The 57,671-nt window shown below is 51.6% G+C and carries 52 protein-coding genes, 1 tRNA gene and 1 pseudogene (2 of these 54 running past the window's edge); 18 read left to right on the top strand and 36 right to left on the bottom strand.

Annotated features, from left to right (window positions below; all coding sequences use genetic code 11):
* The 12 genes from gspL to JFY74_07325 all read right to left on the bottom strand — a co-directional run.
* A protein-coding gene (gene gspL / locus JFY74_07380) for a type II secretion system protein GspL (GenBank protein QQG29849.1) crosses the window boundary here: on the bottom strand, positions 1 to 45 show its start. Its footprint begins 1,233 nt before the window's first position; the window shows 45 of its 1,278 coding nt (coding positions 1-45); it begins with the start codon at positions 43 to 45; its stop codon lies off the left edge, out of view.
* Entirely contained in the window at positions 42 to 1,028 is a 987-nt protein-coding gene (gene gspK, locus JFY74_07375; GenBank protein ID QQG29848.1) for a type II secretion system minor pseudopilin GspK, read from the bottom strand. Before gspK ends, gspL begins: the two co-directional genes overlap by 4 nt.
* Entirely contained in the window at positions 1,025 to 1,675 is a 651-nt protein-coding gene (gspJ, locus tag JFY74_07370; GenBank protein QQG29847.1) for a type II secretion system minor pseudopilin GspJ, read from the bottom strand. The genes gspK and gspJ overlap by 4 nt, the downstream gene beginning before the upstream one ends.
* Positions 1,675 to 2,040, bottom strand: coding sequence for a type II secretion system minor pseudopilin GspI (gspI, locus tag JFY74_07365; protein ID QQG29846.1), 366 nt, complete (start codon positions 2,038 to 2,040; stop codon positions 1,675 to 1,677). Before gspI ends, gspJ begins: the two co-directional genes overlap by 1 nt.
* A complete protein-coding gene (gene gspH, locus JFY74_07360) occupies positions 2,037 to 2,603 on the bottom strand; it encodes a type II secretion system minor pseudopilin GspH (protein ID QQG29845.1) in 567 nt (188 codons plus the stop codon). The genes gspI and gspH overlap by 4 nt, the downstream gene beginning before the upstream one ends.
* Positions 2,604 to 2,678: 75 nt before the next feature.
* Positions 2,679 to 3,149, bottom strand: a complete 471-nt coding sequence (gspG, locus tag JFY74_07355) for a type II secretion system major pseudopilin GspG (protein ID QQG29844.1) — start codon at positions 3,147 to 3,149, stop codon at positions 2,679 to 2,681.
* A 32-nt stretch (positions 3,150 to 3,181) separates the two neighbouring features.
* A complete protein-coding gene (gspF, locus tag JFY74_07350; GenBank protein QQG29843.1) occupies positions 3,182 to 4,408 on the bottom strand; it encodes a type II secretion system inner membrane protein GspF in 1,227 nt (408 codons plus the stop codon).
* 1 nt (position 4,409) lies between these two features.
* A complete protein-coding gene (gspE, locus tag JFY74_07345) occupies positions 4,410 to 5,906 on the bottom strand; it encodes a type II secretion system ATPase GspE (GenBank protein QQG29842.1) in 1,497 nt (498 codons plus the stop codon).
* Positions 5,903 to 7,855, bottom strand: a complete 1,953-nt coding sequence (gene gspD / locus JFY74_07340; protein QQG30476.1) for a type II secretion system secretin GspD — start codon at positions 7,853 to 7,855, stop codon at positions 5,903 to 5,905. The genes gspE and gspD overlap by 4 nt, the downstream gene beginning before the upstream one ends.
* An 88-nt stretch (positions 7,856 to 7,943) precedes the next feature.
* On the bottom strand, positions 7,944 to 8,807 hold the full coding sequence (gene gspC / locus JFY74_07335) for a type II secretion system protein GspC (GenBank protein ID QQG29841.1): 864 nt from the start codon (positions 8,805 to 8,807) through the stop codon (positions 7,944 to 7,946).
* Between the two features lie 50 nt (positions 8,808 to 8,857).
* Complete coding sequence (locus JFY74_07330; protein ID QQG29840.1) at positions 8,858 to 10,837, bottom strand: glycoside hydrolase family 28 protein; 1,980 nt, start codon at positions 10,835 to 10,837, stop codon at positions 8,858 to 8,860.
* 124 nt (positions 10,838 to 10,961) lie between these two features.
* Entirely contained in the window at positions 10,962 to 12,530 is a 1,569-nt protein-coding gene (locus tag JFY74_07325) for a polysaccharide lyase family 1 protein (GenBank protein QQG29839.1), read from the bottom strand.
* A gap of 528 nt (positions 12,531 to 13,058) precedes the next feature.
* Here JFY74_07325 and gspB point away from each other — a divergent pair.
* Positions 13,059 to 13,628, top strand: coding sequence for a type II secretion system assembly factor GspB (gene gspB / locus JFY74_07320; GenBank protein ID QQG29838.1), 570 nt, complete (start codon positions 13,059 to 13,061; stop codon positions 13,626 to 13,628).
* Here gspB and gspS read toward each other — a convergent pair.
* A complete protein-coding gene (gspS, locus tag JFY74_07315; GenBank protein QQG29837.1) occupies positions 13,625 to 14,038 on the bottom strand; it encodes a type II secretion system pilot lipoprotein GspS in 414 nt (137 codons plus the stop codon). The genes gspB and gspS overlap by 4 nt on opposite strands.
* Before the next feature lie 121 nt (positions 14,039 to 14,159).
* A complete protein-coding gene (gene alaC / locus JFY74_07310) occupies positions 14,160 to 15,401 on the bottom strand; it encodes an alanine transaminase (protein QQG29836.1) in 1,242 nt (413 codons plus the stop codon).
* 384 nt (positions 15,402 to 15,785) lie between these two features.
* On the opposite strand from alaC, the gene ycjG reads away from it, so the two are divergent.
* Both ycjG and JFY74_07300 read left to right on the top strand, forming a co-directional pair.
* Entirely contained in the window at positions 15,786 to 16,766 is a 981-nt protein-coding gene (ycjG, locus tag JFY74_07305; GenBank protein ID QQG29835.1) for an L-Ala-D/L-Glu epimerase, read from the top strand.
* 42 nt (positions 16,767 to 16,808) lie between these two features.
* Positions 16,809 to 17,669: a D-amino-acid transaminase gene (locus JFY74_07300; GenBank protein ID QQG29834.1), complete on the top strand. Its 861-nt coding sequence runs from the start codon at positions 16,809 to 16,811 to the stop codon at positions 17,667 to 17,669.
* 80 nt (positions 17,670 to 17,749) lie between these two features.
* Here the strand turns inward: JFY74_07300 and JFY74_07295 are convergent, their stop codons facing one another.
* A complete protein-coding gene (locus JFY74_07295; protein ID QQG29833.1) occupies positions 17,750 to 20,209 on the bottom strand; it encodes a mechanosensitive ion channel family protein in 2,460 nt (819 codons plus the stop codon).
* Between the two features lie 398 nt (positions 20,210 to 20,607).
* Here JFY74_07295 and JFY74_07290 point away from each other — a divergent pair.
* Positions 20,608 to 20,684 (top strand) — tRNA-Arg (locus tag JFY74_07290).
* A 325-nt stretch (positions 20,685 to 21,009) separates the two neighbouring features.
* Here the strand turns inward: JFY74_07290 and JFY74_07285 are convergent.
* The 8 genes from JFY74_07285 to JFY74_07250 all read right to left on the bottom strand — a co-directional run bounded on the left by JFY74_07285 (position 21,010) and on the right by JFY74_07250 (position 29,437).
* Entirely contained in the window at positions 21,010 to 22,449 is a 1,440-nt protein-coding gene (locus JFY74_07285) for an FAD-binding protein (protein ID QQG29832.1), read from the bottom strand.
* A complete protein-coding gene (locus tag JFY74_07280; GenBank protein QQG30475.1) occupies positions 22,446 to 23,324 on the bottom strand; it encodes a TauD/TfdA family dioxygenase in 879 nt (292 codons plus the stop codon). The genes JFY74_07285 and JFY74_07280 overlap by 4 nt, the downstream gene beginning before the upstream one ends.
* A 226-nt stretch (positions 23,325 to 23,550) precedes the next feature.
* Positions 23,551 to 23,772, bottom strand: a complete 222-nt coding sequence (locus JFY74_07275) for an acyl carrier protein (protein ID QQG29831.1) — start codon at positions 23,770 to 23,772, stop codon at positions 23,551 to 23,553.
* A 16-nt stretch (positions 23,773 to 23,788) separates the two neighbouring features.
* On the bottom strand, positions 23,789 to 25,228 hold the full coding sequence (locus tag JFY74_07270; GenBank protein QQG29830.1) for an AMP-binding protein: 1,440 nt from the start codon (positions 25,226 to 25,228) through the stop codon (positions 23,789 to 23,791).
* Complete coding sequence (locus tag JFY74_07265; GenBank protein QQG29829.1) at positions 25,225 to 26,343, bottom strand: membrane-bound O-acyltransferase; 1,119 nt, start codon at positions 26,341 to 26,343, stop codon at positions 25,225 to 25,227. Before JFY74_07265 ends, JFY74_07270 begins: the two co-directional genes overlap by 4 nt.
* Positions 26,344 to 26,472: 129 nt before the next feature.
* Positions 26,473 to 27,609: a DltD gene (locus tag JFY74_07260; protein ID QQG29828.1), complete on the bottom strand. Its 1,137-nt coding sequence runs from the start codon at positions 27,607 to 27,609 to the stop codon at positions 26,473 to 26,475.
* Positions 27,610 to 28,065: 456 nt separating this feature from the next.
* Positions 28,066 to 28,452: a hypothetical protein gene (locus JFY74_07255; protein QQG29827.1), complete on the bottom strand. Its 387-nt coding sequence runs from the start codon at positions 28,450 to 28,452 to the stop codon at positions 28,066 to 28,068.
* 91 nt (positions 28,453 to 28,543) lie between these two features.
* A complete protein-coding gene (locus tag JFY74_07250) occupies positions 28,544 to 29,437 on the bottom strand; it encodes a LysR family transcriptional regulator (GenBank protein QQG29826.1) in 894 nt (297 codons plus the stop codon).
* Positions 29,438 to 29,758: 321 nt separating this feature from the next.
* Between JFY74_07250 and JFY74_07245 the strand changes: the two are divergent.
* Positions 29,759 to 30,200: pseudogene (locus JFY74_07245) on the top strand (cupin domain-containing protein).
* Positions 30,201 to 30,301: 101 nt separating this feature from the next.
* On the opposite strand, the gene JFY74_07240 reads toward JFY74_07245, so the two are convergent.
* The gene (locus JFY74_07240; GenBank protein ID QQG29825.1) at positions 30,302 to 30,625 is read right to left on the bottom strand and encodes a PTS lactose/cellobiose transporter subunit IIA; all 324 of its coding nucleotides are present in this window, start codon (positions 30,623 to 30,625) and stop codon (positions 30,302 to 30,304) included.
* Between the two features lie 485 nt (positions 30,626 to 31,110).
* Between JFY74_07240 and JFY74_07235 the strand changes: the two genes are divergently transcribed.
* The 3 genes from JFY74_07235 (at position 31,111) to JFY74_07225 (ending at position 34,920) form a co-directional block, all read left to right on the top strand.
* Complete coding sequence (locus tag JFY74_07235; protein ID QQG29824.1) at positions 31,111 to 32,127, top strand: iron ABC transporter substrate-binding protein; 1,017 nt, start codon at positions 31,111 to 31,113, stop codon at positions 32,125 to 32,127.
* A 142-nt stretch (positions 32,128 to 32,269) separates the two neighbouring features.
* Complete coding sequence (locus JFY74_07230; protein QQG29823.1) at positions 32,270 to 33,847, top strand: iron ABC transporter permease; 1,578 nt, start codon at positions 32,270 to 32,272, stop codon at positions 33,845 to 33,847.
* A 2-nt stretch (positions 33,848 to 33,849) separates the two neighbouring features.
* A complete protein-coding gene (locus JFY74_07225; GenBank protein ID QQG29822.1) occupies positions 33,850 to 34,920 on the top strand; it encodes an ABC transporter ATP-binding protein in 1,071 nt (356 codons plus the stop codon).
* Positions 34,921 to 34,937: 17 nt separating this feature from the next.
* On the opposite strand, the gene arnF is transcribed toward JFY74_07225, so the two are convergent.
* From arnF to JFY74_07185, 8 genes are all read right to left on the bottom strand, one after another.
* Positions 34,938 to 35,330, bottom strand: coding sequence for a 4-amino-4-deoxy-L-arabinose-phosphoundecaprenol flippase subunit ArnF (gene arnF, locus JFY74_07220; GenBank protein QQG29821.1), 393 nt, complete (start codon positions 35,328 to 35,330; stop codon positions 34,938 to 34,940).
* Complete coding sequence (locus JFY74_07215; GenBank protein ID QQG29820.1) at positions 35,330 to 35,671, bottom strand: EamA family transporter; 342 nt, start codon at positions 35,669 to 35,671, stop codon at positions 35,330 to 35,332. Before JFY74_07215 ends, arnF begins: the two co-directional genes overlap by 1 nt.
* Complete coding sequence (arnT, locus tag JFY74_07210) at positions 35,668 to 37,338, bottom strand: lipid IV(A) 4-amino-4-deoxy-L-arabinosyltransferase (protein ID QQG29819.1); 1,671 nt, start codon at positions 37,336 to 37,338, stop codon at positions 35,668 to 35,670. The genes JFY74_07215 and arnT overlap by 4 nt, the downstream gene beginning before the upstream one ends.
* 17 nt (positions 37,339 to 37,355) lie before the next feature.
* On the bottom strand, positions 37,356 to 38,249 hold the full coding sequence (locus JFY74_07205; GenBank protein QQG29818.1) for a 4-deoxy-4-formamido-L-arabinose-phosphoundecaprenol deformylase: 894 nt from the start codon (positions 38,247 to 38,249) through the stop codon (positions 37,356 to 37,358).
* A complete protein-coding gene (gene arnA, locus JFY74_07200) occupies positions 38,246 to 40,246 on the bottom strand; it encodes a bifunctional UDP-4-amino-4-deoxy-L-arabinose formyltransferase/UDP-glucuronic acid oxidase ArnA (protein ID QQG29817.1) in 2,001 nt (666 codons plus the stop codon). The genes JFY74_07205 and arnA overlap by 4 nt, the downstream gene beginning before the upstream one ends.
* Positions 40,243 to 41,226: an undecaprenyl-phosphate 4-deoxy-4-formamido-L-arabinose transferase gene (gene arnC, locus JFY74_07195; protein ID QQG29816.1), complete on the bottom strand. Its 984-nt coding sequence runs from the start codon at positions 41,224 to 41,226 to the stop codon at positions 40,243 to 40,245. The genes arnA and arnC overlap by 4 nt, the downstream gene beginning before the upstream one ends.
* Positions 41,219 to 42,367 (bottom strand): UDP-4-amino-4-deoxy-L-arabinose aminotransferase, encoded by a 1,149-nt coding sequence (gene arnB, locus JFY74_07190; GenBank protein ID QQG29815.1) that lies wholly within the window; start codon positions 42,365 to 42,367, stop codon positions 41,219 to 41,221. The genes arnC and arnB overlap by 8 nt, the downstream gene beginning before the upstream one ends.
* Positions 42,368 to 42,587: 220 nt before the next feature.
* Positions 42,588 to 43,754, bottom strand: coding sequence for a nucleotide sugar dehydrogenase (locus tag JFY74_07185; GenBank protein QQG29814.1), 1,167 nt, complete (start codon positions 43,752 to 43,754; stop codon positions 42,588 to 42,590).
* Between the two features lie 539 nt (positions 43,755 to 44,293).
* On the opposite strand from JFY74_07185, the gene JFY74_07180 reads away from it, so the two are divergent.
* The 3 genes from JFY74_07180 to ybcJ all read left to right on the top strand — a co-directional run bounded on the left by JFY74_07180 (position 44,294) and on the right by ybcJ (position 47,191).
* Entirely contained in the window at positions 44,294 to 45,841 is a 1,548-nt protein-coding gene (locus JFY74_07180) for a GGDEF domain-containing protein (protein ID QQG29813.1), read from the top strand.
* Positions 45,842 to 46,078: 237 nt separating this feature from the next.
* Positions 46,079 to 46,942, top strand: a complete 864-nt coding sequence (folD, locus tag JFY74_07175) for a bifunctional methylenetetrahydrofolate dehydrogenase/methenyltetrahydrofolate cyclohydrolase FolD (GenBank protein ID QQG29812.1) — start codon at positions 46,079 to 46,081, stop codon at positions 46,940 to 46,942.
* A gap of 36 nt (positions 46,943 to 46,978) precedes the next feature.
* Complete coding sequence (gene ybcJ / locus JFY74_07170; protein QQG29811.1) at positions 46,979 to 47,191, top strand: ribosome-associated protein YbcJ; 213 nt, start codon at positions 46,979 to 46,981, stop codon at positions 47,189 to 47,191.
* Between the two features lie 91 nt (positions 47,192 to 47,282).
* On the opposite strand, the gene cysS is transcribed toward ybcJ, so the two are convergent.
* Both cysS and JFY74_07160 read right to left on the bottom strand, forming a co-directional pair.
* Complete coding sequence (gene cysS, locus JFY74_07165) at positions 47,283 to 48,668, bottom strand: cysteine--tRNA ligase (GenBank protein QQG29810.1); 1,386 nt, start codon at positions 48,666 to 48,668, stop codon at positions 47,283 to 47,285.
* Positions 48,669 to 49,026: 358 nt separating this feature from the next.
* On the bottom strand, positions 49,027 to 49,458 hold the full coding sequence (locus tag JFY74_07160; GenBank protein ID QQG29809.1) for a DoxX family protein: 432 nt from the start codon (positions 49,456 to 49,458) through the stop codon (positions 49,027 to 49,029).
* 420 nt (positions 49,459 to 49,878) lie between these two features.
* Between JFY74_07160 and ppiB the strand changes: the two genes are divergently transcribed.
* The 6 genes from ppiB to JFY74_07130 all read left to right on the top strand — a co-directional run bounded on the left by ppiB (position 49,879) and on the right by JFY74_07130 (position 56,112).
* Positions 49,879 to 50,373 carry a peptidylprolyl isomerase B gene (ppiB, locus tag JFY74_07155; GenBank protein ID QQG29808.1) on the top strand — a complete coding sequence of 165 codons (495 nt, stop codon included), beginning with the start codon at positions 49,879 to 49,881 and terminating at the stop codon, positions 50,371 to 50,373.
* Positions 50,374 to 50,383: 10 nt separating this feature from the next.
* On the top strand, positions 50,384 to 51,106 hold the full coding sequence (gene lpxH, locus JFY74_07150) for a UDP-2,3-diacylglucosamine diphosphatase (GenBank protein ID QQG29807.1): 723 nt from the start codon (positions 50,384 to 50,386) through the stop codon (positions 51,104 to 51,106).
* Positions 51,107 to 51,284: 178 nt separating this feature from the next.
* Positions 51,285 to 51,794, top strand: coding sequence for a 5-(carboxyamino)imidazole ribonucleotide mutase (purE, locus tag JFY74_07145; protein ID QQG29806.1), 510 nt, complete (start codon positions 51,285 to 51,287; stop codon positions 51,792 to 51,794).
* The gene (purK, locus tag JFY74_07140; protein ID QQG29805.1) at positions 51,791 to 52,861 is read left to right on the top strand and encodes a 5-(carboxyamino)imidazole ribonucleotide synthase; all 1,071 of its coding nucleotides are present in this window, start codon (positions 51,791 to 51,793) and stop codon (positions 52,859 to 52,861) included. Before purE ends, purK begins: the two co-directional genes overlap by 4 nt.
* A 527-nt stretch (positions 52,862 to 53,388) precedes the next feature.
* Positions 53,389 to 54,678 (top strand): HAAAP family serine/threonine permease, encoded by a 1,290-nt coding sequence (locus JFY74_07135; GenBank protein ID QQG29804.1) that lies wholly within the window; start codon positions 53,389 to 53,391, stop codon positions 54,676 to 54,678.
* Between the two features lie 66 nt (positions 54,679 to 54,744).
* Positions 54,745 to 56,112, top strand: coding sequence for an L-serine ammonia-lyase (locus tag JFY74_07130; GenBank protein ID QQG29803.1), 1,368 nt, complete (start codon positions 54,745 to 54,747; stop codon positions 56,110 to 56,112).
* 106 nt (positions 56,113 to 56,218) lie between these two features.
* Here the strand turns inward: JFY74_07130 and JFY74_07125 are convergent, their stop codons facing one another.
* Positions 56,219 to 56,656 (bottom strand): helix-turn-helix transcriptional regulator, encoded by a 438-nt coding sequence (locus JFY74_07125; GenBank protein QQG29802.1) that lies wholly within the window; start codon positions 56,654 to 56,656, stop codon positions 56,219 to 56,221.
* A 380-nt stretch (positions 56,657 to 57,036) separates the two neighbouring features.
* Here JFY74_07125 and JFY74_07120 point away from each other — a divergent pair, with 380 nt between their 5' ends.
* Entirely contained in the window at positions 57,037 to 57,504 is a 468-nt protein-coding gene (locus JFY74_07120) for a hypothetical protein (GenBank protein ID QQG29801.1), read from the top strand.
* Between the two features lie 45 nt (positions 57,505 to 57,549).
* Here JFY74_07120 and JFY74_07115 read toward each other — a convergent pair whose 3' ends face one another.
* A protein-coding gene (locus JFY74_07115; protein QQG29800.1) for a YolA family protein crosses the window boundary here: on the bottom strand, positions 57,550 to 57,671 show its 3' portion. 442 nt of this gene lie beyond the right edge of the window; the window shows 122 of its 564 coding nt (coding positions 443-564); the start codon falls outside the window, past its right edge; it ends in the stop codon at positions 57,550 to 57,552.

Raw genomic sequence — 57,671 nt, 5'->3', positions numbered from 1 at the left:
TGGGGCTTTTGCGGCTTTTCGCTTCCATTTTCCCGCTATTTTCATGGATTCACCGTCCTATATCCTCCATATTGCCGCTGCACGACCTGTACCTTCTGTCCACTCAGATGAAGCAAGCTACGTTGATGAAAATCGCTGTCGCCGACACGCACCTGAAGTTTTACAAAGAACCATTCACTTTTTACTGCCAGCACTCGCTGCGCGGTATTTTTACTATTCGGGGGCAATAGCCCGGTTTGTTGCAGAACCTCAAGGCTTGCCCACCCCATACGTGGGCGCTGCTGCACCAGCGCTTTTGCCTGCGACATCGTCATTTCGTTCAGGAATACGGCAGATAACAGTGGGGCATCAAATTCTGTTAGCGTGTTGATATTAATGGACATCGCATCCACCGGCAGCGCGCAGACATAGGGCAACAGCCGACGATAGAGATCGCTGTCCATACCATACACTGCACGTAATTCACTGATTTCACTCATTCTCTGATTCGCGGTACGGTAAGGCACTGGCAGCATGGCATAGACGTCGTCTTCTGCACCGTTCGCCGACGGGTAGTTATCCGCGTCAATCCAGTCACGCACCGCTGCGGTAATTTTTTCTGCACGATCCGTTTCCTCGCCCAGATTTTTCAACAGCAAACGAAAAACCTGTGCCGGATAAGGCGTCTTCACCAACGTGCTTTCGTTATCCACGCCTTGATTGATCGCATTCACATTAAAGCAGGTACGCGCATCGCTAATCTGGCCCGTGATCTCCCCACCGTCCACCGGGAAACGCAGCCCCGGCTGCGACCAGTTCTGTCCGGCAAACGTGCGCCCCGGCATATTCCGCGCATCGCGCTGTAATATCTGCCCGCTTAGCGTTTCCGCGCCTAATGCATACCATTTCGCCTGCTGACGGCTCAAATGACTTTCGGTGCGCAAAAACGCTTTGCCCGTGCGTTCCGTAATCACCGCGGCAATCGTCACCATTAATGCCAGAATCAGGAGCACCACCAGCAGTGCCGCGCCGCGCTGACGCGACCTCATTTAACCGGCCCGGTGGTAATCAAGAACATGCGCGACATCTCTCCGTAATCCCTTAAGGTCAGCACCACTTCAATCCCTTGTGGCAATTGCGTACTGTTGTCCCAGCGATCGCGCCAGGTTTTATTGCTGAAAAAGCGCAGGCGGAAGCCGTCGACCTGAGTGAGAAGCGGTTTTACGCCGGGATCGAGCCCTTCAATTGGGTCAGGAGTCACATGCGTTAACCGTTCCAGCGTGTGTTCTCGCAGCCGATAGGCCACAGGCTGAAGTTCAGAGCGTGGCAGAATGCCAAACGGGTTCTGCCAGCCATTGCGCATAAAGCTGACGCCCCAGTCATCGCTTTTTAACTGATCGCGACCGGCGTAAAACATCGAGGTGCTTCCTCTACTGCCGCGTGCGATCATCTGGGAGAAATCGTTGTCCATTTGTGAAAATGCGCGCTGTATTTCAGCCAGACGCTCGGCTTTACGCTGCGAAATTTCATCATTATGCATCACGCCGTTTAGCACCTGAAACGCGCTAAGGCTCAGCGCCGCAAAAATAGCGATCGCCAGAATCATCTCCAGCAGCGTAAAACCCTGATGGCGTTTCTGTCGCACGGGCTCTCGCCCCCTTCTTGTTTGGCTACACATCCCTGTTTTACTAGACATTATTGCTTCACCACATAGGTGCGCAGGGAAGCATCAGCGGCAAAGGCATCTTTATTACGTCGCACTTCCACATCCAGCGCTTTGGTCTGAGGATCGCCAGTCTCTACGCCCTGCCAGCGCCAATGCCAGCGCTGGCCTGCGAGCTGCGTTTCGCCTCTCACCCACGACGCTTCCGGCCAGCGCTGTTCCAGCCGCAGTTGAACCTGCTGGTTTTCCGCCACCCAGCCTGCAAACGTCTTCTCTTCCAGCCGGCTCAGACTGCTTGCCTGTCTGGCTGTCGTTTGTAAAACGGCAATGCCTGCCAGCGCAAAAACGCTCAGTGCGACCAGCACCTCCACCAGCGTCATCCCTTTCTGTCGTCTCATCGTTTCTTGCCCTGACTCATCGACGTCACAAATCGTCCGGTGTTATCCACCTGGAGCCAATTCGAGAGCGCTTTGTTTTCAGATTTAACAAGCAGACGGAAAGGCGTGATTTCGCCACCGGGCAAAATCAGGATATCGGGGTCGTCGCCGCTCTGCGTTTTATCCACCTTTTTCCCATCGGCCTGTAATAGCTCAAGCCGTAATGCCTCGGGTAGCGTCGCCGATGCGCTCACCCGGTGCGGTTGCCACGGCTGCCACTTATAGCCCTGCCAGCGATCGCCGCTCGGGATCGGCATCCCTTCTGATGCAGCGGGTCGCTGGAGCTGATAAAACTGCCAGCGATCGGGATAGATACGAACACCCAGCATGTATTCGTTAACCTGACTGCTTTCAGCGGCAAACTCTAGCTGCGCCTGAAAACGAGCCAACTGCCAGGCGCTGTCATTCTGACGCTCGGGAGGAAACGCCATGACCACCATGCCAGCGGCAATGCCAGCCAGTAACACGACCAGCATCATTTCCAGCAGGGTGAATCCCTGCTGCTTCCTCGTTGACCGCTTCATTGCGCTTTTGCCGTCCTTTTCCCGCCGCCATCGATAGCCACTACCCACAACAATCTGCAACAAAGACCGACGTCTTTATTTTTTATCAAGATTCCAGTTGCCGATGTCATCTTCCGTTCCTGGCATGCCATCTGGCCCCAGAGAGAAGATATCCAGTTTGCCGTGCTGGCCGGGGTTCAGCAGTTGATAGTCCGTACCCCACGGATCCTGCGGCAAGCGGCGAATATAGCCATCGGCTGGGTAGTTACGTGGTTCCGGCTGTACCGTCGGCTTCGTTACCAGCGCCTTCAGTCCCTGCTCTGTGGACGGATAGCGGTTGTTATCCAGCTTGTACATGTCGAGTGCGCTTTCCAGAGAAACAATATCGCTGACGGCTTTTTGCCGATCCGCCTTTTCCTTATTCCCCATCAGATTGGGCACCACCAGACTCGCCAGTACGCCGAGAATGACGATAACCACCATAATCTCCAACAGGGTAAAACCACGCTGACGATAACCGCTCTGACCATAACTATTTTGTCCACAACCACGCTGAGACTGTTGCATCCTTACTTTTCCTCATTCAATTGTTGGTTCTCTTACGAACTCATTAACGTATTCAGTTGCAGAATCGGTTGTAAAATCGCGAGTACGATAAACAACACCACCGCCGCCATGCTAACTACCAGCAGAGGCTCAAATAGCCCCAGCGCCAGCGTCATCTGCGAACTGAATTCCCGATCCTGATTATCCGCCGCCCGTTCCAGCATGCTGTCCAGCTCGCCGCTGCGTTCACCGCTGGCGATCATATGGCGCATCATTGGGGGGAAAAGCGCCGTCTGTTCCAGCGCTTTGTGCAGGCTGACGCCCTCTCGTACCGCATCCGTCGCCAGAGAGAGCCGATGGCGGGCATAGTCATTGCTCATGACATCACCGCTAATGCGCATCGCCTGTAACAGCGGCACTGCACTGGCGTTAAGAATACTGAGGGTCCGCGCGTAACGTGCCGTATTTAAGCCACGCGCGATGCGGCCGATCAGCGGTAAATGCAGCAAGCGTCGATGAAAACTGACGCGCCGCTTTTCCTGTCGCAGCATCACGCGGAACACCATAAACCCCGCCAGCAATGCCAGCAGCATCCACGGTCCAAACGTGCGCACGGCATCGCTCATCCCCATCAATACGCGGGTTGAAAGCGGCAACGCCTGCTTCATATGAATAAATTGCTCAACAACTTTCGGCACCACGACGGACAGCAAAATGCTGACCACGGCAATCGCGACCACGGTTAACACGCACGGGTAAATCATCGCCTGCTGGATGCGGCTGCGCATCTGCTGGCGTTGCTCGGTGTAGTCCGCTAATCGGTTCAACACGGCATCAAGGTGACCGGATGTCTCGCCTGCGGCGACCATCGCGCAGTACAGCCGTTCAAAGCTGCCGGGGAAGCATTTCATGGCATCGGCCAGCGAGTGACCTTCCATGACCTTGCTGCGTACCGCCGCCATCAACTGGCTCAGATGTGGCTTTTCGCTCTGTTTTGCCACCGCATCCAGCGCTTCTTCCAGCGGCAACGACGCCGCCACCAGCGTAGCCAACTGGCGAGTCAATAGCGCCAAATCTGAGGTGCTGAGCCGAATTTTGCGGCGCAGAGAGAGTCCTGTAGAACCGGATTTCTGCTGGTCGCCTCGGTTTTCATCAACAGACAGCGGCACCAGCCCGCGCTCCCGCAATAGCTGACGCGCCTGTCTGGCAGAGTCGGCCTCCTGAGTGCCACGGCATTTTTTCCCCTGCGCATCCAGCGCCTGATAGTGGTACTGTGCCATATCATTCCTCTTTGGTTACGCGGATCACTTCTTCCCAGGTCGTGAGCCCCGCCAGTACCTTATTCAACCCGTCCTGGCGGATGGTGGTTCGACTCCCCCCCAGAATCTGCGCAATCGCCATTTCACCGTCACTGCGGTGGATCGCGGCGCGGACGTCGTCATTAATCAGCACCAGCTCATGAATGCCGATACGTCCCCGGTAGCCGGTAAAGCTACACTGTGGACAGCCAACGGGATTATGCAGTAGCGTACCGGGTGCGATCCCCATCTGTTCAGCCTGAACCGGATCGACTGGTTGCGGCTGGCTACAGTCAGAACACAGCGTCCTGACCAGACGCTGCGCGAGTACGCCCAGTAGAGAGGTTGACAGCAGGAAAGGCTCGACGCCCATATCCTGCAAACGAGACAGCGCGCCCAGCGCACTATTGGTATGCAGTGTGGATAACACGAGGTGACCGGTCAGCGAAGCCTGAACGGCAATCTGCGCCGTTTCACCATCACGAATTTCCCCCACCAGCACAACGTCCGGGTCCTGACGCAGAATGGCACGCAGCCCGCGGGCAAACGTCATATCGACCTTGGTGTTGACCTGCGTTTGCCCGATGCCTTCCAGTTCATACTCGATGGGATCTTCCACCGTCATGATGTTACGTTCCGAAGCATTCAGGCGACTGAGCGCGGCGTAAAGCGTGGTACTTTTCCCCGAGCCTGTCGGGCCGGTGACCAGGATAATGCCATGAGGACGATGGATCAGGCTGTCCAGCAGTTGTCGATTGCGTTCCGACATTCCCAACAGCTCAAGATCGAGCTTAACGCTGTTTTTATCCAGCAAACGCAGCACGACGCGCTCGCCGTAGTTCGACGGCAGCGTGGAGACACGGACATCAATCGCCCGCCCCCCCACTCGCAGCGCCATACGTCCATCCTGCGGGACACGCTTTTCGGCAATATCCAGCTTTGCCATGACCTTGATACGCGACACCAGCAGCGATGCCAGCTTACGCTGTGGACGCAAAATCTCACGCAGTACGCCGTCAACGCGGAAGCGGATCAGCAAATAGCGCTCATACGTTTCGATATGGATATCCGACGCTTTATTCTTAATCGCTTCGGTCAACATGGCGTTGATGAGGCGGATAATCGGCGCGTCGTCATCGGCATCGAGCAAGTCATCGCTATCTGGTAGTTCTTCCACCAGCGTATAGAAGTCCATCTCATTACCGATGTCCTCCATCATACGGCGCGCTTCTTCCGAGTCGCGCTGATAGCTAATGACTAATTGCCGCTCAAATTCTTCATCCGTAACGCGCTCAATCCTGAGTGAACAGCCTGCAATCCGACGCGCTTCCAGCAAAGCGGCTGGCGGCGTTTGCGCGACGCAAATCGTCTGCAAACTCGCGTCATTTTCCCTCTGCAACAGCAGAATTTGCTGCGATCGCGCATAGGCAAAAGGCAGTATGGGGCGTAACTCTATAATCTGGGAGGCAACGTCACTCATTTCCCGCCCGCCGGATAAAACGCCACAATGGAGGACTGTACCTGACGGAACGTATAGGCATTTCCACCTTCCGGCAAGCGCAGCAAATCGTTATCCAGAAGCCCTCCCTCACCATTACTCACGTTTCGCTGTTTATTTTCTTCAGCACTGAACGAGTGATACTTACTGGCAGAGGCGCTCTGGAATTGGCTGCGATCGCGAATAATGGAAGGACGGATAAACAGCATCAGGTTACGCTTTTTCGTTTCCGTGCTGTTGGAACGGAACAAATATCCCAGCACGGGAATATCGCCCAAAAGGGGCACTTTATTTGCAGACTCATTGGTACTTTTATCCAACAAACCGCCCACCACTACGGTGTCGCCGCTGCTGACCAGTACCGCGTTATTCACGGTACGCGTATTGAACGTCGCTCCGAGGTTGGTGCTGCTGCTGGAGGCCGCGTCTGCCACGCTGGAGACTTCCTGCTCGATCTCCAGCAACACGGAATCACCTTCATTGATTTGGGGTTTCACCTTCAGCTTGATACCGACCGTTTTACGTTCCACGGTTTGGAAAACGTTATCACCGGATGTCGTCTGCGAACCGGCCAATACTGGCACTTCCTGACCGACGTTAAACGTTGCCTCCATATTGTCCAGCGTCACAATACTGGGCGTTGCCAGAATATCGTTTTTACTGTTGCTGGACAGTGCCGTCATCAGCATGCCCCAGTTACCCTGATAGAAACCGGCAGCAATGCCGTTGAAACCGCCAAGTGCCGTTGTCGCGGCCGTACCAAGTGTTCCATCACGCCGAAACTGGTCTGCCCCTGCCATCATTGTTGTGATCGGTAATCCCGTATTCGTGAATTGCGTTACACCAGCATTTTTATTCGCCCATTGAACGCCCAGATTCATGCCATCGGCATCCTGTACTTCCGCGATGATCGCTTCGACCAACACCTGCGGACGACGGATATCCAACTGCGCAATCACCTGTTCCAGATCGCGCATGATGTCCGGTGCGGCATTCACAATCAGCGAGTTGGTTTGTTCGTGTGCCTTAATCGAAATGTCTTTGCGCAGCGCAGGCAGCGCATTTTGCTGATCGGTTTGGATACTGTCGCCGACACCGGTGAGCACTTCGACCAGATCGGCGGCTTTGGCGTATTTGAGGTAGATAACTTTGGTGTTGCCCTGTACCGCCTGCTGGCGATCGAGCTGCTTGACCATATCAATCACACGCTGGCGTGAATTCGGCTCGCCGCGCACCAGCACCGAGTTGGTTCGCTCGTCAGCCACTACGTTGGCGGTCAACATGCCGGGCAAGGCGGATTTCTCATCCATCTTGTTCAGCTCATTCACCATCTTCACCACTTCCGTTGAGGAAGCGTAAGACAGCGGTATGCTGGTCACATTCCGATCGCCCGTCTGATCAACCCGTTCGACAATCGTCATCAGCCGCTGGATCACCCCCGCGCGGCCAGTCATCAGCAGCACGTTCGACGGTTCGTAATGCACCACGCTCCCAGCACCGGCGTTGTCATTCAACTGGCGCAGCAGCGGAGCCAAATCGCGGGCGGCAACGTTGTTGACTGGCACGACGCGCGTCACCACCTCATCGCCAATGCCCGGCTGTTCATCAGTCGCCAGCGGCATCGACGTCGATTTCGCATCCTTCGAGCGAATGATTTTCAGAACGTTGTTATCCATCGGAATCACGGTGAACCCATAGACATCCAGCACGCTCAGGAAGAACTGGTAATACTGCTCTTCGTTCATCATGTCATAGCTGCGTACGGTAATCGTTCCGCTGACCGACGGATCGATAATGACCGTCTTATTCAGATTCTTACTGACGGTATTAATAAACTCCTGAATATCGGTGCCTTTAAAACTGGCGGAGAATTCAGCGCTCCACGCCAATGATGACGCCATCAGCAGAACACTCCCGCTGAGCAATAGCATGCTCTTGCGGCGTACCTGACCAAGCCATTGGTTTTTATTCTTCGAAAAAACCTGACGCTTAAAAAATCCCTGTCCCTTGCTAAACAAATTAGTGGTCTCCATCCAGTGCCAGATATATATCCTGCTGTTGACCATCACGCTCGACGGTCAAATTAAATTTGCTCATCCCTGCCAGTTGCGCCATCGCCTGCTGTGCCTGATCCGCATCACGTAAATCCATGCCATTTAATGACACGGCGAGATCGTTATCCTGCAAGCCTGCGCGGTAGAAAAGATCGGGATTTTTGCCGGGGTTTAACTGATATCCTTTCAGGACTTCTTCTTCCGTGACGGGAGAAATGGTCAGGTAGTCCTGCGCCGAGAAGGGATCTTTTTGTATCTCATCTTTCACCTGATTAAATGCGCCAGAAGACGACGGCGCGCCAGTCGCTTCTTCTTCCTGATACAAATGCAGCGCCTCATAGCGCCCCTGATACTGGAGCACGACACGATCGGCAGAGATAGTCACAATTTTGGCTTCATAGCCCGGAATGGCATCGCCGACATTGCGACTGTATTGCTGACTATCTTTAGCGATAATGGCAATCGAACGCTTGGCGTCTCCACTCGCCAACACCCCAGTCAGGCTGATATTTAACGAGGTTAGCGGAATATTGCCGGATAATGCGGCGTCGTTAACCGCAGACGCATCTGCATCGGGGGCATGGCCGAATAAGGTAAAATCACCCGGCGTTGTGGGCTTTTCTTTCGCCTGGGCAGGCGTGACCGACACGCCAACAATGCGTGAGTCTTCGGGTAGGAGAAAGCGCCAGGTCAATACGGCCAACTGCTGACAAATCAGCAGCAAAATCAGCCCCAACACAATACGTCGGATCAGCGGAGCTGGCAGTGACCGAAAAGTGGCAACCAACGAATGAAAAGACGGATCTTTGAAAGCTTGCAATCGTGCCATAGATAATCATCCATAATACTCCCCACGCCGATTGGCGTGGGGAAAATGCCTTATTCCGTTGCAGCTTCCCGGGTGATGGTTTCATCACCGCTGGTCGTCAGCGCGGCATCCTTATTTACACGGTCTTCGAGCCTGATATTGTCAATATGACCGAAATTCCAGGCTCCCGGTACATCTTCAAAAATGACATTTTTAAATTCACTGTTCTTCAGGAACGTAATGTCCGTCGCTTTTACATTTTTGAATTTTACATTCTCAAAATGCAAGCCTTGGTGATAGGCATCACGTCCAAAAGAGAACTTATACGCATCAGCCATTTCAGCCACGGTCATCCCATCGACCATGATACTGTTTTTCTTCGCTGTACCATCAACCGTGACGTTGGAAACGGTCACATCACGGAACTGTGCGGGCTCAGCGGCAGGCTGGGTGTCGTTCACGTCCGCTTTATATTTAATCGTGAACACAAACGGCTCGTTGACAATATCACGCATCGCGTTATTACGGAATACCACGTCACGCGAGCCACCACCATAATAGGGGCGGCTCTTCATGCGCAAGCCAACATCCGTCTTATTCATTACGTTGTCTTCAGCAACAATTTTTTCAATCCAGGCACCGGTATGGCTACCTGTGACCACCGCACCATGCCCACGGCGGAAGTAGTTATTGAAGATCCAGGCACCGCTCTGCGCTTTTTGCCCCAGCGTGGCGACTTCGGCACCGTATCCCGCAGCAAAGTTTACGCTGTCATCACCCGTGTCAAAAAAGTTATTGAATACCATGACGTTCTGGCTGTTGCCGAATTCAATGCCATCCGCATTATTGGCATCGTACGTCGTGTGTACCAGCGCGTTCATCGCCACATTTTCGGATTCCAGCACCATCACACCGTGGAAAGCCGGATTCAGAATCGTCAGCCCTTCCAGATACATGTTGCTCACGCCGCGCAGCGTCATCAGGCTGGAGCGTCGGTTTTTGTACGCCTCATCCAGTAACATCCCTTCAGCAACGGCTTTTGCCGTTTGGTCTTTTGCCAGAATACCGTCACTGCCAACATTGGCGGCTTTGCTCGCACGGTAGAGCGGCAATTCATTCTTTAATTCATCAATTTCAGTAATGTTTGTATCGCTGGCTTTAATGCCACGCGTCCAGCCGTTGCCATCAATGGTGCCCTGCCCGACGATACGAATATTTTTAAAGGTGCCTGCATGGCTACTGCCCTGATCGTCCGCTTCCAGTACGTTAATCAGCGAAGGCGGACGCTTCGGCAACTTAGGTGAGCTGTAAGGGTAGAGATAGTAGCCGCGAGCGAGCGGGTAATCATCACCGTTTGCCGATCCCAGCAATATGGCACCTTTCGCGACTTCAAACGTCATATCACTGTGCAGGAACAGCGCGCCGGTTTTAAACGTTCCCCCCTCAACCACGACCTTACATCCTTTCGGATACGCGGCTGGCGTACAGTCATCAATCGCCTTCTGAATCGCCACCGTGTCGTTGGTTACGCCATCCCCTTTCGCACCATAGTTGGTCACATTCAATGAAGCTGGCGTCGCCGTCGTTTTCTGCACGACGGTTTCACTATCAACGGATTCTTTGCCGTCGTCATAAAGCGCACGCACCGTGAAACGGTATTCCGTTTCCGGTGACAGATTAGCCACCTTGAAATTATGGAAGCTGACGCGGACATGCCAGTTATCGGTATCGATCGAATTGTAGAAGTTATCGATATACGGCTTGGCCGGCGAATGGGTGTTCTGGTTATCAATGGTTCCGCCCAGCAAGGTTCCATTCATGTAGACACGGTAATCCTTAATGCCAGCGGCTGGTTTAGTCGGTTTTTCCCAGGCAAGTACCACGCTGCTATCATCATAAGCCAACGTCGGCACTTTAAGATTTTGTGGCGCGGCGGAACGATCAATACCGACATCCGGTGTTGAGTCGCTATCGCTGCATCCGGCAATCAGGCCGCTCAGGATCAATGTTGCGCAGAGCGTAAGACGGGTACGAGGTAAAAAGTCAGTCATAGCATTTCCTGTATTTTTACTATTATTTTCCGATGTATTTCGCCCTGCGGCAGGATCGTTGCCACAGAGCGAAACCTATCGGCAGAGGGTTTACAGATAAAAATAATGCGTTGGAACAGACGTTCTACGGCAGAGAAATATCCAATTTCCCCGCACCAGCATTGTCCAGAACGTATTTCTCAACGGCGGCGATGGATTTCCCAGCGCTATATGCATAAGGCGGACTCCATTCCAATTCATTGGTGCAGGTTTCCAGCGCCCATGCAGGAGCGGCTTTCCCAGAACTCGTGGCGGCGGCCCTCTCGGCTTCTTGCAATACACTGCATTTGTCTACTGCGATTTGATTCAAATTGCTTGCCGGATTGCCATTGAACCAGGAGCCGTTGTCTTTAAATTTGCTTCCCTTGTAGGCACCGATAATCAGATTTTCATCCGCACCGCCGCCCTGGAAATTAAACACGTTACTTTCGGAAAGAATGGATGAATCGAAGCCCATCCCAATGGCATAGAGAATGGGGTAATTCGTATCCGTTGCCCCGCGATGGTAGTTATTGAGCAAATGCACCTGACCAAAGCGTACACGCGGTGAACGCTGCACGCTGTTGTCCCATAAATTCCCTTCAAAAGTGATTCGGTATTCCCCTTTATCACCATCGCCGGAGCCAATTAATACCGTTTTGTCATGTTGGGCGAAAATGTTGTAGGAAATCGTCAGGTAGTCAGCACCGTCTTCGATATCCAGCAAGCCGTCGTGGCGCTGGATATGCTTGCCAAACAGCACCGGTTCCTGATAGTCAGGATGTTCACCATCCGTAAAGGTACAGTGATCGACCCAGACATTTTTGCTGGCGTTAATCGACACGGAATCATAACGCGCATTCCAGTTCCCTTTATCACCGTCGCCAGCATCCCAAGCCGGAGCAAAGTCACGCGGTGCCTGAAACGTAATATTACGGATAATGATATTGCTGTTATCCGTTTTGCCGAACGTGTGACTTAAGGTGTTGAGGGATAAATAGCCTTCTACCAGTTTCGCTTCGCTACCCACACCTAAAATCGTGGTATTTGGCGGTACCTGAAATTGAATCTGCGCCTTCTGGTTGTTGGCATACTGCGAGCGTTGACCATTCTGCTTTTTAAGCAGGCTAAGTTCAGCGCTAGCCGCCGCCGCACCGCTGCCGCCAGCATCCGCCGTCGCTTTCAACTGCGCCATATAATCCTGGTCGAACGCTTTGACGTATAAATCAAAATCAAACGTCGTTTTATTCGGCTTGGTTTTATAATACTCAGCATCCGCATAGCGTCCATTACCTAAATCATCGCCGCGAACCGTGCCTTGCCAGTAGATAATTTTGGGCTCTAACTTTGCCTTCAATTCCGCATCGGCATCGCCTGCGATATAACGGGGGCTGCGGATATTATTTAATGCGTCTTTTAATTCCTGACGGCTGGTGACGACATAAATGCTATTTTCATGCGCACCCTCGCCCCCCGTCGTCGCATAAAACTTACCATCCGTATTATGATATTGTGCAGCCCAGCCAAACGGTGCCGTTTTCACCTGCAAATCTGGCGGAGCTGCTTCTGCCACTGGCTGCTGACTATTATCACACCCGGAAAGCACGAGCCCGGAAAAGGCAATAGCTACCGCACAGGTGCGTAAACGACCAGTCCCAATAACCATTCTAAACATTTTATCCCTCAGTATTTTTTAATTATTAAAATAACAAAATAAATCCGCACAAAACCCTGCGATATTAATCGCATACTTTAAAAGTACTTTTATTCTTAATGTCGTGGCAGATTGGCACGTCCCTTATTGATAAAAAGCAGCGCGCTATCTGTAGTAAAAAACCACATAATAATACTGCCCATTTAACGTCCGGGACTGTTAATTAAATGATGATGGCACCACCCCACGCTGATTGATTATCGAACACCAAAAAGAAACGTAATACCTACAATGGTAAAACATGGTTTCATTAAAGCAAATTCACACGTTTTTTTTGCGACCCGCATCAAGATTCCATCTGTGATTATTATGACTGTAATAGTTTTTAATCAAAATGGAGGAACTGTCACATAACCGAGAGATTCAGTTTTCTGGCTCTTTCTATTTTTTGCAAAATAAGGCAGACGGCACCATCCTACGCACCCGACTTTGGTTTATGATGTGGTGCTACACGACCTAAGTACCCCCTAAACACTTAAGGATGAGCGCGTGGACAACGCACCGGACGCAACGACACACTCACAGCCAGCACTGCTTGCCAGATACCCGATGCCCGGTTATCTGATGGTTATTTATGCTCTGCTTTTTACCGCACTCGGTTGGTTCAGCCACCAGCGCTGGGGGAGCCCTGCTTCTCCTGAGCTCGCTTTGGCTGCTCAAGCTGCTACCTTGCCTATGGTAGAAGAGCAAACGCCAGCAGTTCCCACAGCAACGCCTCATCAAGAAGCGCCCCATACCGATACGCCAGTTCCCCCAGAGAAAAAGACCACGCTGCCGTTACCCGCCATCAGCAATGGTGAGATTCCGCCGTTGGCCTACAGCGCACATGTTTACACGTCGGATGAAACCAAGCGCAGCATCACGCTCAACGGCCTGCAATTCCGCGAAGGGGATTCGCCAATAGAAGGGCTGACCATAGAGCAAATTCAGCAGGATATGACCATTTTTAGCGTAGAAGGTGAAGTGTTTATTCTGGAAACACTGGAAGATTGGCCGGGCGGAAAATTCAACGAGAATGAACGTTCCGCCGACGATGAAAGTGGAAACGCTACGCCTTAGCCTCGGCTGCGAATGGCATCAATAAACAGCGTCAACGTACGGTTAAATTCCGAACACTGCGCCTCTTTTGGCGTACTGTCTTTCAATAACCCTTGATACAGGCTTTCACTGCGCTGCGGTAAAGCCTGATAGCTCGCGACATTCCAGCCTCGTTGTTTCGCTACAGCCAACGCGACATTGGCAATCGTTGCATCATCAGGCAGATCGCTGCGATTACACTTCGATTTGAGATAGCGGGTAGCCGCCACCAGCGACGCCAGCTGATTCATTTGATCGTTAGGAGAAACCGTTACCGCAGAAGACTGACCTGCCACCGTTCCTTTTTGGGCAGACGTTCCTGTTTGTTGGCACCCGGCCAGCGTGACGCAAAGCAGCGTTAACGCAGAAATTTTAGACAGAGATAATGACATGACAAACTCATCCTGATTGAGATTAACGGTAGGCATTCTAGCAAATGATAAGCCGCTGTCACGGCATGTTTATGTGCTCCCGGCCAGACAACCGGGAGCCGTGGGCATCAGGAAATCACAATCAGGCAGTCGTGCCCTTGCCGGGTAAGGATTTGGTGGTTGGCAGGAGACCGTCGGCACGGAACATGGCCTTAATACCGCGTACCGCCTGCCGAATACGATCCTGATTCTCAATTAAGGCGAACCGCACATGGGTATCACCATAATCGCCAAAGCCAATGCCGGGGGAGACACAAACCTTCGCTTCCGACAGCAGTCGCTTGGCAAACTCCAACGACCCCAGATGCGCATAGGCTTCAGGAATTTTCGCCCAGACGTACATTGACGCTTTCGGTTCATCAACCATCCATCCAGCCTCGTGCAGACCACGAACCAACACGTTACGGCGCTGGCGATACTGCTCGGCAATATCCCGCACACATTGCTGATCGCCTTCCAACGCAGCAATCGCCGCCACCTGCAACGGCGTGAACGTGCCGTAATCATGGTAGCTCTTAATCCGCGCCAGCGCGCTGACCAGCTCCGGGTTACCGACCATAAAGCCGATGCGCCAGCCCGCCATGTTGTAGCTTTTTGACAGCGTGAAAAACTCTACCGCGATATCCTTCGCGCCGGGAACCTGCATGATCGACGGCGCTTTCCAACCGTCATACACGATATCAGCATAAGCCAGATCGTGGATCACCAACACGCCGTACTGTTTCGCCAACGCCACAACGCGTTCAAAGAAATCCAGCTCGACACACTGCGCTGTCGGGTTCGATGGAAAACCGAGAATCATCATTTTCGGCTTAGGAATACTCTCGCGGATAGCGCGCTCTAATTCATTGAAGAAATCGACACCGTCTACCAGCGGCACAGAACGCACCTGCGCTCCGGCAATCACCGCACCATAAATGTGAATCGGGTAACTAGGGTTAGGCACCAGCACCGTATCGCCATGATCCAACGTTGCCAGCATCAGGTGCGCCAGCCCCTCTTTGGAGCCGATCGTGACGATAGCTTCGCTTTCAGGATCGATATCAACCTCATAGCGATCGGCGTACCAGCGGGAGATAGCACGACGTAAGCGCGGAATGCCACGGGATGTCGAATACCCGTGAGTATCTTCGCGTTGTGCAACCGTACAGAGTTTTTCCACGATATGAGGAGGTGTCGGGCCGTCAGGGTTACCCATGCTGAAATCAATAATATCTTCGCCGCGACGACGCGCAGCCATTTTTAATTCAGCAGTAATATTAAATACATATGGGGGAAGACGATCGATGCGCGTAAAACGGCGCGGAGAAGTAGAATCAGCCATAACATCCTCAGATTAACGTGAGCGCCCGGACCGTCCGAGCGACGCAGTGCCTGTAAAGGCACTCTACTCAGCATCATTCAAATCGCAGTAAACCCGTTTTCGTTGACGACAGCTTTCGTTAACTACAGCTTTCGTTAACTACAAGGGTACAGGCGACCTGAAGTGTGATGAGCTTATTCAAGCTATCTCAGATAATTCGTCCTGTCGATACCGTGCTCATAAATTTTTCCAGCCCGGAATTAAGACTCATCAATTTCTGACTAAAATCGCGAAAAATGAAGAATACGCACCGGAAGAAGCATTACACTTGATGACCCACTCAGGCCTTGTAAATAAGGCACTTATGCCAGTGAGGCACAGGATAGTTAATCCGAGAGTAAGCTTATGACTGAGATGCGATATTTCACCGAGAGTTGGCCAATAGAAGGCGCCTTTACCATTTCACGCGGCAGCAAGCGTCAGGCGGATGTCGTTGTGGTGGCGCTCCAGTCCGGCAACGTGGCAGGCTACGGCGAGTGCGTCCCTTATTCACGCTACGGCGAGTCCCTAGACAGCGTAATGGAACAGATTGCCTCACTGCATAGCGACTTTCGTAACGGTTTAGATCGAGAGACGCTGCAAACCATCCTGCCTGCCGGCGCGGCACGCAATGCGCTCGATTGTGCATTCTGGGATCTGGAGTGCAAACAACATCAGCAGCGCATTTGGCAGCGTTTGGATCTTCCTTCGCCTACGGCGTTGGAGACGGCCTATACGCTATCGCTGGATACGCCAGACCGTATGCGCCACGCCGCAATACATCATGCCACTCGCCCTCTTCTCAAACTAAAACTGGCAGACGCAGACGATCTGGCCAGAGTTGCGGCCGTACGCGAAGGTGCGCCATTGGCACGTCTGATTGTGGATGCCAATGAAGGATGGGACACCGAACGCTATCTGGCACTGGTTCCTGAACTCGCCGCGCTTGGCGTAACGATGATCGAGCAACCTTTCCCAGCAGGCAAAGATGATGTGCTGGCAGACTTGCCCCGCCCGATTCCCGTCTGTGCCGATGAATCCTGTCATGACAGTCAGTCGCTGGCCGCTCTGGTCGGCCGCTATGACATGATCAACATTAAGCTGGATAAAACTGGCGGACTAACTGAAGCCCTGCGCCTGCGAAAATATGCACAGGCGCAAGGTTTAAAAATTATGGTCGGCTGCATGGTGAGTACATCGCTTTCGATGGCACCCGCTTTTGTCGTGGCGCAAGGTACCGCCGTGGTCGATTTGGATGGCCCGCTGCTCTTGCAGCGCGATCGCACTAACGGGCTGCACTATAACGGTAGCGAAATATTACCGCCCAACGCATTATTGTGGGGATAACGCGCGTTAACCTGCATTGAGCAACTATTAAGGAGTGTTGTGATGCAACGTCTTGTTTATGTTGATGGACAGTATTTAGAAGAAAATGAAGCAAAAATTTCTGTATTTGACCGTGGTTTTCTGTTTGCCGATGCCGTCTATGAAGTGACGGCGGTCATTGATGGCAAACTGGTTGATTTCCCCGACCATATCACTCGCCTGCAACGCTCCTGCCGCGAGCTATCGCTCACGTTGCCTGTCACACCTGAGGCACTCAAAGAGATTCACGATGAGCTGATCAATAAAAACGATCTAAAAGAAGGCGCGATCTATTTACAGCTTAGCCGTGGCAATGCGGGCGATCGTGATTTCTATTTTCCTTCTGCCGACGTCAAATCCACGCTGGTGTTATTCACTCAGGCACGTTCGCTGGTCGGTAACCCGAAAGCCACCACGGGCCTGCACGTTGTCACCACCGAGGATATTCGCTGGCAGCGTCGGGACATCAAAACCGTCAGCCTGCTCGCCGCCAGCCTGGCAAAAGAGTATGCCCATGCCAATCAGGCCGACGATGCTTTCTTTGTTGAAGAAGGTTTCATTACCGAAGGCAGCTCCTGCAACTGCTACATCGTCCTGCATGACAACACGGTTGTGACCCGCCCACTGAGCAACGCTATTCTGCACGGCATTACGCGTCAGTCGCTGCTCAAGCTGGCAGAAAAGGATGGCATTGCGCTGGAAGAACGCTTTTTTACGCCGGAAGAGGCGTATCACGCCAAAGAGATTTTTGTCAGTTCAGCCACCATGCTCGTTCTCCCCGTCGTGATGCTGGATGGAAAAACGATCGGCGACGGCAAGCCCGGAAAAATTACTCAGCGGTTGCGTGAAATCTATCTCGACATGATTAAACAACAGGAAAGATAGCCGCACTTCACATCCTGTAAGCACGGCTTCGATGTTCATCCGTTACCCGTTCACTGCCGGATAACGGATGGCTGAGCACATTATTTATCCTCGCCCGAAATGCTATCAGGCAGCGCAAGCCCTGAGTTTTCCAGCACCATCTTCTGCGGTACGGCCAGCGGAATGTTTGATGCCCGTAGCCGCTTGATAATCTCAAACAGCAGATCGCTCTTCGCTTCTGATACCATTCTCGGGCTGCTGACATAGCCCGTAACACTCAGCACCATGCCCGTTGGGTTCAACTGGCTGAACTTCACTGACGGTGCGGGTGTTTCCAGAATCGCATCATGGTTGATGTAAGCATCCAGCAAAAGCGTCCGAACTTCTTCAGGATCGATATCGAGCGGGAACGTCAGCGCTAGCGTCGCGACCCCAAACGGGTTCCCCATCGTAATATTGCGCACATTCTGTGAAATGAACTGAGAGTTCGGCACAATCACCGTCGAACGATCCCCAAGCTGAATTTCTGTCGCCCGCACATTAATCCGTCGGATATCCCCTTCAACTCCGCTGATACTGACCGAGTCGCCGACTTTCACCGGGCGCTCCGTCAACAAAATCAGGCCAGAGATAAAGTTCTTCACGATCTCCTGTAAGCCAAAACCGATACCCACTGACAGCGCGCTGACAATCCATGCCAGCTTGTTCCATTCAATCCCTAATGTCGCCAACGTCAGCAGGATAATCAGGATATAGCCAATGTTGCTAAACAACGTCACCAGCGATGCTCGGATCCCACGTTCTAACGTCGTTTTAGGAAGAAACTCATCTTCCAGCCAGCGTTTTGATGAACGTAAAACATAAATCCCCACCACCAAAAAGAGCACGGCATTGACCAGGTGTGCCGGTACAATGCTTAAGGTTTCCAGCCCTTTCCCACCCCAGATTTCAACGGCTTTTTGCACGAGTTCCAGAGGGGTCGTCGTACCAAACGTTCCATTAAGCAAGGCGACAGCTGCCATTAAAATTAACAGGACTTTACCGCTGGCCGACAGAATCAATGTGGCCTGAGCCAGATGTCGATCGTCTAGGTTGAGCGAATTCTTCATTCGCTTGCCACAGGTATTGTTGGGAGAAAAGAGGCTTTCGCAGATATCGGTAATAAACGTTGAGAACAAATACAGGCAGGAGAACACCATGCCGATCCACACCAGTTCGAACGCCAGGAAGCGAGCCAGTGAGATATAACCGATGACCAGCGACACCAAAATAGCAAACGCCGTCGCCAATACGGCAAGATGAATGATGCCAGATAATGTCGAACGCGCTTCCGGCTGTTCCCCTGAGTGCACCATCTGCCGACGAATCTGATCGCTTTTCAGCGTGATCGTCCCCGCAGTAAAGGCCAGGAACAGTGCAGATAAGCCATTCACCATAATGGTTGCCGCGACCGATGTCCCTACCGTCGCCGTGATTTGTTCAATAAAACCGAAGATCAGAATAATGCCGGCGGCAACCACGGGAAACGGCTTCATCGCTTTTGCGACAGGGTTAGCAATCGCGGGCAAGCGCCATGAAGGGCGCTGATTCGAAAGGAATGCGCGCCCCAACCCAGCGATCATCGAACAGAAAATTGCCTGCCGCACCAATGCATCAAGGAACGACACGACACGCTCTGAAGCCTCACCATGACGCGTAAACGTAAAGTCGATCAGATTCACCGCGATACCGATCGTGACCACGGTTGAAATAACTGACGCGGTGGCTAAAAAACTCCGCCGCAGACGCCCTTCCGGCAGCCAGTGAATTCCCGCCCAGGCCAGACATTTCTCCAGATACCGACGCCCCGCCGAACTCATGACCATGGCGATCAAAATCAGGAGTGCAGAACCGTAACGCCAGTCCGGCTCCCAGGCCACCGTAAAGGCGTCACTTAATTGATCCTGAAAGGTGCTCAGGCGACGGACATCTTCAGCCTGCGGAGCCACAAGCGGAGCCCAGAAGCGCCCGCCCAGAATGCTACCGGAGTTCAATGCCAGCTGCGTTTTCAGCGCATTACGGCGCAGAGTAACAATTTGCGCAGACAAATTGGCCGCACCGGTGCGTAAAGCCTGAATCTGCTCGATCTGCGCATCCATTTTTGCTTTTTGCGTATTCAGACTGTTTCGCTTACGCGTCACTTCGCTGGTTTCATTAATACTGGAGCCGGACTCTGGCGCTGGCCCTAAGACATCCAACTGAGCCTGAATTTGAGCCCGCTGCGGTGCCACAGCATTAGCAAGCTCGTTAGCGTTATTGACCAGTTCCTGCGTTGTGTCATTCAACGCGCCAAATTTGCTGTCGTTATTTGTGCCTGAAACCTGCTGCTTGATGTTATCTAACTGTTTTTGCAGCTTGATCAACTCGGCATCAACATTAATTTTTACGGGTGCATCGGTCTGCGCGGGCTGTGGGTCAGGGTCAGGATCAGAATCCGCACTCGCCGCCGATGCATATCCAACAGGCAGCAGCAACATCGCCAGCAGACAAACGCGCAAAAATGCGGATGAAAGAATGTTCATAAATCAAAAGGTTCCAAAGTTCGACAAAATAGCGGATCCACAAATGACTGAGCGATAAGCCTAGCACGTGAAAGTAGCCCACACTCATCCAAAACCCAACGAATGCGGGCATAGTGTACCAATAGCGCAGGATGCAGAATACGCCCGATCATAACTTGAAAAGAATTACTGGAAGCATCTAGCAGATAAAACTGAAATGTTCATTGCTATGTGTAGTTCATGTGGACGAGGCTCGCAATTGTGCAAAAAAGTCACACCAGAGAAAGCGATAGTCACAAAAGTTGTACAGAGATTCACCGTATAGCGTAAATCCAGCGCCAACCCGTTGACTCACTGGGACGTGTGGGTATAATCCAGCCCACTGTTGTGACAAGCAACAGCCATTTCTTTTTTGAAATGCGCCCTTAGCTCAGTTGGATAGAGCAACGGCCTTCTAAGCCGTAGGTCACAGGTTCGAGCCCTGTAGGGCGTACCATTTCAAGTTCTCCCAGACTCTACCGAATTCAACAAAACCCCGTTATATTCATTGATACCACTAGGATTTTCTGTCGCTGAGCTCCACCGAGGTCAACCCAGCATACCGGAAATCAAGTCGATGTTGGGGGCCTCTATGGGGGCTCTTCTTGTTCAATGACTATTAGGGGCCCCCACGATGCCACTTAATGCTCGACAGATAGAAACCGCCAAGCCACAAGATAAACTATAAAAAGACTATTACCGTTTAGCGTGGTCTCTTTTGCTTTCACTCTGCTTAAACAGAGGAAAATAGGCTCAGTGCAATTTCACTGAGCCGGCGGTGTTTATAGTGGTGAGGTTCGCCAGCCACTGAAGTAATGACCGATCGCGGACGGTTGGTCGAGAGGAGCGGTGGCTGCTATATAGCCATCTGGCCGAACTAACAGGTATTGATCGGAATAGGGGCTACTTCCCGTCTCAACGTGCAGAACATGGACGATATCAGGCAGTGATGCAGGTACAGTTGCCGTGCCAATGATGAGCAAACTGTAATGACGATAATTTAGATGTGAGTAAATTCTGCCTGGCTGACCAGAGTGAGAATCCCTCCACATGAAATCATGCAGCCTTTCGCCAACACGCCCGTCTGTTCCATAGCGAACGCCCATACCCGTGATGTAACCCGCGCGTTTTTCGACAATCTTGACGTAATCATCGGCGTGGGTACCGGTATCTGAGGTTTTGGTTGAACGCACGAGTTCCGCTGACGTTTTTACGACTTCCAGCGCGACCGCTTTTCGCTCTGTTTCGTAAGTCTGTAATAGCGTTTGGGGCGCATGATGATGAGTAATCATCGCCATTTTCCAGATGAGGTTAAATGCATCAGCCAACCCGGTATTTAACCCTTGCCCACCATTTACCGAGTGAATATGGCTCGCATCACCAGCGATAAATAATTTATTTTCAAGGATGTAGTGTTCTGCTACAGACTCTTTAACCGAGAATTGTGAATACCACTCAATCGACTTGAAGCGCAGACGGTGTGGTTGCAGAGCATGGTTAATTTTCTCTATCGCCTGCTGTTGCGTGAAGTCCTCACTGTCCATCTGGATATAGAAACGATCAATCTTACCTTCACGTGGTATCCAGGCGACATCGGCAGTTTCTGCCTGGAAAACAATAATTTCCGGCACTTTTGGGAAATCAGTTTCTATTTCGCCATCAATCACTGCCCAGGTAATTTGTGGTCGAGTGATCTCAAACGGGATAGCAAAGTGTTGGCGCACAAACGATCGTGAACCATCTGCACCAATCAAATACCGGGAACGAACGATCTCACCGCTGGTGAGCGTGGTGAGGCAGCCGTCTTCTTCCAGCACAATATCTTCCACAGAAGTATTACGGCGCACGGCACTCTTTAGCTCGGTGAGCTTATTATCGAGCGCTTGTTCCACATAAGCCTGCCCAATCATTAAAAAATGCTTGTGAAAACAGCCTTCTAAAGCTTCCCACCAGGTAGACTGGCGTGAAATAAATTTGCCTTTTGACCAGACTGAGCTGGTATTGCAGGTTTTGCCTAAGGGATAAAGCTCATCGAATAAACCGATGATTTCAAACAGCTGCAAGCTACGGGCGTTTAGCGCATCAGCGCGGCCTACCGTTAACGGCCCTTGTGATTTGTCGATAATGACGGTGCTTAAACCTGACAGCTGAGCAAGATAGGCACAGGCCAGACCGACCGGCCCCGCGCCGATAATCATGAGATCAACATGCTGTGGTTTCATGACGGCTGCACCAAATGTGGGTTATTCAGTGGCTGTTTAGCATGGATATGCACCCGGCGGAGATGACGACCACTCTGGCTGGTATAAGATTCGCGGCCGTGTAATAACGAGTAGTTATCTGCAATCGCAATATCACCGCTTTGCCACTGATGAGCATAATAAACCCGTGGATCATATAAGGCGTCTTGCAAGCTGCTGAGTAATTGTTCTTGCTCTTCAGGTTCAATACCAGAGAAGTGATAAGTCGATGGGTTCAAGAATTCTTTATCGCCAGCAATCGGTGGCTCACAAAAACGAATCACGGGATGAGTGCGGTAGGGGTGTTGTTCAATAATAGGAGCCTGTGCGGTACTGCTGTATAGCTCGACTGCGCGCTGATACTGACCAGTTGCACGCTGCCACAATGCTTTGGTTTCCGGTGATGCCAGGCGTAACGCCGCAGTGGTACTCGAAAACGTGGTGCGCCCTCCCTGATCTTCGCCAATCGCTGATACGCATTGAAAAACTTGTAGTTCAGGCACGGTTTTCAGGTACATGCCGTCCCAATGCAGGGGGACATAGTTGTTAGCAAAAATATGGTCGGTAGCATCGGGTTTTTCAACCAGTTCCAACACGGCTCCAAACGGCCATTGCATGATGTCGCCAATGGCGGAACAGTATGTTGTTAAATTTTCTGCACTCGTAAAGCTATCAAAGCCCCGCAGTATGACTAATTGCTGATTTTCTACCAGTGTACGCAGCCAGGTAGGTGATAACTCGCCAATATGTACGCCTGACTGTTTAGGCTCAATACGAACACCAAAATGACAGGTTTCACCTTGAGAGTTGATTAAAGGCTGATAATTAAATCGATCTTCTAAAGTGAATGCGTCCATTTTACGTCTCCGTGTATTATCCATTGTTGAAAGATCTTTCAGATAATATCGGCAACAAATATTCAACACCACGGATACAATTATAATAATTAGGATGATTTGAATATAGAATCACTCCTCCCTATTTTTCACCAATAGATAATAGACCTTAATAAAAACCCATAAAAAACCCCGGATAAACGCATCCAGAGTCTTTGAATCGTGCAAAACCGTCGCCGTTTCAGGCTTAGCCGCGGTTTTCTTCAATGTAGCGGGCCAGCTCCGCCGGGGTCTTCAGAACGGTGGCAACTTCGGTTGGTGGAATCACGCAGCCATAAACATCCTGCACTTCCAGCACCAGATCGACCGCCAGAATAGAGTCGAGAATATCGGACTCAATCAGCTCATCGTTAAAGCCCACTTTACGGGATAAAATTTTTTCAAACAGCGCGAGTATTTCTTGTTCCATCATTTTTCCTGAGTAATTAGATCGTGCGGGCGTGGGTATCCAGCAGCTTACGGTCGATTTTGCCGTTAGGATTAAGCGGCAACGCATCTTTGATAATGATTTGGGAAGGCACCATGTAGGGAGGAATCACCTTCGAGAGCGACGTTTTAATCGCTTCTGGCGCTAAGTTCGTTACGCAGAATGCCGCGATGCGCAAAACGCCGCCGCCCGATTTCATCAGCGGCAGAACAACCGCTTCGCTGATGTCGGATATCGCCAGCAGACGATTTTCAATCTCGTTAATTTCAATACGGTAGCCATTCAGTTTGATCTGGCTGTCATTACGACCCTGACAGTACAGCAGCCCATCCGCGGGCTCGTAGCCCAGATCTCCTGTTCTGTAACCGCGGAATGCTTCGCTTTCCCGGTGTAGCAATTTTTCCGCATTCTCTTTCGCGAGCCCGAGGTAGCCACGCATCACGTTTTTGCCCCAAATGATCAGCTCACCCTCAGACGTAATTTCCATTCTGGAGTCCGGCATCATCGCGCCAACCGGCAGCAGGTCGTTTTCACTGTGCAGGATTTCATCGGTAATTTCTATGACGGTGGTCGCGATAGTGGCTTCCGTTGGGCCATAGGAGTTGAGAATTTTGGCGTGTGGGAAGCGGCGGCGTAACTGTTTTACCAGCGCCTTGTTGAGCACTTCGCCAATGAACACGAAGACGTTGAGCTCAGGTAAATATTCACTGTTGAACTGGGGAGAGAGCAGCCTCTGGTAGGCGAAAGAGGGCGTTGAAACCCAGACGGAAACGCCGTTGTCTTTCAGGCGGTCGAGCCAGTTTTCTGTCGCGATATCCTCTTTCGCATTCAGAACAATGTGCCCTCCAGTTGCCAGATTCGCCAGCAGCGGGATCAGAGAGAGATCGAAGCTGAACACAGCATGGTTCATCAGCACGGGCACGTCAGGCAGCGCAAAGTCCTCGCGCACCCACTTCATGAAATGCCACAGGCTTTCACGCCCGATCTGCACCCCTTTGGGTTTTCCGGTGCTGCCCGAGGTGAACATGATATAGGCGAGATCCTGTTCGACCAGCGCCTGACCCGCCTCACCGGTAGCAATGAACTGTCTGGTCGCCACATCGTAATAATAAGGCGCACTTGCCAGGTGGCAAATCTCGTTGAGCCGCTCCTGCGGATAGATGCAATCCACCGGGATATACGGAATGTTGTGTAGCAGACAGCTATAGATTGCCACGGCAAACTCGGCCTGCTGATGTCCGTACAACACAACTGGCGAGCCAGCAGGCTGCCGACAATGCTGATAGCGATCAGACCAGTCGGTAACGGCGACAGAGAGTTGTTGCCAGGTCATCGCGTCATCGCTTCCGCTAATCGCCAACTGATCTGGGTTCGCGGGGTCGAGTAATGCCGCCCGGAGGAAATCTTGCAGTTCCTGAAGCTCTGAGTGAAGGTTCATAGAGGAGACATTCCGCTAAAGATGTAGAGGGAGGCCGCAGCGCTTGCCAGCGTCAGAATGCGACCGATGAACACAATAACCGGATGATGTAGACAACTGCTCAGCGCAGGACTGCGTTTGGCTGACCACTGCAGCATGTTGTGAGCAACGGAAATAGCGCCAAACAGCGCGCCGCTAATGACATAGTGTCGTTCGAGCCCGTTCCATGCCCCCATACAAAACAGGGTGCAGAAGATGCCAATATTCTGCGCCAATGTTTTGTTCTGTCGGAAAAAGTCGAGCTTCATCAGATTCATATAAATTGGCATAAAGACCACATCCCTCAGCCATTCAGACAGGCTGATGTGGAAGCGTCGCCAGAAGTCCTGCGGGTTTTTCGCCAGAATAGGCATATTGAAGTTCTCTGGGATGTTCAGGCCAAATAAGCGCCCTGCTCCGATAGCCATATTGCTGTAACCGGCAAAATCAAAGTAAAGGTAGGCGCTATAGGCCAGCGACATCATGACCCCCACGCTTAATGTAAACGGGCGCTGGCTCCACGACTCAATAACCAGATTATTGATCAGCATGGCGAATAGGAACTTCTGGATAATACCGGTGAAAATTTGCTCCATCGCCACTAAAAACTGCTCACGGGTAATAATGAAGACCGGTTTATTAATGTCATTCACCCATGTCCGCCAGCGATACATCGGGCCAGCCAGAATAATAAAAGGCATAAAGAGGTAGCAGAAGTAATGCAGGACGTTATGGCCATCTTTTTTGCTGCGATAAAGCAGCACATCAATGGCGCGGAAGGTCATAAAGGACAGGCCGATCATGCCCCAGTGGTTGTTGAGGTGTAATTTCACCAAAAACAGCGGCAACAGCGTCAGGCTGACCGCTTGCCAGGTTTTTAACCACCCTTTCTCTTTTAAGGTGACGAGAACATAAAAACTCAGGAACACGGCCACGGGAACAACGTAATCCCCCTGGAAAATATACCCCCAGCCGAATACCGCCAATACGGAAAAGGCGGATAAATACGTCAGCCGATAACTGAATACGCGATTAACCAGCGCAAACAATAATGCTGATGAAAACAGAAGGAAAAAAAACATTCCGGAGCTGTACATCATTCATCCTTCAGAATTTTTGATATTCAAAATGCACTTTTAAACTCATGCTTTCATCAACAGAGGTCCACGCGACAATGGTGACTGCCAGAAAGAGATAAAGGAAAAAAAGGCGAATGGCGGTTTTCATCATTTAAAACTCTCCGCAATAAATTGATCCATCGCGACCCATGCTGGTTCAGTTGGATGCAGGCGATCCCAATTCCAGCCGTTCTGATAAGGCTGCGCATACATATCAAAATAACGAACCTGATTTTCTTCCAGCATCGACCTGATCTGGCTGTCGACTGGCTGGAATTTCTGGGAGTTATTAATCGCCCACGGATTAATCGGATCAACAATGACCACAAACTGGGCATTGCGCGCTTTCAGCAGTTGGATCGTCGCCCGTAATACTTCCATCTGCGCCGGAACAATCGGTGCGTTATCCCACTCTTCCGGCGTTTGATCGTCTGCAAACACAGATTTATCCATCCACAATGTCTCTGCACTTTGCTGACGAGACTGGTTCATTACATGAGCCTGCGCCAACTCGCGATTCCAGTCGGGAGTCATGTTGGACGTTGGCTGCTGAGGCCACCGTTGTGCAGGCTGAGGGACAATATGTAGCATCGCCAACCAGTCGTTTTTTATCAGCTCGCAGAAATTAGCAAATTGATAACTCACTTCCTGCCAGATAATTTGCGGATCCCAACCATAGACCTTCATTTGGCCGAAGGTTAAATGGCTTATCTCTTCTTTATCGATATGTTGTAGATAATTGACCAAAAAGGGACGCGCCTGCTCATCCTTCATCAGCGGATTAAAAACAGGTGCAGGGAAATTGTTGGCAAAAATGGCCGGGGGAATACCGTCTGAATAAAAACTATCGGGCGCAAGCAGCAAAACAACCTTACTGTTAGCATTAAGATCGTTTTTAAAGCGCGAGAGCAGTAAAAAATGTGTGACGCTATCGACATAGCTATCGCCATAGGCCACGACCGGACGATGTAGCTGGTTATTAAAGTAATTATATACCGCGTAATGTTCGTCTTCAGATGTCGAAACCTCAGAAGCTCCAAGAAAGAAAATCGCATTCCCCTGTAAGGCATGGGAAATGGTGGCAATTTTTTCCTTTTGTTCTTTTGCCGTCCCTTCCATTGTGTTAATCAGAGGCTGGAACGTTAGTGCCGGATCAATGCTCGCCACTAGCGGGGGAACGCTAAGAAACAGGATGGCAAGGGTAGCCATCAGGATATGTAAGCAGAGAGTATTTTTGGTTTTCATTATAAAGTAAGGCTACATAATATTTATTGTTTAAAATTTGTGAATTTTTATCTTCACGGTAAATCGATCCCTGTTTTTTGGGATTATATACCAGGCTTATCTGCGATGATGAGCGTTGCTGTGTAACGGTATGTACAGTGTTTATGTCCGTCACATAATAGGGCCAACGCCCCCCACGGGATCGAGGCAGGAGAAGGGTTCTCTGACATTCATTCGCCCCTTACGCGGTTCGAATATGCGGTAGTAAAAGCTCGATGGCAGGGACCGCTTAAGGCTCAGTTTGCTAACGATTGTAGGGATGATGAGGTTCAAGCGCTTTAGGCGTTATGTGAATAAGGATCAGTAACGTCCAGTTCAGTTTTTGACTGCTTCTTGTACCGTGAATTTGATTCAGAGAAATGTAGAATGGCAGGATGGAAAAATAGCGGTCATTATTGAAAATAACCGCTATTTACTTCAATTCGCTACCCGATCTAAATCGCCATAAAATGAATATGGGTAGCCATTTTCCAGCCACTCAGCATCGTCAATAACGCAAACATCGTCTTCTATATAAATATCTGACGCCATGATTTTTATTGCGAAGCTATTGGTTTTATATTCCGAGCGATAATTATCATAGGTAATTTCACCTCTGCCGAAATAGTCACCGAGTTCTTCCCGCCATAATAGCTCGATCTCTGCATTAAACGGGCCGCTCCCCATTTTCCCTTTCAAACTGGCGATAATCTTTTTCTTCTCAACGAAACCCCACCGCACGGCGTCCAATGTCCAGGCATCGTCGCTAACGCTAAACTCACCAGAAAAAATCGCTAAAAGTGCGCCATTCTTATCAGAACACATTTCATTTCCTTGAATATTCAAAATTTGTCGGTGGAACCAACTATCTCAAACGCTTTTTAATCGCCTGACTCACAGCCCAATAGCACAATCGCTAACGCGGGTAGCGCAGCGCTTCCACAAACAGTGAGAAGGCAGTGGTATGCTGTTTACGGCTGGGATAATACAGGTAGTAGCCGGGGAACGGTGAGCACCATTCCGTTAGCACCCGAGTCAGACGCCCACTGGCAATGTCATCTCGTACCGCATCTTCCGGTACATAGGCCAGACCGAGCCCGATGAGTGCCGCATCGATCCGCTGGCGCAGGCTATTCATGGTCAGCTGTCCCTCAACGCGCACCTTGATTTCCCGACCGTTTTTTTCAAACTCCCATGCATAGATGCCGCCCATCGTCGGCAGACGCATGTTAATACAGCGGTGATGCTGCAAATCCTGTGGCGTCGCGGGGGAAGGATTACGGGCGAAATAGTTCGGGGAACCGACCACCGCCATGCTCATTTCCGGTGCGATACGCACGGCAATCATGTCTTTTTCCACCTGTTCACCCAGGCGAATACCCGCATCAAAGCGGCCGAGAACGATATCGGCTAAAGCATTATCCATCGTAATTTCGACGTTAATATCGGGGTAATTCGCCAAAAATGGCTTTAAGACCGGCCATAATACCGAATCAACCGCATGCTCCCCTGCCGTAATACGAATATTCCCCGCAGGCCGCTCGCGCATGTCGCCCAGCGCAATCAACTCGCTCTCAATATCCGCGAAGCGCGGGCCGAGGCTATGTGCCAGCTTCTCTCCCGCTTCCGTCGGCGCGACGCTGCGCGTGGTTCGAGTCAGCAAACGCACGCCAAGTCGTTCTTCAAGGCCGCGAATCGAATGGCTTAGCGCCGACTGGGAAAGCCCGAGCTTCGCCGCCGCTTTGGTAAAACTACGTTCTCTTGCCACCACAAGGAACGAAATGAGGTCATTAAAATTTTCTTTTAACATCAGAGTGTCCGAAGAGTGGTGCCATGAATGATGTCCATGTGAAATGGTCAATCGCTAATTAAACCACGCTGAAAACCAGCGACGGGACTTAGCGTCCTGCATTACGCAGCGTAATTAATGAATATAATTCATAGCCGCTTGCGGGTTTTGTCCTCTGGTGCTTCTCCGTAAATCGCAGTAACGTTTTGCACAGCCGCTGTCTTTCAGCTTTCACCAACCCTGAATAGTTCAATTACAGCGAATCTTTCAGTAACTACAAATTTTTCAACAACAGCTACGCTTTCCATGAGATGACTTACCGCCTCTGCCGTGATGTTATCCATGTTAGTCTCAGCTGCGATTGCCGAAAGGGAGGAAAAATTGAAAATTACCCGCAGTGGTTCACTGCCCGTCCCAGCCTGGCCCGGAAAGCTATTTTTCCGGCAACGTTCGTATTGATGCGCCCTTTCAGGGCACCGCCCCCGCTCGGGTTGGCGGCGCGACGGTCACCTTTGAACCCGGCGCACGCACCGCATGGCATACCCATCCGCTCGGTCAGACGCTGATCGTCACGCAGGGTCGGGGCTGGCTTCAGGAATGGAGCGGCGACATTCAGGAGATCAATCAAGGTGATATCGTCTGGATACCCGAAGGTGTAAAACACTGGCACGGCGCGACGGCACAAACCGCGATGACGCACATTGCCATTGCCGAGTCACTTAACGGCAGCCCGGTCGACTGGCTGGAAAAAGTCAGCGACGAGCAGTACGGAAACGGGAAATAGCATAAGGAAAGCGTCTCTATAAGAAAAAATAGCGGCGGGTAGAAACAGCAAAGCCACTCAGCGTGAAACTGAATGGCTTTTCCCTTTGCTCAACGATGCAGCTAGCGCATGTGGAGATTGACGCCAGAGACCTCTTTTCTGAGTTCAATAATCTCTTCAGCCAGCTCACGGCACAGCATCGCATTCATCAGGTGATCCTGCGCGTGTACAACGATAAGTTCGATATTGGCTTTTTCCTTACTCTGGTTGCCAATAAATCCGGTCTGGATCAACTGCGCCCGGTTCAGCGCCACCGCCGCCATTTTTAATAGTTCATCGACGTGATCCCACTCCCCTCGACGAGCGGATCTCAGTGCTTCCATTGCGCAGGAACGTGTTTCGCCAGATTTAACAATAAGCTCAATCATCCGCGTTTCTACATCCATTATCCCATCCCCCGAATATCAGTTGCTGTGTCACTTTTTTGTCGGTCAATTAGCCCTACATTGCAGACAAGCGCACGTGACACCGAAGAGATACGGTGCATTTATTGTATCGCTACTCACAGCCTGCATAGTAAATATAGACGATGAATCAAGATTTGTTTCTTTAAATCATGATGTTATATCTCATATTCGATGAAATAAATTTCACAGTGGCACCAACCTGTTTTTACGAGGTAGTTTTATCCCCTTTCACACCGCGACACCTGCTGAAATAAAGTGATGACCGAAATATCACATTCATCGAAACCTTAATTTAACCTTAAGAAAGAGAAATAATAATAACTATCATTATTATTATCGATATGTAGAATCCATTTTCGACTGCCGCTACATCCCTGCCTGTGTCACTAAAATAATGCGATACGAGGGAGTCAATGTCGGACAGCAATATTCAAACATAACGGGTATTGATAAGGGTAAATACTATGAAGCTTGGTTTTGGATTACTGAGTTCTGCCGTTTTATTAGCTTCCGGCCTGACTCTCAGCGCATCGGCAAATGCAGCAGAAAACGATGAAGGGATTGTGATTTACAATGCCCAACATGAAAACCTCGTGAAATCCTGGGTTGACGGTTTCACGAAAGAAACCGGCATCAAGGTGACACTGCGTAATGGCAGCGACACCGAATTGGGCAACCAACTGGTGCAGGAAGGGAAATCGTCCCCTGCCGATGCCTTCCTGACTGAAAACTCACCGTCGATGGTGCTGGTCGATAACGCCGATCTCTTTGCTCCGCTGGATAACGCGACCCTTGCTCAGGTGCCGTCTGACTATCGTCCGTCCCACGGCCGCTGGATCGGAATTGCCGCACGCTCCACCGTCTTTGTCTACAATCCGACCAAATTTACCGACGCTCAACTGCCGAAATCCTTAGCCGATCTGGCGAAGCCAGAATGGAAAGGCCGCTGGGCGGCGTCCCCATCCGGTGCAGATTTTCAGGCCATCGTCAGCGCCTATCTGGAGCTGAAGGGCGAGAAAGCCACGCAAGAATGGCTGAAAGGCATGAAAGAGAACTTCACCGCCTACAAAGGCAACAGCACGGTGATGAAAGCCGTGAACGCAGGCCAGATTGATAGCGGCGTGATCTATCACTATTACCGTTTTGTCGATCAGGCTAAAACCGGCGAAAACAGTAACAACACGAAGCTGTACTACTTCAAGCATAAAGATCCGGGCGCGTTCGTCAGCATTTCAGGCGGCGGCGTACTGGCATCCAGCAAACATGCGAAAGAGGCACAGGCCTTTATTAAGTGGATTACGGGCAAATCCGGTCAGGAGGTATTGCGTACCAACAATGCGTTTGAATATGCCGTTGGCGTCAACGCAGCCTCAAATGACAAACTGGTTCCGCTGAAAGATCTGGATGCACCAAAAGTCGATGCCGCCAAGCTCAACAGCAAAAAAGTCGTGGATCTGATGACGCAAGCTGGCTTGCTGTAACGCATCGTTCTTAACGCGTGGATTGTAATACAGAGGCTGTAACGACAGCCCCTTTCGTCAGGGCGTTCGCGTCCTGACGAATCTTCACCCGAATGCCCGCTCAGCGCGGCTTCACCGTCTTGACGAGGCAGCTACAGGCCGTATGACAAACGTTAGTTATAGCGAAACCACCACGTTCACCGCCCCCTCACCGCCATTACGCAAGCCAGCCGCGCTGCTTACGATCGTCGCCCTGACGCTATCCCTGTTAGGGTTTGTTCCACTGGGCTTTGTGATTGGCGTCAGCATTGATACCGGTTGGGAAACAACGCGCGCCCTGCTCTTGCGCCCGCGCGTCGGTGAACTCCTGACAAATACGGTGCTGCTGGTTGTTCTGACGCTGCCGATTTGTACGGTGCTGGGCGTGCTGCTGGCCTGGCTGACGGAGCGCACGACTCTGCCTGCCCGACGCCTGTGGTCACTGCTGCTCACCGCGCCGCTCGCAATACCCGCATTTGTCCAGAGCTATGCCTGGATCAGCGCGGCGCCCGGTCTGCATAGCCTGCCGGCTGGCGTGTTTTTATCCGTCGTCGCCTATTTACCGTTTCTGTATTTACCCTGCGCAGCAACGCTGCGACGCCTTAACCCGGCGCTGGAAGATGTCGCAGCTACGCTGGGCGTCCCTCCTATTACCGTGTTTTTCCGCGTGGTGCTGCCGCAGTTAAAGCTGGCCATTGGCGGCGGGCTGCTGCTGATTGCGCTACATCTGCTGGCGGAGTATGGCCTGTTTGCCATGATCCGCTTCGATACCTTTACCACCGCGATTTTCGATCAGTTTCAGTCAACGTTTAATGGCCCTGCGGCCAACATGCTGGCTGGCGTGCTGGCATTGCTGTGTCTGTTTCTGCTGTGTGCGGATGCCCGCGTGCGCGGCGTTACGCGCTATGCGCACGTCGGTTCGGGCGCGCCGCAGGTTGTCACGCCGATACGCCTGTCGCCGTTTCCGCGGTTACTGGCTCTGCTGTTACTGGCAACGCTGGTCATGCTGACACTCGGCGTGCCTTTTATTACGCTGTTTCGCTGGCTGTGGTTTGGCGGCTGGGAGGTGTGGCAGCGCCGCGAACTGCTTGATGCCTTTAGCCAAACTATGACGCTGGCGCTGAGCGGAGCCGCCCTGACAACGCTCGCCGCGATCCCGATGGCCTGGCTGACAATCCGCCACCCCAGTCGCCTGTTTCGGTTTTTGGAAGGGTGTAATTACATCACCAGCTCTCTGCCGGGCATCGTCGTTGCGCTGGCGTTGGTGACCACCACCATTCACCTCATCAGGCCGCTCTATCAGACCGAATTCACCGTGTTGCTGGCTTATCTGCTGATGTTTATGCCACGGGCGCTGGTTAATCTACGCGCGGGTATCGCACAGGCACCGGTGGAACTGGAGCAGGTTGCAGCCAGCCTAGGGCGTTCGCCGTTGCAGACGTTAATGACCGTGACCATTCGGCTGGCGGCACCCGGCGTTGCAACTGGGGCAACACTCGTCTTTCTGGCGATCATTAACGAGCTGACCGCCACGCTGCTGCTGGCCCCCAACGGTACCCGCACGCTGGCGACGGGCTTTTGGGCGCTCACCAGTGAGATCGATTATCCCGCGGCAGCACCCTACGCACTGATTCTGGTCCTACTGTCGCTGCCGTGGACCTGGTTTCTCTACACGCAATCACAAAAAATGGCGGGACTGTAATCATGTTGGAACTTCATCGCGTCAGTAAAAGCTTTAACGGGCGCACCGTGCTGTCTGACATTCATCTGACGCTAGAAAACAGCCGCCGCACGGCGATTGTCGGTCCGTCCGGTTCGGGGAAAACCACGCTGCTGCGCCTGATTGCTGGGTTTGAAAAACCGGATACCGGCGTCATCACGCTAAACGGGCAGACGCTCTGCGATAACGGGCTGTCTGTTCCTGCCCATCAGCGCGGAATCGGCTACGTACCGCAGGACGGCGCGCTGTTCCCGCATCTCTGCATCGCGGACAACATCGCCTTTGGGCTAAAAGGCACGAAGGCGGAAAAGCAAAAACGCGTGGATGAGTTGATGGAACTGGTTTCCCTTCCGGCGCATTTGCGGAAGCACTCGCCGCATGAAATTTCCGGAGGTCAGCAGCAGCGTGTCGCACTGGCTCGCGCGCTGGCGCAGCGCCCTACGTTGATGCTGCTAGATGAACCGTTTTCCGCGCTGGATACCGGCCTGCGTGCCGCCACCCGTAAAGCGGTGATGGACGTCTTGCAGCAGGCTAACGTGGCATCGATTCTGGTGACCCACGATCAGGGAGAGGCACTGTCCTTTGCCGATCGGGTTGTTGTCATGCGCGACGGCCAGCTGTCGCAATCCGGCTCGCCATGGACGCTTTACCACCAGCCCAACAATGAGGACATCGCGACCTTCCTCGGCGAAACGCTGATTCTCGATGCGCAGATTGACGGCGAGCAGGCTGACTGCCTGCTTGGGCGCATCACGGTGGATCGCCCAACGGCAAGCGGGAAGGCAAGAATCATGCTCAGACCGGAGCAGATTGTCATTCAGGATGCAGGGGTTGATAACGTTGAGGTTGATAGCGTTGAAGTCAATAGCGCAGCGACGATTCGCGCGACCATCCGTAAAGTTGATTTTTCCGGCTTCGTTTCCACGCTGACGCTGCACGTTCACCACGCAGATGCCAGTATCATTGAACTGAAAACCGTCAGCCACGCCGCTTTTGCCGTCGGCCAGCAGGTCAGCCTGAGCGTGAACGGTGCGGCACACGTTTTCAGTCAATAATCACCTTCGCAGGCGGCTTAGCGCGCCGCCTGCGCGTTACGACTCACCAGCCAGACACCCAGCAGAATAATCAAGACGCCGAGGGTTTTACGCAGGCTCATCGGTTCATTCAGCCACGGCAGGAAAACCGCCGCCAGATAAACCACCGCGTAGCTTAAGCTAATCAGCGGATAGGCGCGGCTTAACGGCAAATAGCGTAGCACCATAAACCAGCACACCATCGACAGCCCGTAGCAAATCACCCCGACCAGCACCGCAACCGCAGGCCAGCCCGCAACCAACGCGCTGAGCGACGGCCAGTGCGCGAAGGAAATGCTCGGCAGCGCCAACATACCGCTTTTCATTAACACCTGCGCGGTGCTGGCTAGCACAATGCTGATAATCGCCCAGATATAGCCTCTTTTCGCCATCATCCCCCCTGCATCAGATAGATACCGATGACAATCAGCGCAATGCCCCACCAGTGGTGCCTATCCACACGCTCGCCAAACCCGTAGTGCGCCAGCAGCGTGACCAAAACAAAATTGATACTCAGCAGCGGATACGCCACACCGAGCGGGAGATGCTGCAACACCACAAGCCACAGCAGCAGCCCGATGCCGAGCAGCAAGGCCGCCAATATCAGCCATCCCAGCGTCACGCGCTGGCGTCGATGCGTCGGCAAACGCCGCCAGCACTCTGCCGCCTGTTTCTGGCACAACTGCCCAAAACTGGTCAGCAGGCAGACAATGGCAACCAATAGATAACTCATGGCGCTACCTGCTTATAAAACAGCAGCACGTAACGGTGCGATTTTCTCAACTGATCGGGCGCAGGCAGATTGCGATACTCGTCATCGCTGTCCCGGTCGATCTTCAGCATCAGCGCGACATTTCCGCTACGCCGTTTCTCGGCAAGCCATGTTGGAAAAGCGCCCTCATCGACAAAGCGGTCAGCGGAATCCGCATAGTTCAGCCCATAGTTCAGCTCGCCCCGCGCCTTAAATAAGGTGATATCGCTACGCTTCAACTCCCACGCCAGTCCGGCGGCCAGCCCCACCTCGTCGCTAAGCACATAGCGGCTGTCCTCCAGCAACGGCTGATGGCTACGAATAAAGGTTTGGGGGTTCTTTGAATCCACCACGCTCACCGGAATACTCCCGCCAACGAGCAGCGCCAGAAATAACGGACAGCCCGCCACCAGATAGCCCCACGCCCGCTGCTTTTTCAGGCTGACAGCGGCAAAGGCCACCCAGCCGATAAAGCAGACAACACCCGATACGATGGTCAGCCCTTCTCCCAGTTGGTAGAGATGCGGCATGATGATGCCGAGGCCCAGCGCCGCAACGGCGATCGCCAGCACGCTGCCGAAAGCTATGTTGAGCCAGCTATTGATGCGCAATACACGTTCGCGTATTGCGGGTGCTAGCCCGGAAAGCCACGCCGCCATCAGCAGCGCCAGCGGTGCAAAGCACGGCAGAATATAAGTCAGCAGCTTACCTTTGGCGATGCTGAAAAACAGCAGCGGCATCACCATCCAGCACAGCAGGAGGAACCGTTCCGGGTTCGCCTTCCGTTCCGTCCAGCCGCTACGCAACGCGCCCGGCAGCAGTGCCAGCCAGGGGAACGTCCCGAGAATCAAAACGGGCAGGTAATACCAGAACGGCGCTTTATGCTGCGCATCGTCTTCGGCAAAACGCTGAATATGTTCAATCCAAAAGAAGTAATGCCAGTAATCGGCTTCTCGCGCATGCACCGCCAGCGCCCACGGCGCACTCAGCAATACCGCGACGACAACCGCCAGCGGCCCAAACAGCAGCAGTTCCTTAATCCGCTTTTGCGCCAGCGCCACCGGCAGCACGCTGATGACCGGTAAAGCCAGAGCCAGAAAGCCTTTGGTCATAAATCCCATGCCGCAGGCCAGCCCCATTAGCCCCCAAGCCACGAGCCGCTCACGCGTCAGCGTGGCACGCTGAATCAGCACATGGCTGAACAGCGCCGCCGTCATCCAGAGCGTCACCATCGGATCGAGCACGCTGTACGTGCCGATACCATACACGAGCAGCGATGTCAGATAGATCGTCGCCGCCAACAGCGCGGTACGCTGGTTTTTCCACAGCAGCATCGCCAGCCAGAACACCAGCAGCGCGCTCAATCCGGTAGAAAATACCGAGGCAAAGCGCACGGAAAAATTGGTATGACCTAATAGCCACTGACTGATGTTATTCAGCCAGTAGCCCGCAACGGGTTTCTCAAAATAGCGAATCCCCAGCAAATGCGGCACGACCCAATCGCCACGCTGAAGCATCTCGCGGCTGATTTCGGCATAGCGCGTTTCGTCCGGCGACCACAGCCAGCGACCGTTAAGTGGCAACAGGTAGAGCAAAGCAAATAACACCAATATCATGGTGCTTTTCAGCCTTATCATGCCTTTTTCCATGCTATCTCCTGCTTTATTTATTCTTCCGTTTGCACACCAAGCCACCCTTCCCGCCCGGGAAATGGCGTGCGTTCAATCCGCCCGACGGGCAACATGGCTCGGTCATCAGGCAGCAATGAGGAAAGCGGACAAAATTCGATGTGCTGCTGACGGGCGCGAAGCAGCAACTGACGGAACAACGCCAGCTTCGCACCGCCTTCAACCTCCGCATGGATGGTGTAGACCGGCACGCCGCGATCCTGCTGGATTGCCTCAAGAATGAAGTCGTTAAATTCGCCGTCACTCACGCGCTCACCGATGACTTCATCGTAGGTCGGCAATGTGACCGGAATCTGCACGGTGCCTAGCTCACCATTTTTCAGGCGTGGTCGGAAAGGTCGGGTGCCGCGGCAGTCGCTGTTATAGTCCAGATTCCAGCGCTGCTTCATCTCTACAACACGCGAATCGGCTCGCCAGCCCGCCACAGCGGAACAGCGCACCAGCGATGGCAGAATTGATGTCAGCGCGTCCATTCCTTCACGGAACTGCGCGGCTAGTTGCGCATCCGACCAGCGGGCGACATTCGCCTGCCAGCCGTGATGATCCCAGGCGTGTAGCCCCACCTCATGTCCGGCGTCGTGCGTCTGGCAGATTAACGAGCCAAACCGTGCGCCGATATGACGCCCCGGCCACGCCGTACCGGCCAGCAAGATATCCCAGCCGTAGAGCGAGGCCGCGTTGGAACGCAGCATCTTCCATAAAAAGCGTGGACGCAGCAGACGCCACAGGTGGCGCCCCATGTTGTCCGGCCCGACGCTAAAAAAGACACTCGCCTGAATATCGAACTCTGCCAGCACATCCAGCAGCGCAGGCACGCCGTCTCGCGTACCGCGCCAGGTATCGACATCTATCCGCAGGCCAACACGCGTCATCCCTGCGCATCCGTGGCGTTGTCTGATTGCAAGGGGTCAACGGTACGCAGGAAATAGTCCAGCGTTTCCGCGACGGTTTGCTCCATCTTCACCGTTGGTTCCCATGCCAGCAGGCGTTTGGCGTTGCGAATGCTTGGCGTGCGGTGCGCCACATCCTGATAGCCTTTCCCGTAATAGCTGCTGCTTTCCACGTCAATAAATCCGGCGAACGGCGGGAAGCGATCGCGCAGCGGGTGCGCATTAAAGCTGGTCAGCAGCATTTCACCCAGTTCGCGGATACTGGCTTCATTGTGCGGATTACCGATATTGATGATCTGCCCGTCACACTGGCCGTTACGGTTTTCAATAATACGGAACAGCGCCTCAATACCGTCGTGAATGTCAGTAAAGCAGCGTTTCTGCTCCCCGCCGTCCACCAGCTTGATTGGCGATCCTTCCACCAAATTGAGGATTAGCTGGGTAATGGCTCGAGAGCTGCCGATGCGTGCAGCATCCAGCGTATCCAGACGCGGCCCCATCCAGTTAAACGGACGGAACAGCGTGAAACGCAGGCCGTTTTTCGCGCCGTACGCCCAGATCACCCGGTCCAGCAACTGCTTAGATATGGAATAAATCCAGCGCTGCTTGTTGATCGGCCCGACAATCAGGCGCGAGGTGTCTTCATCAAACTCTTTGTCATCACACATGCCGTACACTTCTGAGGTGGACGGGAAAACGATGCGTTTGTTGTAACGCACGCAGTCGCGCACGATTTTCAGGTTCTCTTCAAAGTCCAGTTCAAACACGCGCAGCGGATTACGAGTGTATTCAATCGGTGTGGCAATCGCCACCAGCGGCAGAATGACATCGCATTTCTTGATGTGGTATTCGATCCATTCGTTATGGATGCTGATATCGCCTTCCACAAAATGGAAACGCGGATCGCCAAGAAAACGGGCGATGGCATCTGAGCTGATATCCAGCCCGTAGATCTCATAGCGATCGTCCCGCAGCAGGCGCTCGGTCAGATGGTTACCGATAAAACCGTTCACGCCGAGGATCAGGACGCGCGTGCGGCGTCGCTGCACACGGCTGGCGAGGTTACCCAGTCGCGCCTGCGGCACCATGCCCATTTCCGCCGCCAGTCGGCTGCCAGACATATACAGCCCGACTTCACTCTGCCCACTGACGATCTCAAGCGCGTCCTCACCGCAGGACACCACCAGCGGCGACGTCGAGATAATCGCGCCCGGATCACCACCGATCTTGTCCTTTACAACACGAGCGCGCCAAATCGTCACTTTGCGCTCACCGAGAAACGTAAACGCCCCCGGGTACGGCTCCGTCACCGCGCGGATCAGGTTGTTAATCTCACGGGCGCTTTTGTGCCAGTCGATCAGCCCATCTGCTGCCGTGCGACGTCCGAAATAGCTGGCCCGGCTTTCATCCTGCGGCGTCAGCTTAATCTCACGCGAGCGGATCAGCGGTAATTGCTGCGCCAGCAAAGCGGCAGCGGCGGTACGGCATTTTCCATGCAGCGTCAGCGCGGTGTCTTCATCGTCAATCGCCACCACGGACTGGGCGACGATATCACCCGCATCAGCGCGAGAAACCATCTTGTGCAGCGTCACGCCCGTCTGCGTTTCACCGTTCACCAACACCCAATTCACCGGCGCACGTCCCCGGTAGCGCGGCAGCAGGGAACCGTGCAGATTGAATGCGCCAAACGACGGTAGCTGGAGAATGTCATCACTTAATAACGCGCGGTAATAGAAGGAAAAAATAACATCCGGTGCCAGTTCCCGAATGCGGTTCACCCAGAGCGGATGGTTAATGTCTTCCGGTGCAAACACTGGCACGTCCATCTCGGCGGCCGCTTTCGCCACCGACCCATAGAAGTGGTTCTCGCCCGGCGCATCGCTGTGCGTGAACACGGCCTGAATCTCATAGCCCGCAAGCTTTAACGCCTCAAGACCGACGCAGCCGATATCATGGTAGGCAAATACGATCGCTTTCATTCTTCTTCATCCCGTAAACTGGTGGTCAGTGGCGTTGCCGCATTCACTGTTTTTTGCACAAAATAGCGTGGTCGGGCACGGACATCGGTATAGATACGGCCGATGTATTCCCCTAGTAGCCCCATCCCGACGAACTGCGCGCCGATAAACATGAACAGCACGGCAAACAGCGTGAACACGCCCTCTGCCGCCCATTCCGCACCGAAGAACAGACGCAGGCCGATCAACAGCAGCGCCAGCAGGAAGCCCGACAGCGCAACGACGCTGCCGATCAGGCTGAGTATGCGCAGCGGCGTCGTCGTCAGGCAGGTCAGCAGGTCGTACATCAGGTTAATCAGCTTCAGAAAGCTGTATTTGGACGTGCCGAATTCGCGCTCGGCATGCATCACGTCGATCTCAATGGTTTTCCGGGCGAAGGTATTAGCAAGGATAGGAATAAAGGTGCTGCGTTCGTGGCAGCGCAGCATCGCGCTGACAATGTGACGACGATACGCTCGCAGCATACAGCCGTAATCCACCATCGATTTCCCGGTTGAACGCCGGATCATCATGTTGATGGTTTTCGAGGCCAGTTTGCGAAACAGCGAATCCTGCCGGTTTGCCCGCACGGTGCCGACCACGTCATACCCTTGCGCGGCGTACTCCACCAGCCGTGGGATTTCCTCCGGCGGGTTCTGTAAATCGGCATCCAGCGTGATCACAACATCGCCTACCGCCTGCTGGAATCCGGCCATGATGGCCGAATGCTGACCATAGTTGCGATTCAACAGCACGGCAATAATGTGCTTTTCCGGGTCACTCGCCGCTTCGGTCAGCAGATCCGCTGAACGATCGCTGCTGCCGTCATCAACCAGAATGATTTCCCAGGGTTTACCGATCTGCCGACAGGCTGCAAGCGTGCGTTCGAGCAGTACCGGCAGGCTCTCTTCTTCGTTATAAACGGGAATCACAATAGAAACATTTTTGATGTCATCAATCACGAACAGACTCCAGAATCGAGGTTAGCGCCGCGACGACGCGATCGACATCGCTGTCCTGCATATCGGGGAACAGCGGCAGCGTCATCAGCGACGCCGAATTCCATTCCGTTGCCGGCAGGCGCAAGTGGGGATAGCGCTCGCGGTAATATTTCTGTGTATGCACCGCTCTGAAATGCAACCCGGTGCCAATGCCGCGCGTTTGCAGTTCCGCCATCAGGCTATCACGCGATATGCCGCACCGCGCTTCATCTACGCGCACCATAAACAGATGCCAGGCGTGCAGATGGGGATAGTCAGGCACGGCCAGCGGCTGGAACGGCAGCGAGCGCAGTTGAGTGAGATAGCGCGCCGCAAGCTGCTGACGGCGGGCGTTGATCGCTGGGAGTTTATCCAACTGAACCAGCGCAATCGCCGCATTGATATCCGCCAGATTGTATTTAAATCCCGGCATCACCACTTCGGCCTGCGGTTTGCGCCCTTGTAACTGCCTGTCGAACGCATCCACACCCAGCCCATGAAACTTCAGGCTGCGTAGTCGTTCGGCGAGCGCTTCGTCGTCCGTCACCACCATGCCGCCTTCCGCACAGGTGATGTTTTTAATGGCATGAAACGAGAAAATGGCGGTGCCGCGCGCGCCGATCCACGCATCGCGATACTGCGTACCCACGGCGTGCGCCGCATCTTCAATCAGCGGAATGCCATAGCGCTCGCTGAGCGCTCGCAGCGCATCCAGATCGGCAGGCGCACCGGCATAATGCACGGGAATAATGGCTTTGGTCTTCGGTGTGATGGCCGCCTCGATATCCTGCGGTCGCACCATCAGCGTATGCCGATCCACGTCTACCATCACTGGTTCCGCGCCCAAGAGCGTGATGATGTTAACGGTTGAAACCCAGGTTTGGGATGGTGTAATCACCTCGTCGCCGGGGCCAACACCGAGCGCCATCAGCGTAACGTGCATCCCGCCCGTCGCCGAACTGACCGCAATCGCCTGTCGGCACCCTATTCGCTGGCAAAACGCCTGCTCTAATTGCTGACATTTCGGCCCCGTGGTTATCCAGCCGGATCGTAATACTTCAGCCACGGCAGCAATTTCCTCTTCGCCCATGTTCGGGCGGGAAAAAGGCAAAAAATCCGTCATAATGTATTCCCAAAATAAATAATGGCGCGAAATCATCATTTCGCAGTCTAAATAATGAAGCCTTAAGCCAACCTTAATTTATTGCGATAATCATAAAAGCACAGATAAACATCACGACATGAAAAAACGGCAAAAAGACATAATTAATTACAATGCGAAAATTAATTTTTCGCGAATAACCAAATGACAAGATGTCGTTTTATTGATTTACAGCAAAAAATCAATCTTCGCCAAATAAATCTCGCGTATAGACTTTCCCCATCACATCTTTTAATTCATCGGCATAACGATTGGTAATAATAATGTCACACTGTTTTTTGAAACTATCGAGTTGATGAATGATAGGGAAATCTAAAAAATCATCATCATCAATCCCAGGCTCATAAATCACCACATTGATTCCTTTCGCTTTTATCCTTTTCATAATGCCCTGAATGGAAGAAAAGCGAAAATTATCCGACCCTGCCTTCATAATAAGACGATGGACGCCGACGGTTTTCGGATGGCGGCGAATAATCGTGTCGGCAATGAAGTCTTTTCGCGTATGGTTAGCGTCCACGATAGCCTTGATCAGGTTATTCGGTACGGTACGATAATTGGCCAAAAGCTGCCGGGTATCCTTTGGTAAACAGTAGCCGCCATAGCCAAAAGAAGGATTGTTGTAGTAATCGCCAATACGCGGATCGAGACACACCCCTTCAATAATCTGCCGGGTATTCAGCCCCAGCGATTCGGCATAGCTGTCCAACTCGTTAAAGTAGGCCACGCGCATCGCCAGGAAGGTATTCGCAAACAATTTTATTGCCTCTGCCTCGGTCGGGTCGGTAAACAGAACGCGAATATCTTTTTTTAATGCGCACTCCATCAATAAGTTAGCAAAGAACCTTGCCCTTTCTGACCGTTCCCCCACAACAATCCGCGACGGATAAAGATTGTCATACAGCGCCTTACCTTCACGCAAAAACTCAGGCGAAAAAATGATGTTATCCGTATCCAACTGCTGGCTGATTTTCTCGGTGAAGCCAACGGGCACCGTCGATTTAATCACCATAATGGCCTGCGGATTAATCGCCAGCACGTCACGAATGACCGCCTCTACCGACGACGTATTGAAATAGTTGGTTTGTGGATCGTAATCCGTCGGCGTCGCGATAATAACGAACTGTGCATCAGCATACGCTTCATATTTATCCAGCGTAGCGGAAAAATCCAGCGTTTCATGTTGTAAAAAACGCTCAATTTCGATGTCATTAATCGGCGATTTTCTTTGATTCAGCAGAGCCACTTTTTCAACCACAATATCCAATGCCACAACCTGATGCTGTTGTGCTAATAATAATCCATTCGATAAACCGACATATCCCGTGCCACTAATCGCTATTTTCATGAAAGGCTCTTTATTTTATTACTGGATAAAACCCTATCTCGTCGCAGTATCTTTCTTATTTTTCGATCTGAATAGGAGGGTAACATTTCAATTTATTACCTGCCCCCCTGGCAACCGCACATTCCCGAAGATACCAGTCCCTCATCACGATAGGGGTGCAACGCCATTATCATTAGCAACTCCAGCTAAACGCCAATTAAACATAGCGTATTTAATGATAAATAAAAATTTACTTACACCTTGTGACTTTTTTAAATAATTAGCGTGAAAACAAATTTTCATAACATTATGTAACACAACATCATTTATCTTAGATGATTTTAGCAAATGTTCACTATAATACATTTTATTTTGGAGCCTTTAACGATGGCGCATGGAGGCAGGATGTAGAGATGTTGCTTTTTATAAGCACGACTTATGGTGAGCTAAAAGCTGGCAAAAAAGCATAAGCAAATCTCATCAACAACAGCGCAAATGGCAGAAACGTCTACACTTATCATCAGTCATCTCTCTGGCTACGGATAGGAAAGACAAAGACAATGAAGGTCATCACACGCGACAAAGCCAGCCACTATCAAATGCCGCTCCAAAGATTGATGATTGTCTTTATGCTATTCGTCATCACAACGGTAGTGGCGCTGAATGGATGGGCAATATTCAATTCTCACCAACAGCTTATCGATTCCACAGAACGAAACGCTAAAAACCTGTCGCTGTCGCTGGCACGCCATGCCGAAGATACGTTTTTACAAGTCGACATCCTGTTACAGGATTTACAAGAACGTATCGATAAAGATGGCTTATCGCCGCTGCAAATAATCAGGCTCAGCAATATTTTAAAAAGCAGAAAAGCCACACTGCCACAGCTACACGGCATCTTTATTTATGATGAGAAAGGTGACTGGCTGGTCAATTCCGGGGTCGCCAAACCGGCACAGGCTAACAACGCTGACAGAGAGTATTTCAAATATCACCAGAATAACGTCAACAAAGACATGCACATCGGCAATGTGATTCAAAGCCGCTCCACCGGTGATTTGATCATTCCTGTTTCTATGCGTATCAATAAGCCAGACGGAAGCTTTAATGGTGTGCTGCTCGCTACCCTCTCACTGAATTATTTCAAACAGTATTACGGCTATTACTCTATGGGGAACATGGATGTGCTCGCCATTTTACTTTCCGACGGAAGAATTCTGTACGGTCGGCCTTACGACGATTCATACATCAACCGTAATGTGTCCAGCGGCCCTCTCTTTTCAGAACACCTGAAACAGTCCGAAAGTGGTACGGCAACGTTTGTCTCCACGCTCGATCACATCGAGCGGGTCTATGGCTACACCAAACTAAAGCGCTACCCCATTGTGATCGCAGCAGGCTACGATCTCAAACTAGTCCTCGAAAAATGGCGAACAGACAGCTTAATTTACGGTGCCATTACGCTCATTCTGCTGTTCACTATTACCCTGCTTGGCCTGATCGTACTGAGGCAAATTCGCATCAATTTGAAAAATCAGGTCGATTTAACCCTTGTCCGAGATGAGCTCACATCGATTAACCATACTCTGCAAACGCTGGCGCTGTTTGATGGCCTGACGGGTTTAGCCAACCGCCGTCAGTTTGACATTTTCCTGCAGCAAACCCTATTACGGGCTGCAGAAACGCGGCAGTGTATGGCGCTGATCATGATCGACGTCGACGCCTTCAAGAAATATAACGACCACTACGGACACGTGGCAGGTGATGAATGCTTGCGCAAGATTGGTAGCATCCTGAGCAGTATGCCGAGGCGCAAAGAGGATTTGGTCGCCCGCTATGGCGGTGAGGAGTTCGCGCTCATCATCACCGAGACGGATAAGCAAGGTGCAACCGCGCTCGCTCAGCGTGCACTGGATTTGGTGCGCGCGGAAAAAATACCTCATGAAATGACGCTGTTCCCGGAAAAAATCGTCACCATTAGCGCCGGTGTCTATGTGTTCTGCGCAGATAACCCCCCACCAGCGGCGTCGTCCGTTATCGATATTGCCGATGCTGCGCTGTATCGCGCCAAAAATAGCGGAAAAAACCGTATCGAGGTCAGTGAATAGCGAGAGCAATTGGAACATATACCCTAAATAATTCGAATTTCAGGACAAAACGTTAGCATTTTGAACAACGCAAAGCGTTGGCTCGTCAGGGCGAGGTAACACAGCTAACGCACAGGCAACTTGAAGTATGACGGGTATAGAAACAATTAATGTTGATGCAATACCTGACAGCACGCGCAGCTTCTGACAAAATAGCGGCCATCTCCCCCTATTTCAAATTGATGGGTCTCTTCTCAGATGGCAGCAAAGATTATTGATGGTAAAACGATTGCGCAGCAGGTCAAAGACGAAGTTGCCGCACGAGTCACGCAGCGTTTAGCAGAAGGCAAACGCGCACCGGGTTTGGCTGTTGTGCTGGTCGGTGAGAATCCAGCATCACAGATTTATGTCGCCAGCAAACGCAAAGTGTGTGAAGAAGTCGGCTTTATTTCCCGCTCTTATGATTTGCCCATCACCACAACGGAATCTGAGCTGTTGGCACTTATCGACCAGCTCAACGCCGACCAGACGATTGACGGCATTTTGGTTCAGCTTCCGCTGCCGGAAGGCATCGATAATACCAAGGTGATTGAACGCATCGCGCCAAGTAAAGACGTGGATGGCTTCCATCCTTACAACGTGGGTCGTCTATGCCAGCGTGCGCCAATGCTGCGCGCCTGTACGCCACGCGGCATCATCACGCTGCTGGAGCGTTATAATATCGATACCTTCGGGCTGAATGCCGTTGTGGTCGGCGCGTCTAATATCGTTGGTCGCCCGATGAGTCTGGAACTGCTGCTGGCAGGCTGTACGACTACCGTCACGCACCGTTTTACCAAAAATCTGCGCCACCATATTGAAAACGCCGATCTGCTGGTTGTCGCAGTCGGTAAACCGGGCTTCATTCCCGGCGAATGGATTAAACCGGGCGCGATTGTGCTGGACGTGGGTATCAACCGTCTGGAAAGCGGCAAAGTCGTCGGCGATGTGGAATTTGAAACGGCGCAGGAAAGAGCGTCTTACATCAGCCCCGTACCGGGCGGCGTCGGCCCAATGACCGTTGCCACACTGATTCAAAACACGCTACAGGCGTGCGAAGAGTATCATGGCCACGCCGAATAATTGGCGATAAGGTCAAACACCGATAAGCAGGAATTTATGGCAACCTTTAATCTTGAAAAGCATCCGCACGTTGAACTGTGCGACCTATTGAAACTGCTGGGCTGGAGCGAAAGTGGCGCAGCAGCCAAACTGTCTATCGCCGCAGGCGACGTGACCGTTGACAGCCAGACCGAAACACGCAAGCGCTGCAAAATCGTTGCCGGGCAAACCGTTCAGTTCAATGGCGAAACGGTAAAAGTGACTGAGTAACCCTGAAGCGTCGATGATGGCGAAAAAAAGCCCGCAATTTCATTTTTTGCGGGCTTTTTATTTACTGAAAGCGTATTACAGGAAGAAAGCGTTACTTACGGCGCCAGATCGTTCCCTGCGGGCCATCTTCCAGCACGATCCCCATTTCATTCAAGCGATCGCGGGCTTGATCCGCCAGCGCCCAGTCTTTCGCCGCACGCGCATCTTTACGCTGCTGGATTAGCGCTTCAATTTCTTTCACTTCCTCGTCATCCACCTGCGCACCATTTTGCAGGAACTGCTCAGGGTCTTGTTCCAGCAGGCCGAGTACGCCAGACAGTTTACGCAGTGCCGATGCCAGTTGGTTCGCCGCTTGCACATCTTCCGTTTTCAAGCGGTTAACTTCACGCGCCATGTCAAACAGCACCGAGTAAGCTTCCGGCGTGTTGAAATCGTCGTCCATTGCTTCACGGAAACGGGCTTCAAACTCGTCACCGCCGTGTGCTGCAACGCTGAGATCCATTCCACGCAACGCGATATACAAACGTTCCAACGCCGATCGCGCCTGTTTCAGGTTGTCTTCACTGTAGTTCAACTGGCTACGATAGTGCCCTGACATCAGGAAATAACGCACGGTTTCCGGGTCGTAATACGCCAGCACGTCGCGTACGGTGAAGAAATTGTTGAGCGACTTTGACATCTTTTCGCGATCAACCATCACCATGCCAGAGTGCATCCAATAATTCACATACGGGCCGTCGTGTGCACAGCTGGATTGTGCGATCTCGTTTTCGTGATGCGGGAACATCAAATCTGAACCGCCACCGTGAATATCAAAGTGTTCGCCGAGCTGTTTGCAGTTCATAGCAGAACATTCGATATGCCAGCCAGGACGTCCTTCTCCCCACGGAGAAGACCAGTGTGGTTCACCCGGCTTGGACATTTTCCACAGCACGAAATCCATCGGGTTACGCTTCACTTCGGCAATTTCAACGCGCGCGCCAGCCTGCAACTGATCCAGATCCTGACGAGACAGCACGCCGTAACCCGGCGCGGTATCCACAGAGAACATCACATCACCATTACTCGCGACATAGGCGTGGCGACGGGCGATCAGCGCTTCCACCATTTCGATGATGTCGGCAATATGGTGTGTCGCACGCGGCTCGACATCCGGGCGCAAAATATTCAAGGCATCAAAATCGGCGTGCATCTCAGCAATCATACGGGTTGTAAGTTGGTCGCTGGTTTCCCCATTTTCGATCGCACGCTTAATAATTTTGTCGTCAATGTCGGTAACATTACGCACATATTTCAGTGAATATCCCAGATACCGCAAATATCGCGCCACCACATCAAACGCCACGAAAGTACGCCCGTGACCGATATGACACAGGTCATAAACGGTGATGCCACACACATACATTCCCACCTGATCGGCGTGGATGGGTTTAAATTCCTCTTTTTGGCGACTCAGCGTATTAAAAATCTTTAGCATCAGGGAGTTCCAGTGTTTTTATAAAAATGGTTTTCACAAAAAATGATTTCACAAAAGCACAGTGTGCAAAACATACGGTTCAAAAAACGTAGCGTTCAAAAACATAATGTCCAAAAACACTGTGCTCAAAAAACATAGCGTCCACACGGTAGGTCAATCACTGTCGTGATTAGCGTCAGTAACATTAGATGCCATTGACGATAATGCATTCAGGGTTTACATCCCAACGGCGTATTGAAACCTGAACCCCACTGTATTGCAAGGTTAAGAAGAGGGAATAAGCGAGAAAGGATGAAAATGAAATGGCCCGGATTTACCGGGCCATTTCACACAATCAGCATGACTAACGAAACCGCACTCAACGCCAACGTGGATTCGACATCACAGAATATTTTCCGCTGCCAAGCAGGGCAATCGCGATACCCGCGAAGAAGAACACCGCCGTACCTTCAACACCCCAAGCACCCGTTTTTGCCAGCGTGAAGAACCCCTCTGGGTGAACCAGTAGCGTCGCGACAACCATCGTGAAGGAGAAAATCAATGCGGAAGGGCGTGTAAAAATGCCGAGGATCATCAGGATTGGTATGATGACTTCCCCAACATAGACACCGTAGCTAATAAAAGCAGGGAGCCCAGCCGACGCGAGCATACCTTCAATACCACCGATACCACCATGCACCTTGTGCCAACCATGAAACAGCATCAACACGCTGAAAGATACGCGCAAAAACAGTTTACCAAAATCCGGTTTGTCTAATAAACGATTAACACTATCCAGAATACCCAGCATAGTTCACCTATCTCTTTAGAGTTATTTATGAAGAATAAGAATTACTCTCAGATTAATCTGAGCCACAAAAAAAAACACGTTGATTACGCAAAACATTGATCTGGGGCAACAAAAATATCATTCAAATTAATTAACTGTTATTTGAAATTTTGATCAATTTATTTGTTTTTAAAAGTCACCATTGCCTGATTAACATCTTATTGCGCACTATTCTTAAGCGCACATATTATTTGACGCCTACCAAAATCAGAGTAGTAAACCTTTTTATACGATTTTCTCATCCATCCAACCGCCAACAGTGGTGCGGTAAGCGCGAAGTACTGACTCAATCGACCAGTTATGCTATAACAGCGCTCTTGTTGTTCACCGCCTTTTGTGAACAGCACTCTTAATCACTAAGGCTATCTAGGGTTCATTATTATGATTACGCTTCATACCAACCACGGCGATATCGTTATTAATACGTTTGCAGACAAAGCGCCGGTTACCGTAGAAAACTTCCTGAACTACTGTCGCAGCGGTTTTTATGACAACACGATTTTTCACCGCGTGATTAATGGTTTTATGATTCAGGGCGGCGGCTTCGCTCCCGGCATGGATCAGAAAGAAACCAATGCGACAATCAAAAATGAAGCCAACAACGGCCTGAAAAATACCCGCGGCACGCTGGCGATGGCGCGTACCAACGATCCGCACTCTGCGACTGCCCAGTTCTTTATCAACCTCGTTGATAACGATTTTCTGAACTTCCGTTCAGAGCGTGCCGATGGCTGGGGCTACTGCGTATTCGCTGAAGTCACCGAAGGCATGGACGTCGTTGATAAAATCAAAGGCGTGGCTACCGGCCGCAGCGGCATGCACCAGGACGTACCGAAAGAAGACGTGGTGATTACCCACGTAACGGTCAGCGAATAATCCGACCTGCATGGCAACGCTGTTCATTGCCGATCTGCATTTAAGTGTTCATGAACCGGCGATTACCGCCGGTTTTCTGCGTTTTTTACGCCATGACGCGATCCATGCCGATGCGCTGTACATACTTGGCGACCTGTTCGATGCCTGGATAGGTGACGACGATCCTCAGCCGCTGCATGCGACTGTCGCCGAGGAACTGTACGCCTTACATCAGCGCGGCATTCCCTGCTATTTCGTGCACGGTAACCGTGATTTCCTGATCGGTAAGCGTTTCGCCAAGCAAAGCGGAATGACGCTGCTGCCGACAGAAACGGTGCTCGATCTCTACGGCCAAAAGATTCTCATTCTGCATGGCGATACGTTGTGCACTGACGATCGGCATTACCAACAATTCCGCCGTCGGGTACACAACCCATTTATTCAGCGACTCTTCCTGCTATTACCGTTGTCACTACGTATGAAAATTGCGGCGAAGATGCGGGCAACCAGCCAGCACGAAAACCAAAAAAAGTCGCAGCAGATTATGGATGTCAATCACGACGCCGTACTTGCACGCTTACGGCATTATCAGGTGGAGACGATGATCCACGGCCACACGCACCGTCCAGCCATTCATCAGGTCGATCTCGGTGAATCGTCTGGTCGTCGCGCCGTTCTCGGGGCCTGGCATGAAGAAGGGTCGATGATTAAGGTCACGCCACAAAATATCGAACTGATTTCCTTCCCATTTTAATGCGTTTCTTGACATTGACTTAACGGTCTCTCGCCTTATCCCCCCTGCATTTCCGCATACGCAACCGTTTTCCTCGCCATAATGGCGTGATATGCTCTACGCCCTCAACGCCAGACCCTCCCTGTCTGGCCGACGCGAACGCGTCACGAACACGTACAATCACAGGAGCGTTACAGGCATGTCATCCAACGTTGCCCCGGCTAAAATTGCCATCGTCATGGGTTCAAAGAGTGACTGGGCCACCATGCAGTTTGCTGCGGAAATCCTCACCACGCTGAACATTCCTTTTCATACCGAAGTCGTTTCCGCACACCGGACGCCAGACAAGCTATTCAGCTTCGCTGAGCAGGCGGCACAGAACGGTTTTGATGTGATTATCGCGGGCGCAGGCGGCGCAGCACACCTGCCGGGTATGTTGGCAGCAAAAACGCTGGTTCCCGTGCTTGGCGTGCCGGTACAAAGCTCAACGCTGAGCGGGGTAGACAGCCTGTATTCCATCGTCCAAATGCCTCGCGGTATTCCGGTCGGCACGTTGGCGATTGGCAAAGCGGGCGCAGCGAATGCGGCTCTGCTGGCCGCACAAATTCTCGCCCTGCACGACAAGGGCATCGCTACCCGACTGGCGGACTGGCGTCAGGCGCAAACCGATGATGTGCTTTCTCATCCCGATCCACGGGAGGAGGCATGAAACCGGTCTGCGTATTAGGCAATGGTCAGTTGGGCAGAATGCTGCGTCAGGCTGGTGAACCGCTAGGCATTGCGGTTTACCCCGTCGGTCTGGATGCTGAGCCGGAATCAGTTCCGTTTCATAACAGTGTCATTACCGCCGAGATCGAACGCTGGCCGGAAACCGCCCTCACCCGCGAGTTGGCCGAGCACACGGCGTTTGCGAACCGCGATATTTTCCCACGTCTGGCCGATCGCCTGACGCAAAAGCAGCTGCTGGATTCGCTGAATCTGGCAACCGCGCCTTGGCAACTACTGGCTAGCGCCGACGAATGGCCACACGTCTTTGCCTCATTAGGTGAACTCGCTATCGTTAAACGCCGCGTCGGTGGTTACGACGGTCGTGGACAGTGGCGCTTGCGCGATGGCGAACAACAGACGCTGCCCGCTGACTGCTACGGCGAGTGCATCGTTGAGCAAGGCATTAATTTTTCTGGCGAAGTCTCGCTGGTGGGTGCACGCAATACGCACGGCAAGTGCGTGTTCTACCCGCTCACTCATAACCTGCATCAGGACGGCATTCTGCGTACCAGCGTGGCTTTCCCTCAGCCCGATCCGCAGTTGCAACAGCAGGCAGAGCAGATGCTGTCTGCAATAATGAATGCGCTGGGTTATGTGGGCGTGATGGCGATGGAATGCTTTATCGTCGGCGATCGCCTGCTTATTAACGAGCTGGCTCCACGCGTACACAATAGCGGACACTGGACGCAAAATGGTGCGTCAATCAGCCAGTTTGAGTTGCACCTGCGCGCCATTCTGGATCTGCCGCTGCCAGTACCGGTTGTCGAAACACCGTCGGTGATGGTCAACCTGATCGGCACTGATGTGAATATCGACTGGCTGGCGCTGCCGCTGGTACATCTGCACTGGTATGAGAAAGACGTTCGTCCTGGCCGCAAAGTTGGACACCTCAATCTACCGTCGTCAGACACCGCACAGTTGCAACGCACGCTGCAATCGCTGGCACCTCTCTTACCCGAGGAATACCACAGCGGTCTGGCGTGGGCAGAAGAAAAACTCACCGCCTGACAGATCGCGGTGTCATCCAGCAGGGCAGTGACCTGCTGGATGATACCGCGATGCTATACGGGCAAATGAGATGCCACATTCAGTATTCATTTTTAAAGGCTAATATCTTTTTTTGTTCAAAAACCACCCTATCTTTCAATTTATTTAGATCATAAACGTGACATCAACGAAATTGAGTTTAATATCTATATAATCGTTTTTTATTTATCTTCTATGTCTCTAACATAAAAATAAAGCATCAATAAAGAGCCGTTAAAGATATTTAAATTAAAGCATCAAATTTGATATTTTAATTTCCGATAAAATTTATTAAAATATTCCTAGTCAATTCATTTCTGTGATCGCCTCAATATTATTCGCTGACCACCACGATATAAAATGCTGCCACAAAACAGTATTGACCTGTTGACATAATTAGCAATATGTCTTGTTCGTTTTTTAAACTCTGTAACGGCAAGTTGCCGATACTGTAATTTTTATACCCCTGTGTGACGGGGCTAATGTGTTCACCGAGGAGAAATCAGTATATGAGCACCATTCAAGATAGCAAACAGGTATTAGAACAGGCTTCAGGATGGCGTAAAAGCGACACCGTCTGGATGCTGGGCCTCTATGGCACGGCCATCGGTGCTGGTGTGCTATTCTTACCCATTAATGCCGGTATTGGTGGGTTAATTCCGTTAATTATCATGGCGCTGATTGCCTTTCCAATGACATATTATTCTCACCGTGCGTTATGCCGTTTTGTATTATCCGGTAAGAACGGTGGTGAAGATATTACCGAAGTTGTTGAAGAACATTTCGGCGTTGGTGCGGGTAAATTAATCACTTTACTTTATTTTTTCGCTATTTACCCGATCCTATTAGTTTATAGCGTCGCCATCACCAATACGGTAGATAGCTTTATTACTCACCAATTGCATTTGCCTTCTCCGCCACGAGCCTTGCTGTCATTGATATTGATCCTCGGATTGATGTTTATTGTTCGCTTCGGTGAAGCGATGATTGTTAAGGCAATGAGTGTTCTGGTTTATCCATTTGTTGCTGTGCTGATGCTGCTGGCACTTTATTTAATTCCGAACTGGAATACCTCTGTTTTTGAAAACATTTCTCTGAGTTCCAGCGTCACGGGCAACGGGCTGTTGGCAACATTATGGCTGGCGATTCCGGTGATGGTTTTCTCTTTCAATCACTCGCCGATCATCTCCTCCTTTGCCGTTGCCAAACGGAAAGAATATGGCGATGACGCAGAGAAAAAATGCTCACGCATTCTGTCCTACAGCCACATCATGATGGTGCTGACCGTTATGTTTTTCGTCTTCAGCTGCGTACTGAGCCTGTCTCCGGCTGAGCTGATGGAAGCAAAAACACAGAACATTTCTATTCTGTCCTATCTGGCGAACCACTTTAACAACCCGGTCATGGGCTATCTGGCACCAGTTATTGCCACTATCGCGATCTCTAAATCGTTTCTGGGTCACTATCTGGGGGCGGGCGAAGGCTTTAACGGTATGATCGTGAAATCCCTGCGCAGCAGAGGCAAAACCATTTCCAACACCAAATTGAACCGCATCACTGCGCTGTTCATGCTGATCACCACCTGGATTGTAGCGACGCTGAACCCAAGCATTCTGGGTATGATCGAAACATTGGGCGGCCCGATTATCGCGTGCCTGCTGTTCCTGATGCCGATGTACGCCATCCAGAAAGTTCCAGCAATGAAGAAATACAGCGGCCACTTCAGCAACGTCTTTGTCACCCTGATGGGACTGATCGCTATTTCAGCCATTGTTTACAGCCTGCGCGATCTGCTGTAAGCCCTCCACCCTAATTTAACGCCGGCACGTTGTTTAACGATCGGCGTTTTTTTTAAGGAAATCGCTATGGTCAGCGTATTTGATATCTTCAAAATCGGTATCGGCCCGTCCAGTTCTCATACTGTCGGCCCAATGAAAGCGGGTAAAATGTTCACCGACGATCTGGTAAACCACGCGCTTATCTCATCGGTAACACGCATCGTGGTGGATATTTACGGCTCACTTTCCCTTACGGGCAAAGGGCACCACACCGATATCGCCATCATTATGGGGCTAGCAGGTAACCTGCCAGATAGCGTAAACATCGATAGCATCCCTGCCTTTATTCAGCAGGTGAAAGACTCTCAGCGGCTACCGATGCTCAACGGTCAGTATGAGGTTAGCTTCCCTTTAGAATCTTCTCTGCGTTTCCAGCCAGAGAACCTGCCGCTGCATGAAAACGGCATGACCATTCGCGCTTACAATCAACAAGAGCTGGTTTATAGCAAAACGTATTACTCCATCGGGGGCGGATTCGTCGTCGATCAGGAAAACTTCGGCAAACCCAATCTGGCAGAGGAAAGCGCGCCCTATCCGTTCTTTTCTGCCCAGAAGTTGCTGCAACACTGTCACGATCACTGCCTGTCTCTATCCGCCATCGTACTAAAAAACGAGATTGCGATGCATGGGCGGGAAGCGCTTGATCACTATTTTGCCGATGTGTGGAAAACCATGCAGGACTGTATGCATCGCGGTATGAGTACCGAAGGCGTATTACCCGGCCCATTGCGCGTACCCCGTCGAGCATCGGCGCTGCATCGTTTGCTGTTCATTAACGATCGTTTTTCAAGCGACCCGATGGATGCGATGGACTGGGTGAACATGTTTGCGATGGCCGTATCGGAAGAAAATGCGGCTGGTGGACGCGTCGTTACCGCACCAACTAACGGCGCGTGCGGCATTATTCCTGCCGTACTGGCCTATTACAACCGCTACGTTCAACCCGTCACCCCAGAATCTTACCTGCGCTACTTCCTGGCTTCCGGTGCTATCGGCATGCTCTACAAAATGAACGCCTCTATTTCCGGTGCAGAAGTGGGCTGTCAGGGAGAAGTCGGCGTGGCCTGTTCGATGGCCGCAGCCGGTCTGGCTGAGCTACTCGGCGCGAATCCTGAACAAGTCTGCATCGCGGCGGAAATCGGTATGGAACATAATCTGGGGCTGACGTGCGACCCAGTGGCAGGTCAGGTTCAGGTACCGTGCATTGAACGCAACGCCATCGCCTCCGTGAAGGCGATCAACGCCGCAAGAATGGCAATGCGCCGCACCAGCGAGCCACGTGTATCGCTGGATAAGGTCATTGAAACCATGTATGAAACTGGCAAAGACATGAACGCCAAGTACCGTGAAACGTCTCGCGGGGGATTGGCGATTAAAGTCGTGCTGTGCGAATGATATCCCCAGGGGATCGTGGTGGGAGATAAACTTGCCTTGTCGCGTTAAATGCCAAGTGGCTTAACGCGACAATCTGGGTTCATGCGTATGGTTTCGCATTGGCCCTTTATTTTTTATCGCTTTCAGGCAGCGACCAGACAATATTGTTTTCAGCCGCTGCGATATACCAGTCCACGGTACTGTTAGCAGGCTTTTTGATATTTTCATGCTTGGTAAGCGCTTTGGCAGGAAACGTGGCGGCTTTCTTTCTGATACGCAGCGGCGTCTGCTTTTTCTCACCGCTGATCTGCGCATGGAAGGATTCCACTTCCGCATCGAAGAGCACGCCTTCAATCTGATGCAAACGGTTTAATCCGCGCAGAATGGAGAGCAGGCTGCTGAGCGTAATAGATTCGCCCATTTCCGCACGCTTGATTGTCGCGATTCCCAGCCCCGCCCGTTCAGCAAGATCGACTTGCGATAGACGCTGCTGGATTCTGGAGTCTTTTATTCTCCGGCACAGCTCGGTAATAATTTCGCCTTCGTTCATGGTACTGAATTTCATCTTACCCGCCACTTGCCAGAATCAGAAAATTTGCGCGCATTTTATCATCAATTCTTCAAATGGCACGGATAATTGATGAACGGTACCCATAATTTTTTTATGGTCGATATACGCTCACAAAGGGACCAAGGTATCTCACTATTAGTACTGATTATTTTTAGTTCAAAACATTACTTAATTGAATAATTAAAACCATTAACAAATCGCTAAAAAATTAACCAATTGATTTATATAATAAAAATAACAATATGAATTTTTGAGTGCGAATGATAAATAAAAACACATAAATTAAGGTAAACTTTATTCCATATTCGTACGATTGCACCGTACGCTGATTCTCTACTATTGAACCTCAGTCCCATAGGAAAGGAACTTCCATAATGAGCATCACGAGCCTTAATAATATCAACTACTCAGTCCCCTCGGTGAACCGTAAGGAATCTGCGGAAAATGCGTTTTCACTCAGTGGCGACACATCAAAGCCAAACCTCCATTCAGTTTCCACTACGACTAATCCCCCTTCAACGATTCAGTCAAGCAAGCGTTATGATTTTTCCAATATGACGCCACAGGAAGCGATTGATGCGACAAAAGAGCTCACCGCCTCCGGCGATATGTCATTTGAGGAAAGTCTGGAAATCGGTATGGCGGCACTGCTCATTTTGCATCCTCCTGTTGACGATGTCTCTTTCACCGACCCCAATCGGAAAATCAATTTTATCCACATGCTAAAAAATGGGATAAGTGGTTCGCTATCACGCGGCGAACACTTACATGCAGAACAACAAAAATCAGTATTAGATAAACTAGCACAACTTAGTTACACGCCGATTAGCGTGAAGGCTTGATGAAAAGCAGGTTCTCTTTTGTGAGAACCTGCTGAGAATACGGTGTTATCGAATATTCAGTGACGTGCTAAGCGTTCTAAAAGGTGCGTTAGTCGAAGTAGATTGATAGCGGAAAGGGCCTGACTGCATGCCATCGCCATTGAAATAAGCCATCCATCCCACATAAG

The organism is Pectobacterium carotovorum, assembly GCA_016415585.1.
In the GTDB taxonomy this organism is placed as follows: Bacteria; Pseudomonadota; Gammaproteobacteria; order Enterobacterales; family Enterobacteriaceae; genus Pectobacterium; species Pectobacterium carotovorum_K.
The sequence above is the reverse complement of the archived record's forward strand: the minus strand, read 5'-3'. Positions and strand labels throughout refer to the sequence as shown.

Coding starts and splice junctions, on each gene's coding strand:
- purE (QQG29806.1), top strand. CDS start 51,285: ATGTCATCCAACGTTGCCCCGGCTAAAATTGCCATCGTCATGGGTTCA.
- JFY74_07300 (QQG29834.1), top strand. CDS start 16,809: ATGCAACGTCTTGTTTATGTTGATGGACAGTATTTAGAAGAAAATGAA.
- JFY74_07275 (QQG29831.1), bottom strand. CDS start 23,772: ATGGAACAAGAAATACTCGCGCTGTTTGAAAAAATTTTATCCCGTAAA.
- JFY74_07240 (QQG29825.1), bottom strand. CDS start 30,625: ATGGATGTAGAAACGCGGATGATTGAGCTTATTGTTAAATCTGGCGAA.
- JFY74_07270 (QQG29830.1), bottom strand. CDS start 25,228: ATGAACCTTCACTCAGAGCTTCAGGAACTGCAAGATTTCCTCCGGGCG.
- JFY74_07125 (QQG29802.1), bottom strand. CDS start 56,656: ATGAAATTCAGTACCATGAACGAAGGCGAAATTATTACCGAGCTGTGC.
- JFY74_07135 (QQG29804.1), top strand. CDS start 53,389: ATGAGCACCATTCAAGATAGCAAACAGGTATTAGAACAGGCTTCAGGA.
- ppiB (QQG29808.1), top strand. CDS start 49,879: ATGATTACGCTTCATACCAACCACGGCGATATCGTTATTAATACGTTT.
- JFY74_07215 (QQG29820.1), bottom strand. CDS start 35,671: ATGAGTTATCTATTGGTTGCCATTGTCTGCCTGCTGACCAGTTTTGGG.
- JFY74_07160 (QQG29809.1), bottom strand. CDS start 49,458: ATGCTGGGTATTCTGGATAGTGTTAATCGTTTATTAGACAAACCGGAT.
- JFY74_07185 (QQG29814.1), bottom strand. CDS start 43,754: ATGAAAATAGCGATTAGTGGCACGGGATATGTCGGTTTATCGAATGGA.
- gspE (QQG29842.1), bottom strand. CDS start 5,906: ATGAGTGACGTTGCCTCCCAGATTATAGAGTTACGCCCCATACTGCCT.
- JFY74_07260 (QQG29828.1), bottom strand. CDS start 27,609: ATGAAAACCAAAAATACTCTCTGCTTACATATCCTGATGGCTACCCTT.
- gspD (QQG30476.1), bottom strand. CDS start 7,855: ATGCTATTGCTCAGCGGGAGTGTTCTGCTGATGGCGTCATCATTGGCG.
- purK (QQG29805.1), top strand. CDS start 51,791: ATGAAACCGGTCTGCGTATTAGGCAATGGTCAGTTGGGCAGAATGCTG.
- arnT (QQG29819.1), bottom strand. CDS start 37,338: ATGGAAAAAGGCATGATAAGGCTGAAAAGCACCATGATATTGGTGTTA.
- lpxH (QQG29807.1), top strand. CDS start 50,384: ATGGCAACGCTGTTCATTGCCGATCTGCATTTAAGTGTTCATGAACCG.
- gspF (QQG29843.1), bottom strand. CDS start 4,408: ATGGCACAGTACCACTATCAGGCGCTGGATGCGCAGGGGAAAAAATGC.
- JFY74_07120 (QQG29801.1), top strand. CDS start 57,037: ATGAGCATCACGAGCCTTAATAATATCAACTACTCAGTCCCCTCGGTG.
- JFY74_07325 (QQG29839.1), bottom strand. CDS start 12,530: ATGTTTAGAATGGTTATTGGGACTGGTCGTTTACGCACCTGTGCGGTA.
- gspI (QQG29846.1), bottom strand. CDS start 2,040: ATGAGACGACAGAAAGGGATGACGCTGGTGGAGGTGCTGGTCGCACTG.
- gspG (QQG29844.1), bottom strand. CDS start 3,149: ATGCAACAGTCTCAGCGTGGTTGTGGACAAAATAGTTATGGTCAGAGC.
- alaC (QQG29836.1), bottom strand. CDS start 15,401: ATGGCTGATTCTACTTCTCCGCGCCGTTTTACGCGCATCGATCGTCTT.
- ybcJ (QQG29811.1), top strand. CDS start 46,979: ATGGCAACCTTTAATCTTGAAAAGCATCCGCACGTTGAACTGTGCGAC.
- JFY74_07330 (QQG29840.1), bottom strand. CDS start 10,837: ATGACTGACTTTTTACCTCGTACCCGTCTTACGCTCTGCGCAACATTG.
- JFY74_07295 (QQG29833.1), bottom strand. CDS start 20,209: ATGAACATTCTTTCATCCGCATTTTTGCGCGTTTGTCTGCTGGCGATG.
- gspC (QQG29841.1), bottom strand. CDS start 8,807: ATGGCACGATTGCAAGCTTTCAAAGATCCGTCTTTTCATTCGTTGGTT.
- JFY74_07285 (QQG29832.1), bottom strand. CDS start 22,449: ATGAAACCACAGCATGTTGATCTCATGATTATCGGCGCGGGGCCGGTC.
- JFY74_07225 (QQG29822.1), top strand. CDS start 33,850: ATGTTGGAACTTCATCGCGTCAGTAAAAGCTTTAACGGGCGCACCGTG.
- JFY74_07180 (QQG29813.1), top strand. CDS start 44,294: ATGAAGGTCATCACACGCGACAAAGCCAGCCACTATCAAATGCCGCTC.
- JFY74_07255 (QQG29827.1), bottom strand. CDS start 28,452: ATGTGTTCTGATAAGAATGGCGCACTTTTAGCGATTTTTTCTGGTGAG.
- JFY74_07250 (QQG29826.1), bottom strand. CDS start 29,437: ATGTTAAAAGAAAATTTTAATGACCTCATTTCGTTCCTTGTGGTGGCA.
- gspS (QQG29837.1), bottom strand. CDS start 14,038: ATGTCATTATCTCTGTCTAAAATTTCTGCGTTAACGCTGCTTTGCGTC.
- gspK (QQG29848.1), bottom strand. CDS start 1,028: ATGAGGTCGCGTCAGCGCGGCGCGGCACTGCTGGTGGTGCTCCTGATT.
- cysS (QQG29810.1), bottom strand. CDS start 48,668: ATGCTAAAGATTTTTAATACGCTGAGTCGCCAAAAAGAGGAATTTAAA.
- gspJ (QQG29847.1), bottom strand. CDS start 1,675: ATGTCTAGTAAAACAGGGATGTGTAGCCAAACAAGAAGGGGGCGAGAG.
- JFY74_07280 (QQG30475.1), bottom strand. CDS start 23,324: ATGGACGCATTCACTTTAGAAGATCGATTTAATTATCAGCCTTTAATC.
- JFY74_07235 (QQG29824.1), top strand. CDS start 31,111: ATGAAGCTTGGTTTTGGATTACTGAGTTCTGCCGTTTTATTAGCTTCC.
- arnB (QQG29815.1), bottom strand. CDS start 42,367: ATGACGGATTTTTTGCCTTTTTCCCGCCCGAACATGGGCGAAGAGGAA.
- JFY74_07230 (QQG29823.1), top strand. CDS start 32,270: ATGACAAACGTTAGTTATAGCGAAACCACCACGTTCACCGCCCCCTCA.
- gspH (QQG29845.1), bottom strand. CDS start 2,603: ATGAAGCGGTCAACGAGGAAGCAGCAGGGATTCACCCTGCTGGAAATG.
- JFY74_07205 (QQG29818.1), bottom strand. CDS start 38,249: ATGACGCGTGTTGGCCTGCGGATAGATGTCGATACCTGGCGCGGTACG.
- folD (QQG29812.1), top strand. CDS start 46,079: ATGGCAGCAAAGATTATTGATGGTAAAACGATTGCGCAGCAGGTCAAA.
- JFY74_07265 (QQG29829.1), bottom strand. CDS start 26,343: ATGTACAGCTCCGGAATGTTTTTTTTCCTTCTGTTTTCATCAGCATTA.
- arnA (QQG29817.1), bottom strand. CDS start 40,246: ATGAAAGCGATCGTATTTGCCTACCATGATATCGGCTGCGTCGGTCTT.
- JFY74_07130 (QQG29803.1), top strand. CDS start 54,745: ATGGTCAGCGTATTTGATATCTTCAAAATCGGTATCGGCCCGTCCAGT.
- arnF (QQG29821.1), bottom strand. CDS start 35,330: ATGGCGAAAAGAGGCTATATCTGGGCGATTATCAGCATTGTGCTAGCC.
- ycjG (QQG29835.1), top strand. CDS start 15,786: ATGACTGAGATGCGATATTTCACCGAGAGTTGGCCAATAGAAGGCGCC.